At 62.1% G+C, this 54,355-nt stretch carries 53 protein-coding genes and 10 pseudogenes (1 of these 63 cut by a window edge); 29 read left to right on the forward strand and 34 right to left on the reverse strand.

The genetic code is table 11. The features are described from left to right. Nucleotides 1-185 precede the first annotated feature (185 nt). The 3 pseudogenes from AC3WLT_RS18580 to AC3WLT_RS18590 all read right to left on the reverse strand — a co-directional run. Nucleotides 186-756: pseudogene (locus tag AC3WLT_RS18580) on the reverse strand (phosphonate degradation HD-domain oxygenase). A 4-nt stretch (nt 757-760) separates the two neighbouring features. After that, nucleotides 761-958: pseudogene (locus AC3WLT_RS18585) on the reverse strand (aldehyde dehydrogenase family protein); the annotation flags it as partial. Continuing rightward, nucleotides 957-1,187 (reverse strand): annotated as a pseudogene (locus AC3WLT_RS18590) (FCD domain-containing protein); the annotation flags it as partial. The pseudogenes AC3WLT_RS18590 and AC3WLT_RS18585, both read right to left, overlap by 2 nt. Here AC3WLT_RS18590 and AC3WLT_RS18595 point away from each other — a divergent pair. After that, nucleotides 1,184-1,483 (forward strand): annotated as a pseudogene (locus AC3WLT_RS18595) (2-aminoethylphosphonate--pyruvate transaminase); the annotation flags it as partial. The pseudogenes AC3WLT_RS18590 and AC3WLT_RS18595 sit on opposite strands and share 4 nt — an antisense overlap. 37 nt (nt 1,484-1,520) lie before the next feature. Here the strand turns inward: AC3WLT_RS18595 and AC3WLT_RS18600 are convergent. Beyond that, nucleotides 1,521-2,276: a DeoR/GlpR family DNA-binding transcription regulator gene (locus tag AC3WLT_RS18600; RefSeq protein WP_492593162.1), complete on the reverse strand. Its 756-nt coding sequence runs from the start codon at nt 2,274-2,276 to the stop codon at nt 1,521-1,523. Between the two features lie 172 nt (nt 2,277-2,448). Here AC3WLT_RS18600 and AC3WLT_RS18605 point away from each other — a divergent pair, with 172 nt between their 5' ends. Both AC3WLT_RS18605 and AC3WLT_RS18610 read left to right on the forward strand, forming a co-directional pair. Further along, on the forward strand, nt 2,449-4,008 hold the full coding sequence (locus AC3WLT_RS18605) for an ABC1 kinase family protein (protein ID WP_492593163.1): 1,560 nt from the start codon (nt 2,449-2,451) through the stop codon (nt 4,006-4,008). 110 nt (nt 4,009-4,118) lie between these two features. Further along, nucleotides 4,119-4,997 (forward strand): DMT family transporter, encoded by an 879-nt coding sequence (locus AC3WLT_RS18610; RefSeq protein WP_492593164.1) that lies wholly within the window; start codon nt 4,119-4,121, stop codon nt 4,995-4,997. 107 nt (nt 4,998-5,104) lie between these two features. On the opposite strand, the gene AC3WLT_RS18615 is transcribed toward AC3WLT_RS18610, so the two are convergent. Continuing rightward, nucleotides 5,105-6,067: a L,D-transpeptidase gene (locus AC3WLT_RS18615; protein ID WP_492593165.1), complete on the reverse strand. Its 963-nt coding sequence runs from the start codon at nt 6,065-6,067 to the stop codon at nt 5,105-5,107. Nucleotides 6,068-6,508: 441 nt separating this feature from the next. Here AC3WLT_RS18615 and AC3WLT_RS18620 point away from each other — a divergent pair. Beyond that, a pseudogene (locus AC3WLT_RS18620) lies at nt 6,509-6,949 on the forward strand (adenine nucleotide alpha hydrolase family protein); the annotation flags it as partial. 168 nt (nt 6,950-7,117) lie between these two features. Here AC3WLT_RS18620 and AC3WLT_RS18625 read toward each other — a convergent pair. The 4 genes and pseudogenes from AC3WLT_RS18625 to AC3WLT_RS18640 all read right to left on the reverse strand — a co-directional run bounded on the left by AC3WLT_RS18625 (nt 7,118) and on the right by AC3WLT_RS18640 (nt 11,435). Continuing rightward, nucleotides 7,118-7,384 carry an RNA-binding protein gene (locus tag AC3WLT_RS18625; protein WP_492593166.1) on the reverse strand — a complete coding sequence of 89 codons (267 nt, stop codon included), beginning with the start codon at nt 7,382-7,384 and terminating at the stop codon, nt 7,118-7,120. Nucleotides 7,385-7,741: 357 nt separating this feature from the next. Then, nucleotides 7,742-8,041: pseudogene (locus AC3WLT_RS18630) on the reverse strand (hypothetical protein); the annotation flags it as partial. 96 nt (nt 8,042-8,137) lie between these two features. Continuing rightward, nucleotides 8,138-9,805: a S10 family peptidase gene (locus tag AC3WLT_RS18635; protein WP_492593167.1), complete on the reverse strand. Its 1,668-nt coding sequence runs from the start codon at nt 9,803-9,805 to the stop codon at nt 8,138-8,140. A 76-nt stretch (nt 9,806-9,881) separates the two neighbouring features. Next, the gene (locus AC3WLT_RS18640; RefSeq protein ID WP_492593168.1) at nt 9,882-11,435 is read right to left on the reverse strand and encodes a S53 family peptidase; all 1,554 of its coding nucleotides are present in this window, start codon (nt 11,433-11,435) and stop codon (nt 9,882-9,884) included. A gap of 308 nt (nt 11,436-11,743) precedes the next feature. Here AC3WLT_RS18640 and AC3WLT_RS18645 point away from each other — a divergent pair, with 308 nt between their 5' ends. Next, complete coding sequence (locus tag AC3WLT_RS18645; RefSeq protein WP_492593169.1) at nt 11,744-12,253, forward strand: DUF1993 domain-containing protein; 510 nt, start codon at nt 11,744-11,746, stop codon at nt 12,251-12,253. A gap of 69 nt (nt 12,254-12,322) precedes the next feature. On the opposite strand, the gene AC3WLT_RS18650 is transcribed toward AC3WLT_RS18645, so the two are convergent. Continuing rightward, nucleotides 12,323-12,643 (reverse strand): YnfA family protein, encoded by a 321-nt coding sequence (locus AC3WLT_RS18650; RefSeq protein WP_492593170.1) that lies wholly within the window; start codon nt 12,641-12,643, stop codon nt 12,323-12,325. 156 nt (nt 12,644-12,799) lie between these two features. Between AC3WLT_RS18650 and AC3WLT_RS18655 the strand changes: the two genes are divergently transcribed. Continuing rightward, a complete protein-coding gene (locus tag AC3WLT_RS18655) occupies nt 12,800-12,973 on the forward strand; it encodes a DUF1289 domain-containing protein (RefSeq protein ID WP_492593259.1) in 174 nt (57 codons plus the stop codon). A 13-nt stretch (nt 12,974-12,986) separates the two neighbouring features. On the opposite strand, the gene AC3WLT_RS18660 is transcribed toward AC3WLT_RS18655, so the two are convergent. Next, a complete protein-coding gene (locus AC3WLT_RS18660; protein ID WP_492593171.1) occupies nt 12,987-13,616 on the reverse strand; it encodes a LysE family translocator in 630 nt (209 codons plus the stop codon). 155 nt (nt 13,617-13,771) lie between these two features. Here AC3WLT_RS18660 and AC3WLT_RS18665 point away from each other — a divergent pair, with 155 nt between their 5' ends. Beyond that, nucleotides 13,772-14,239 (forward strand): Lrp/AsnC family transcriptional regulator, encoded by a 468-nt coding sequence (locus AC3WLT_RS18665; protein ID WP_492593172.1) that lies wholly within the window; start codon nt 13,772-13,774, stop codon nt 14,237-14,239. Between the two features lie 75 nt (nt 14,240-14,314). Next, nucleotides 14,315-14,548: a hypothetical protein gene (locus tag AC3WLT_RS18670; protein ID WP_492593173.1), complete on the forward strand. Its 234-nt coding sequence runs from the start codon at nt 14,315-14,317 to the stop codon at nt 14,546-14,548. 188 nt (nt 14,549-14,736) lie between these two features. Here the strand turns inward: AC3WLT_RS18670 and AC3WLT_RS18675 are convergent. After that, nucleotides 14,737-14,963 (reverse strand): annotated as a pseudogene (locus AC3WLT_RS18675) (dihydroxyacetone kinase subunit DhaK); the annotation flags it as partial. Between the two features lie 913 nt (nt 14,964-15,876). Between AC3WLT_RS18675 and AC3WLT_RS18680 the strand changes: the two are divergent. Then, nucleotides 15,877-16,572: a glycine zipper 2TM domain-containing protein gene (locus tag AC3WLT_RS18680; protein ID WP_492593174.1), complete on the forward strand. Its 696-nt coding sequence runs from the start codon at nt 15,877-15,879 to the stop codon at nt 16,570-16,572. A 279-nt stretch (nt 16,573-16,851) separates the two neighbouring features. Next, nucleotides 16,852-17,133 (forward strand): hypothetical protein, encoded by a 282-nt coding sequence (locus AC3WLT_RS18685; RefSeq protein WP_492593175.1) that lies wholly within the window; start codon nt 16,852-16,854, stop codon nt 17,131-17,133. A gap of 140 nt (nt 17,134-17,273) precedes the next feature. Here AC3WLT_RS18685 and AC3WLT_RS18690 read toward each other — a convergent pair whose 3' ends face one another. Further along, entirely contained in the window at nt 17,274-18,485 is a 1,212-nt protein-coding gene (locus AC3WLT_RS18690) for an MFS transporter (protein WP_492593176.1), read from the reverse strand. Between the two features lie 200 nt (nt 18,486-18,685). Here AC3WLT_RS18690 and AC3WLT_RS18695 point away from each other — a divergent pair, with 200 nt between their 5' ends. Together AC3WLT_RS18695 and AC3WLT_RS18700 are read left to right on the forward strand one after the other, a co-directional pair. Then, nucleotides 18,686-20,692, forward strand: coding sequence for a VTT domain-containing protein (locus AC3WLT_RS18695; protein ID WP_492593177.1), 2,007 nt, complete (start codon nt 18,686-18,688; stop codon nt 20,690-20,692). 256 nt (nt 20,693-20,948) lie between these two features. Then, complete coding sequence (locus AC3WLT_RS18700) at nt 20,949-21,551, forward strand: phosphatase PAP2 family protein (protein WP_492593178.1); 603 nt, start codon at nt 20,949-20,951, stop codon at nt 21,549-21,551. A gap of 210 nt (nt 21,552-21,761) precedes the next feature. Here the strand turns inward: AC3WLT_RS18700 and AC3WLT_RS18705 are convergent, their stop codons facing one another. Continuing rightward, nucleotides 21,762-22,475: a dienelactone hydrolase family protein gene (locus tag AC3WLT_RS18705; protein WP_492593179.1), complete on the reverse strand. Its 714-nt coding sequence runs from the start codon at nt 22,473-22,475 to the stop codon at nt 21,762-21,764. 45 nt (nt 22,476-22,520) lie between these two features. On the opposite strand from AC3WLT_RS18705, the pseudogene AC3WLT_RS18710 reads away from it, so the two are divergent. The 7 genes and pseudogenes from AC3WLT_RS18710 to AC3WLT_RS18740 form a co-directional block, all read left to right on the forward strand. Next, nucleotides 22,521-22,634: pseudogene (locus tag AC3WLT_RS18710) on the forward strand (porin); the annotation flags it as partial. A gap of 89 nt (nt 22,635-22,723) precedes the next feature. After that, the gene (locus AC3WLT_RS18715) at nt 22,724-22,960 is read left to right on the forward strand and encodes a hypothetical protein (RefSeq protein WP_492593180.1); all 237 of its coding nucleotides are present in this window, start codon (nt 22,724-22,726) and stop codon (nt 22,958-22,960) included. 401 nt (nt 22,961-23,361) lie between these two features. Next, nucleotides 23,362-24,867, forward strand: a complete 1,506-nt coding sequence (locus tag AC3WLT_RS18720) for an efflux transporter outer membrane subunit (protein ID WP_492593181.1) — start codon at nt 23,362-23,364, stop codon at nt 24,865-24,867. A 121-nt stretch (nt 24,868-24,988) separates the two neighbouring features. Continuing rightward, nucleotides 24,989-26,140, forward strand: coding sequence for an efflux RND transporter periplasmic adaptor subunit (locus tag AC3WLT_RS18725; RefSeq protein ID WP_492593182.1), 1,152 nt, complete (start codon nt 24,989-24,991; stop codon nt 26,138-26,140). 12 nt (nt 26,141-26,152) lie between these two features. After that, a complete protein-coding gene (locus AC3WLT_RS18730) occupies nt 26,153-29,206 on the forward strand; it encodes an efflux RND transporter permease subunit (RefSeq protein WP_492593183.1) in 3,054 nt (1,017 codons plus the stop codon). A 213-nt stretch (nt 29,207-29,419) separates the two neighbouring features. Further along, entirely contained in the window at nt 29,420-29,722 is a 303-nt protein-coding gene (locus AC3WLT_RS18735) for an ArsR/SmtB family transcription factor (protein ID WP_492593184.1), read from the forward strand. An 85-nt stretch (nt 29,723-29,807) separates the two neighbouring features. Beyond that, nucleotides 29,808-30,869 carry an alkene reductase gene (locus AC3WLT_RS18740; protein ID WP_492593185.1) on the forward strand — a complete coding sequence of 354 codons (1,062 nt, stop codon included), beginning with the start codon at nt 29,808-29,810 and terminating at the stop codon, nt 30,867-30,869. 185 nt (nt 30,870-31,054) lie between these two features. Here the strand turns inward: AC3WLT_RS18740 and AC3WLT_RS18745 are convergent, their stop codons facing one another. Further along, nucleotides 31,055-31,582 carry a GNAT family N-acetyltransferase gene (locus AC3WLT_RS18745; RefSeq protein WP_492593186.1) on the reverse strand — a complete coding sequence of 176 codons (528 nt, stop codon included), beginning with the start codon at nt 31,580-31,582 and terminating at the stop codon, nt 31,055-31,057. A gap of 158 nt (nt 31,583-31,740) precedes the next feature. Here AC3WLT_RS18745 and AC3WLT_RS18750 point away from each other — a divergent pair, with 158 nt between their 5' ends. After that, nucleotides 31,741-32,409 carry a VTT domain-containing protein gene (locus AC3WLT_RS18750; RefSeq protein ID WP_492593187.1) on the forward strand — a complete coding sequence of 223 codons (669 nt, stop codon included), beginning with the start codon at nt 31,741-31,743 and terminating at the stop codon, nt 32,407-32,409. Here the strand turns inward: AC3WLT_RS18750 and AC3WLT_RS18755 are convergent. The 9 genes and pseudogenes from AC3WLT_RS18755 to AC3WLT_RS18795 form a co-directional block, all read right to left on the reverse strand. Next, nucleotides 32,363-32,575 (reverse strand): annotated as a pseudogene (locus AC3WLT_RS18755) (hypothetical protein); the annotation flags it as partial. The gene AC3WLT_RS18750 and the pseudogene AC3WLT_RS18755 sit on opposite strands and share 47 nt — an antisense overlap. An 83-nt stretch (nt 32,576-32,658) precedes the next feature. Further along, nucleotides 32,659-33,572, reverse strand: a pseudogene (locus AC3WLT_RS18760) (PhzF family phenazine biosynthesis protein). Nucleotides 33,573-33,909: 337 nt separating this feature from the next. Further along, a complete protein-coding gene (locus tag AC3WLT_RS18765; protein ID WP_492593188.1) occupies nt 33,910-34,398 on the reverse strand; it encodes a hypothetical protein in 489 nt (162 codons plus the stop codon). Nucleotides 34,399-34,582: 184 nt separating this feature from the next. Then, entirely contained in the window at nt 34,583-35,083 is a 501-nt protein-coding gene (locus AC3WLT_RS18770; protein ID WP_492593189.1) for a hypothetical protein, read from the reverse strand. Nucleotides 35,084-35,757: 674 nt separating this feature from the next. Beyond that, nucleotides 35,758-36,228 (reverse strand): GNAT family N-acetyltransferase, encoded by a 471-nt coding sequence (locus AC3WLT_RS18775; protein ID WP_492593190.1) that lies wholly within the window; start codon nt 36,226-36,228, stop codon nt 35,758-35,760. 51 nt (nt 36,229-36,279) lie between these two features. After that, the gene (locus tag AC3WLT_RS18780) at nt 36,280-36,561 is read right to left on the reverse strand and encodes a hypothetical protein (RefSeq protein ID WP_492593191.1); all 282 of its coding nucleotides are present in this window, start codon (nt 36,559-36,561) and stop codon (nt 36,280-36,282) included. Between the two features lie 99 nt (nt 36,562-36,660). Next, the gene (locus AC3WLT_RS18785) at nt 36,661-36,939 is read right to left on the reverse strand and encodes a DUF1488 family protein (protein ID WP_492593192.1); all 279 of its coding nucleotides are present in this window, start codon (nt 36,937-36,939) and stop codon (nt 36,661-36,663) included. Nucleotides 36,940-36,981: 42 nt separating this feature from the next. Beyond that, nucleotides 36,982-37,200, reverse strand: a complete 219-nt coding sequence (locus AC3WLT_RS18790; RefSeq protein ID WP_492593193.1) for a hypothetical protein — start codon at nt 37,198-37,200, stop codon at nt 36,982-36,984. Between the two features lie 275 nt (nt 37,201-37,475). After that, a complete protein-coding gene (locus tag AC3WLT_RS18795; protein WP_492593194.1) occupies nt 37,476-37,676 on the reverse strand; it encodes a hypothetical protein in 201 nt (66 codons plus the stop codon). Between the two features lie 35 nt (nt 37,677-37,711). On the opposite strand from AC3WLT_RS18795, the gene AC3WLT_RS18800 reads away from it, so the two are divergent. Further along, nucleotides 37,712-37,942 (forward strand): hypothetical protein, encoded by a 231-nt coding sequence (locus AC3WLT_RS18800; protein ID WP_492593195.1) that lies wholly within the window; start codon nt 37,712-37,714, stop codon nt 37,940-37,942. Between the two features lie 38 nt (nt 37,943-37,980). On the opposite strand, the gene AC3WLT_RS18805 is transcribed toward AC3WLT_RS18800, so the two are convergent. After that, nucleotides 37,981-38,232, reverse strand: a complete 252-nt coding sequence (locus AC3WLT_RS18805; RefSeq protein ID WP_492593196.1) for a hypothetical protein — start codon at nt 38,230-38,232, stop codon at nt 37,981-37,983. A 233-nt stretch (nt 38,233-38,465) separates the two neighbouring features. On the opposite strand from AC3WLT_RS18805, the gene AC3WLT_RS18810 reads away from it, so the two are divergent. Together AC3WLT_RS18810 and AC3WLT_RS18815 are read left to right on the forward strand one after the other, a co-directional pair. Then, nucleotides 38,466-39,395, forward strand: coding sequence for a hypothetical protein (locus AC3WLT_RS18810; protein WP_492593197.1), 930 nt, complete (start codon nt 38,466-38,468; stop codon nt 39,393-39,395). 129 nt (nt 39,396-39,524) lie between these two features. Further along, nucleotides 39,525-41,486, forward strand: a complete 1,962-nt coding sequence (locus AC3WLT_RS18815) for an alpha-galactosidase (RefSeq protein WP_492593198.1) — start codon at nt 39,525-39,527, stop codon at nt 41,484-41,486. Between the two features lie 45 nt (nt 41,487-41,531). Here AC3WLT_RS18815 and AC3WLT_RS18820 read toward each other — a convergent pair whose 3' ends face one another. Further along, on the reverse strand, nt 41,532-43,496 hold the full coding sequence (locus AC3WLT_RS18820; protein ID WP_492593199.1) for a beta-galactosidase: 1,965 nt from the start codon (nt 43,494-43,496) through the stop codon (nt 41,532-41,534). Nucleotides 43,497-43,771: 275 nt separating this feature from the next. On the opposite strand from AC3WLT_RS18820, the gene AC3WLT_RS18825 reads away from it, so the two are divergent. Beyond that, nucleotides 43,772-44,194 (forward strand): ACT domain-containing protein, encoded by a 423-nt coding sequence (locus AC3WLT_RS18825; RefSeq protein WP_492593200.1) that lies wholly within the window; start codon nt 43,772-43,774, stop codon nt 44,192-44,194. Between the two features lie 98 nt (nt 44,195-44,292). On the opposite strand, the gene AC3WLT_RS18830 is transcribed toward AC3WLT_RS18825, so the two are convergent. From AC3WLT_RS18830 to AC3WLT_RS18845, 4 genes are all read right to left on the reverse strand, one after another. Then, nucleotides 44,293-44,634 carry a hypothetical protein gene (locus tag AC3WLT_RS18830; RefSeq protein ID WP_492593201.1) on the reverse strand — a complete coding sequence of 114 codons (342 nt, stop codon included), beginning with the start codon at nt 44,632-44,634 and terminating at the stop codon, nt 44,293-44,295. A gap of 3 nt (nt 44,635-44,637) precedes the next feature. After that, a complete protein-coding gene (locus AC3WLT_RS18835) occupies nt 44,638-45,435 on the reverse strand; it encodes an alpha/beta hydrolase (RefSeq protein ID WP_492593202.1) in 798 nt (265 codons plus the stop codon). Between the two features lie 28 nt (nt 45,436-45,463). Further along, the gene (locus tag AC3WLT_RS18840; protein WP_492593203.1) at nt 45,464-45,751 is read right to left on the reverse strand and encodes a GYD domain-containing protein; all 288 of its coding nucleotides are present in this window, start codon (nt 45,749-45,751) and stop codon (nt 45,464-45,466) included. A gap of 152 nt (nt 45,752-45,903) precedes the next feature. After that, nucleotides 45,904-46,230 carry a hypothetical protein gene (locus AC3WLT_RS18845; protein WP_492593204.1) on the reverse strand — a complete coding sequence of 109 codons (327 nt, stop codon included), beginning with the start codon at nt 46,228-46,230 and terminating at the stop codon, nt 45,904-45,906. Nucleotides 46,231-46,774: 544 nt separating this feature from the next. Here AC3WLT_RS18845 and AC3WLT_RS18850 point away from each other — a divergent pair. The 3 genes from AC3WLT_RS18850 to phbB all read left to right on the forward strand — a co-directional run bounded on the left by AC3WLT_RS18850 (nt 46,775) and on the right by phbB (nt 49,029). Next, entirely contained in the window at nt 46,775-47,539 is a 765-nt protein-coding gene (locus AC3WLT_RS18850) for a hypothetical protein (protein WP_492593205.1), read from the forward strand. Nucleotides 47,540-47,587: 48 nt separating this feature from the next. Next, a complete protein-coding gene (gene phaP / locus AC3WLT_RS18855) occupies nt 47,588-48,154 on the forward strand; it encodes a TIGR01841 family phasin (protein ID WP_492593206.1) in 567 nt (188 codons plus the stop codon). Between the two features lie 131 nt (nt 48,155-48,285). Further along, a complete protein-coding gene (phbB, locus tag AC3WLT_RS18860; RefSeq protein ID WP_492593207.1) occupies nt 48,286-49,029 on the forward strand; it encodes an acetoacetyl-CoA reductase in 744 nt (247 codons plus the stop codon). Nucleotides 49,030-49,134: 105 nt separating this feature from the next. Here the strand turns inward: phbB and AC3WLT_RS18865 are convergent, their stop codons facing one another. Then, nucleotides 49,135-49,338 (reverse strand): hypothetical protein, encoded by a 204-nt coding sequence (locus AC3WLT_RS18865; RefSeq protein WP_492593208.1) that lies wholly within the window; start codon nt 49,336-49,338, stop codon nt 49,135-49,137. 85 nt (nt 49,339-49,423) lie between these two features. Here AC3WLT_RS18865 and AC3WLT_RS18870 point away from each other — a divergent pair, with 85 nt between their 5' ends. Beyond that, on the forward strand, nt 49,424-49,594 hold the full coding sequence (locus AC3WLT_RS18870; protein WP_492593209.1) for a hypothetical protein: 171 nt from the start codon (nt 49,424-49,426) through the stop codon (nt 49,592-49,594). 166 nt (nt 49,595-49,760) lie between these two features. Here AC3WLT_RS18870 and AC3WLT_RS18875 read toward each other — a convergent pair whose 3' ends face one another. Genes AC3WLT_RS18875 through AC3WLT_RS18885 form a run of 3 tightly spaced genes read right to left on the reverse strand, consistent with a single transcriptional unit; the run spans nt 49,761 to nt 54,174 of the window. Then, the gene (locus AC3WLT_RS18875) at nt 49,761-50,393 is read right to left on the reverse strand and encodes a response regulator (protein WP_492593210.1); all 633 of its coding nucleotides are present in this window, start codon (nt 50,391-50,393) and stop codon (nt 49,761-49,763) included. Then, on the reverse strand, nt 50,390-52,021 hold the full coding sequence (locus AC3WLT_RS18880) for a hybrid sensor histidine kinase/response regulator (RefSeq protein ID WP_492593211.1): 1,632 nt from the start codon (nt 52,019-52,021) through the stop codon (nt 50,390-50,392). Before AC3WLT_RS18880 ends, AC3WLT_RS18875 begins: the two co-directional genes overlap by 4 nt. Next, nucleotides 52,018-54,174, reverse strand: a complete 2,157-nt coding sequence (locus AC3WLT_RS18885) for an ATP-binding protein (RefSeq protein ID WP_492593212.1) — start codon at nt 54,172-54,174, stop codon at nt 52,018-52,020. Before AC3WLT_RS18885 ends, AC3WLT_RS18880 begins: the two co-directional genes overlap by 4 nt. Nucleotides 54,175-54,202: 28 nt before the next feature. Between AC3WLT_RS18885 and AC3WLT_RS18890 the strand changes: the two genes are divergently transcribed. Further along, on the forward strand, nt 54,203-54,355 hold the start of the coding sequence (locus tag AC3WLT_RS18890; RefSeq protein WP_492593213.1) for a hypothetical protein. It continues 843 nt past the right edge of the window; only the first 153 of its 996 coding nucleotides appear in the window; its start codon is at nt 54,203-54,205; its stop codon lies off the right edge, out of view.

A 54,355-nucleotide genomic window follows, 5' to 3' on the forward strand; every position in this document is an offset into this window, starting at 1 on the left:
GCCCGCCTCGCCGAAAGCCTTGCCACTGCTGGCTCTCCCGCCTCCCGCGCCCCGTTGTCCGAAGCACGAAAGAGCGAGATTCTAGCGAGCCGGGCGAAGGCTTGCAAGCGTTATTTTGATGCGCATGAATAGCACCAGAAATGGCGCGAAGATGGCACAACAAGAACTGACGAAAACACCCTCACTCAAACAACTGCGGCAGTCGCATGCCTTTGCATCACTCGCTCGACTACATCCAGATAGTGATCGAGATCGGGCGTCACACGGTTCTGTTCTTTTGCGCGGTCGTCCCATTTGCGAAGACGTAATGCGTCTTCGGCGTAGGGCTTCCTCAGGAACATCGCAGCGTCTTCCTCGCTGAAGATGCCGCCTTGCAACTCCAGACTCCGCACCGAGTCGGCCGATAGCAGGCCGACATAGGCGTTATCGATCGCGCATGGGCAGCGCTTGGCGTCGACGTGCAGTCGAATCGGCTCCAGCACCGCATCCGACAACACCGGCCGCAAGAACGGCAGCGCAAAATACTGATGCAGATCGTCGATACCGCGCTCGGTCGGTGATTCGCCTTGCAGATTCAGCAGATGTCCGAGGTCGTGCAAAAAAGGCGGCGGCGACCAGTTCGTCGTCGGCGCCCTCTTCTTCCGCCAATGCGCCGCTTTGCAATGCGTGTTCGAGTTGCGTCACCGGCTCGCCGCTATAAGCGAGATTGCCGTACTGCTCGAATAACGATCGGATGTCGCTCAGACTCAATGCCACCTCATTACTCCCACGGTAGTGAAAAGGTCTTCAGGTTGGTGAAGCTCTTCATCGCTTCCTGAACGCCTTCTTTATAGCCAAGCCCGGAATCCTTGATGCCGCCGAACGGCGTCAATTCGATCCGGTATCCCGGCACTTCCCATACGTTGACCGTCCCCACGCGCAACTCATTGATGAAGCGCGTGATCGCGTCCTGCCGGTTTCACGTTGCCCGCCGCCGCGACGATCGCGTCGTGAAACGCCACATTCGCGCGCGCGTAGGCGTCGTGATCCCGCGCATCGAGCGCGGCGCGCATGGCGTCGAGCCACTCGCGCAAGCCTGCGAGCTTTCGCGCGTCGATACTCGAAGCCAGCATCCGGCACGCCGCTGCTTCGAGCACCGCGCGCACCGCATAAATCTCGTCCGCTTCCGCCAGCGACACCGTCCGCACGCAATTGCGCAACCCTGATCGGCGAAATGAAGGCGCTCGGTTTCGAGCCATTCCTGAGGCCGGAAGTGCAGGCGCCGGTGATCGTCACGTTCCACGCGCCGCGCGACCCCGCGTGGAATTTCGCGGAGTTCTACGCCGCGGTGCGCGAGGCCGGTTACGTGCTGTATCCGGGCAAGCTGACGCAAGTGGAAACATTTCGGGTCGGCTGCATCGGCGCAATCGACGCGAACGAAATGCACAACGCGGTGGCCGCGATCGGCCGTGCGCTGGAGCGGCTTGGCATCCGCGTGAAGTAGCGGGATAACCGCTCAGGAAAACGAGCGGAACACACGCTCAGGCGATCAGGATTTCCGGCCCATGCGCCGCGATCGCCTTGCCGAGCGCCTTTTCGGGCGCGAGTTCAGTCACGAGATAACGCGCCGACTCGATACCGTTGATACGCACCGGCGTCACCCGCCCGAACTTCGAATGATCGGCGACGATGACCACCGTGTCGGCAGCGGCGATCATCCGGCTGCGCACTTCGGCGGCCATCCGGCTGTAGTCGGTCAGGTAGCCGTCCGGCGAGATGCCGCCCGCGCCGATGAACGCGAAGTCCGCGTGGTACTGCGTCAGTTGATGGACCGTGTCGAGGCCGAAAGTGGCGTCTTCGATATCCGACAGTTCGCCGCCGAGCAGCGTCACGCGGTTGTCGTTGCGGCGGCCGAGCAGCAGCGCAATGCGCCAGTCGTTCGTATAAACCGACAACCAATGCCGGTCGAGCAACGCCCGCGCCACCGCTTGCGTGGTGCTGCCCGAATCGACGATGAGCGATGCGCCGTCCGGCACGAACTCGGCCGCGCGTTCGCCGATCGCCCGCTTGGCGCCGGCGTTGGCGGCTTCGCGCGTATCGAGATCGGGCTCGCGCCGGTCGCTCGACAGCGCGCCGCCGTGGGTCGTAACCAGCAGGCCGCGCCCGGCCAGCGCGTTCAGATCGCGGCGGATCGTTTCGCGCGACACATTCAGTTCGCGCACCAGTTCAGCTACCGAGAGCGCGCCGTTTTTGGCAACTTGCGCGAGGATGTATTGGTGACGTTGTTCTGCGAGCATCGATTGAGAGCCGGGAGCCGGCACGCTGGGGTTTCGCCACGGTTGGAGAAGGCCGGCGTATTGTATTACGGTGTTACGCGTGGCGCGGGGATGCGCCTGCTGGCGCGCATCCCTGCTAACCTGAACGCCCTGGCCGCGCGTCGACGCCGCGCGGCCGCCTATAGAACCGCCAATGCCGCCACTGCTTCGCCGCTTACTGCTGTTGTTCAATGCGCTGCGTTACGGCGCGCGCCTGATCTGGCTTGCCGCCCCGCCCGATCACAAACTGCACTGGATGATCGAACTGGTCAGCCGCGTGCATGCCTCCGGGCGCGGACGCGAAAGCCTGCATGGCCTGCTGCCGGCGCTCGGGCCACTGGCGAGCGGCTTCGCGCAGACGCTGGCCGAACGTCCGGAACTGGCGAGCGGCACCTTGCACGAGGCCATCGACGCGATCGATCACCTCGAAGCCCCGCTTCCACCGGAAGAGTCAAAGGAGGCCCTGACGCGCGCATTCGGCCGGCCGCTAACCACGATCTTCACCGCGGTCGATCTGGTGCCGGTGCGCGGCGGCTTTGCCGAACAAACTCATTTTGCGCGGCTCGCCGTGGCGATCAACGGTCATCGCGAGGTGGCCATCAAACTGGTGCGCGCCGACCAGTTGCAACAGATCGGCGACGAACTCGCGCTGTTGCGCTGGGTCGCGCGCTGGCTGGAAAAGTTCTCCGGCACCGCACGCCGGCTGCAACTGCGCGCGCTGGCCCAGGCGTTTACCGACGACATCCTGCGCCGTTTCGACCTGCGCGCCGAGGCCGCCAATCTGAGCCAGACCGGCCATCATTTCGACGGCGACTCGCGCATCGTCGTGCCGAACGTGATCTGGGACCTGTGCACCAATCAAACGCTGACGATGCAGCGCATCAGCACCCTGCCGGCCAGTGATCTGCCCGGCCTGCATGCGCACCACATCAAACTTGCGCCGCTCGCCGCGCATATCATCGAGGTGGTGACCGAACAGGCGTTCGAGCATGGCTTCTTTCACGCGACCCTCGATGCGCGCCGGGTACGCGTGAGCGTCGAACCGGACACGCTGGGGCGCCTCGTGCTCGCCGAATTTTCGATCATGTCGAGTCTATCGACCGGGGAGCGCGAGTTTTTCGTGCATGGCGCGACCGCTCTGTTCGACCAGGACTACGGCCGGCTTGCCGAACTGCATCGCGATGCCGGGCACGTGCCGTATGACACGCGCGCCGAGATGCTCGAAGCGGAACTGCGCATCCGCGCCGAGGCGCATTTTGCGGCCGTTCCCGAAGACCGCTCGGCGGGCTCGCTGTTTCATCATCTGCTGCACGCGGTGCAACCGTTCGGCGGTGCCGTATCCGGGCGTCTCGCCACCGCGCAGCGTTCGTTCCAGCAGGCGGAAATGCTGGCGCGTGCGCTGCATCCGGGCGTCGATACGTGGAACATCACGCGCGGTGTGCTGGCCGGCATCGCGCGGCGCGACCTCGATCATCGCGGCTGGATCAAGCGCATTTCGCGCGAGCTGCCGCATCTCGCGCAGATGTTGCCGCGCGTGCCGCAGCTCGCCGTTCGATACCTGCAACACGAGCATGATCGCGCCCGTACGCCGCGGCAGAACGCGCAACTGATCGAGGATATCGGCCGCGAATATCGGCTCACGCGCGTGTTGTTGTGGGCGTGCGCGCTGTGCGGCGGGGTGCTCGGCGCAGGCACCGTGCTGCTGATGTGGTGACCCGGCCACAGCTGACGTGAGCTGACGCAGGCGATTGCAGCGTCGAACAAGACGCGCCTTGCACGCTCCGGCAAGATGGCGGGCTTTCAGCTTCCCACCATCGACGCTCGATGCTCGCTACCTTTACCGCCGCCGTCTTCGTCGTGTTGTGGTCGACCGGATTCGTGGTCGCCCGGGCGATCACGCCATATGCCGATCCCAATCTGTTTCTGCTCGCGCGCTTTGGCGGCACTGCGCTGCTGTTCACGCTGGCCGCGTTGCTCGCCCGCGCCGCGTGGCCGACCGGCCGCAATCTCGGCAGGCATCTGGTGGCGGGCGCGCTGCTGCAAGGCGTGTATCTCGGCGCCGGCTACTGGGCGGTCGCGCAGGGCCTGAGCGCCGGTGTGATGGCCTTGCTCGGAGCGCTACAACCGCTGGCGACGGCCGCCGTCGCCGCGCCGCTGTTCGGCGAACGGCTCTCGCGGCGCGGCTGGGCAGGGATGGCGCTCGGCCTCGCGGGGGTAGCGCTGGTCCTCGAGCCGAAACTGGCCGCAGTCACGCTGCCGACGTCGGCACCGCACGGCAATGCGCCGCCGTGGCTGGTGGTGCTCGTCTCGATCCTCGCGGTCAGCGCAATTACCGCGGGCACGCTGTTTCAGAAGACTTCGCTCGCGAAGGCCGACATTCGCAGCGCAAGCGCGGTGCAGAATCTCGGCGCGGCGCTCGTGGCGGCGATTTTCGCGCTGGCGCTCGGCGAGCATCGCTGGATTGCTTCGCCGACACTGTGGATGTCGCTGGCGTGGGGCATCGTGATGCTGTCCGGCATCAGCGTCACCTTGCTGGTGTGGATGGTGAGGCGCGGCGATGCCGCGCGCGCCACCGCGCTGGTGTTTCTGGCGCCGCCGCTCGCCGCCCTCGAGGGTTATCTCGGCTTCGGCGAAACCCTGTTTCCGGTGCAGATTGCCGGTTTTGCGGTGGCGTTGCTGGGCGTGCTGCTGGCACGCTCGTGAGCCGTTGAATGACGCGCGGGCCGTTTCGCCGTTTCGCCCTTCCGCCCTTCCGCTCTTTCGCTCTTTCGCAAGATCGGCACGTTCGGTGCTCGTGCAATACCCGTGAGTCAGTCAGCCGTGTCCGCGCCAGCCGGCACTTTGGCCCGCGCCTTGGTGCCCGGCGCCGGCGCCCATGCAGGCCGGCTCTTGCACCCCGAATCCACCACGACGATGTAACGCCCCGCCCACGGCGTCGCCTGGCGATCGCTTTTCAACACCCACAGCGATTTGCCTGAAGCGACCAGTGCCATATATTCGGCGTCGAGAATGCCGTAGTGATCGAGGAACACATTGAGCGACGCCGGAATGCGCACGCAGCCCTTCGAATGACGAATGCCGAGCAGCGGCTCGAGCCGGTCGGGGTCCGTCGCGTGCATCTGGAAACGCATCTGCGACATGCCGCCCTTGCCCCAGCCGCGTTCGCCTTGCGCCCAGCCGAGATCGAAGATCCGCATGTCGCGCTTGCCATAGCCGCGGATGCGGTTCTCGTTCATCGTGCCTTCGGAGCGGAAATCCATGTTGGCGGGGGTATGTTCGAACACGCCGGGCGGCGTGATGAAGTGATCGTATTCGCCCGGCCGGCCGGTTCCGACAGGCGAGGCGCCGATCATCTGCCAGGTATCGGACGGCGCCGCGCGAAAGTAGACGAACAGCGCCTGCACGTTGGCGTTGCGATCGACCAGCAACACAAACTCGCCCGACAGATTGCCCAGAAGTTTCTCACTGAGCGCCGTTTGCAGACGGTAGGCGTAGGCGCGCTGCTCTGCGGCCGGCACTTTCAGCCGCCGGGTTACCTCTCGCGCGAACACGTCCCGAAACTGCAACGCGCGACGCGGGTCGATCACACCGGCCGCGTCGGGCGCGACAATGTCGGACGCGTCGACCATGGGCGCCGGACGGCTCGCCGGCCCAGGGGCTGCGATCGCGAAATTGCACGACAAGATGCAGAAGACGGCGCTCACGGCGCGCGTCAGATAGCGTGTCGAATAAGCTGCGCGCGACGAACGCGGCGCCAAGGGCGAACACGGCATACGAACCGCTTCGCGCCGACGATCTGCCGAAGCGGAAGTCATACGGTCCGGAACAGGCTGGCCAGGCCGATTAGGGTAGTTCATCGCGTATTTGAGCAAACCTGCTTATCTTATTATTGACTGCCCGCCGAATGACTGCCCGCCGGCTCATGCGTCGCCCGGATCGGCGACGATGTTACTAAGCGCCTTGCGATCTGTCGATAAAGAATCGGCCAATTTACCAATATCGCCATAATATCCGGCCATATTTTGAAATTCGCAAACCGATTTAATTCCGCTAACAAACCGTATTTAAAGCCAATATGGGCAATAAATCCGATACTGATGTGTCACAGCGGGCCGGCTGAACCGGCTCGTTTGTGAGTCCGCCGCTTGCGCACTTCGCGTGCAAGCACTCATCGTTTGACTTTGGCACAACCATGCATGGAGAAAGCAGAAATCATGGCGCAACAGGACCCAACCGCACGCCAGGCGTGCATCGTCGCGGAAATGCACGTCGGCGCCGGGTTCGACGCCGCCGAGGAAATCGAACGCCGCGTCGCCTTTCTGGCGAACTACCTGCGTGGCAACGGCCTGAAAACTTACGTGCTCGGGATTAGCGGCGGTGTCGACTCCACGACGGCCGGTCGGCTCGCACAACTCGCGGTAGAACGGTTACGCGCCGAACCTTACGACGCCCGCTTCGTCGCAGTACGCCTGCCCTACGGCATTCAAAAGGACGAGACCGACGCGCAGCAGGCATTGCAGTTCATTCGCGCGGACGAAAATCTCACCATCGACATCAAACCGGCCGCCGACGCAATGCTCGCCGCGCTGCACGCGAGCGGCGTGCCATTCACCGACCACTCGCAGCAGGATTTCGTCCACGGCAACATCAAGGCGCCGCGCGCGAGACGATTTTGCGTTTTTATGACGTGACGCAGCACAAGCGAGCGTTGCCGTACACGCCGTTCGATTGGCCGGTGCAGGCAAGCGGGATGTAGAGAAAGAAGGTGACAAACCGGATGCGCGTTCACGCGTACCTGGTTCGAGCGGGACGGTTGTGGTTAATCAGTGCGCGGCTGGCGGTTCGTCGCTGAACAGATCGGCGCTCGCTTCGAGCGCCAGACCGCCCAAATGCTTGCCGTGAATCTGCCGCGCAATTACCTCGCCCACATAGGGCACTTGCGCGCCCAGTTCGACGGTGGCGTACGCGCCGGGTTTGCCGGCGTCCACCACTTCGACGTTTTTCGCGTAATGGCCAAGTTCACGCTTAAGGAATTCGCGCACTTCCTGCTCGCTGCACGATTCCGCGATGTTGCGCACAATCAGGTTCATGCCGGCTACCCTCGGCTCGCGCGACGGTCCGCACCGCGGCCGGCGGTATGCGCGGGCACCGGTCGCAGCGCGCCACGCTGCCGGGCCTGAGCGGCGGCAAGCTGACGGATAAATGCTGCTCCGGCGGCGCCTAATGTGACTAGCGCGACCAACGACAGATAGAAGGCAATCATTTAAATCTCCCCTTCGAATTTCGTCCTGTTTTCAGGATAGCCACAATCGACAGCAAAAGCGATGCGGCACGTTGTCATAAAAACGGCTTAAAACATCCGTTAATGCACTGTACCTGAATAAGCGCGGGCAAAAATCCAAAGCACAAATGCTCGACGAGAACAGCGAAAACGACAGCGCGCAGCCTCATGGCGCGCTGTCGCGTTCGGCGCCGGTAGCGACATCGAGGCGGCTCACGTCGCAAGACGTTTGACTGAAGCCCGAATAAACCACGGACCAATTGCCGGCAATCGCGGCTTGCGCTTCCGCGAGACTCAGTTTGCCTTCGCAGACGCAGCGTTTGAGCATGACCGCCGCACGCGCCTTGCGGCGCTCGCCCTGGTGGCCTGCCCAGGGCAGGAGATCGAGATTGGCGGGCGCGTCCGGCGAGTCGCCGAGGACGATCGGCACACGCCTGTCGAGCGCGAAGGCCAAACCTTCGTCGGCAGCGGCGCGGTCTTGCCGTGGTGAATGCACTGGGCAAGACCGCACCCGCCCGCCGGAAACAGTGGCGCCACCGCCGCGCGCCACTGTTTCCGGCAGTCAGGGCTGCGCCTGCTTCGCCACGCGAGCCTGCAAAGCGCGGATGCGGCCTAGCGCCTGGGTATTGGACACGGTCGCGTCATACATTTTCGCGAGGTCTGCTTTGAACGCGGTCCGCGACCCGCCGTCGAGATAAACCATGTGCCCCGACGGATAAAAGCGCGCCGACAGGTTTTGCCGGACCTGCTGACTGAGAAGCGGCATCTGCTGCAGGTCGAGCACAGTCTGATAGAACGGCGTGACGTAATCGAAAAAACCGTTCGCCGACAGCACTTTCAGATCGGGATTGAGCGCCATCACCGCGGCGAGGTCGCCGGCGGTGTACAGAATCACGTTGCCCTTATCGTCGAGCCCCTTCTGCGCGCCGGTCGGGTCGATGTGGCCGAAGTCCCAATACTGGAACGCCTGGTCGTTGAGGTCGGTGAACGCCGAATTCGACGTGTATTTCAACTGCTCGTTCAGGTACACGTTCCACATGGTCGTATAGACGCCGGAGACCGCCGTCATGGTCGGATCGTTGCCGCCGGAGTTCGGGTCGATCTTGCCGGCGATGCCGGTGTCGATCGCCGTCACCCGCCCGTCATACGCACCGAGCGCCAGACCTTGCGCCTTCAGCAGCGTGGTCAAAAACAGCGAATTGCCGCGGCTGTCATACGACGCGATATCGAGGCTCCAAGCGAGCAAGGTGGTTTTGTCGATGCCGGTGTATTCGCTGAGTTTTTCGACCGTTGCCGAATCGGTAGTCGGGAACTTGCGCAGCGCCGCCAGATAATCGGTGCGCGCGAACTGCGCCACTTCTTCGGCAAACGCGCCGAGATCGGTCGGGCGCGGGGCGATGCCGAGTTTCTTGTGATACCACGCGTCGGCGGCGGCGGTGGGCAAGGTGCCGACCGGATTGCCGGACTGCGTGTAATCGAGAATCGACGATTGCAGCGTGATGCCGTTCAGATCGACGCCGTCTTCATGCAGCCGGTACGCCAGCACGCAACTGCGCGCCGTCCCGTACGACTCGCCGAACAGATACTTCGGCGAATTCCAACGGTTGTTCTTTGTCAGAAACCGCTTGATGAACTGCTTGATCGAGTTCGCGTCCTGGTCGACGCCCCAGAAGTCGCGGTTCTTCTTCGGCGCGATGGCCGCCGAGTAGCCGGTGCCGACCGGGTTGATGAACACGAGATCGCTCTTGTCGAGCAGGCTGTCCGGGTTGTCCTCCATCGAGTACGGCGCGGGCGGCGTAAAGCTCGGCATCGAGGTCTTGATGCGGCGCGGTGCGAACGAGCCAAGCAGCACGAACACCGAAGACGAACCCGGCCCGCCGTTATAGAAAAACGTCAGCGGCCGGGTCTCCTCCTTCTGGTTGTCCTGCGTGAAGGCGACGTAGAACATCCTGGCCTCGGGCTGCGAACTGCCTGGATCGACGATCACGAGGTGACCGGCAGTCGCCGTGTAGTTGATTTTGTGTCCGCCGATCGTGACCGAATGGTGCGTGATCGCGGCGGTTTCAGCGGTTTCGGTGACGGAATCGTCTGGCCCGTTACCGTAGGCGACCGGATCGAAAAATGGCTGGTCGCCGGCGTGATGCGGCGCGCTCGCTGCCGCCGGCGTGGGTGACGCGTGAGAATTGTGTGGCGACTGCGGACTGACGGAAGCTGACTCGGTATTCGTCATGATCGCTCCATGGATTCGTTAACGTCTTGTGTAGTCTGTGTGGTCTTGCGTGTCGTGTAGTTCGTGTGTCATCAGACTATAGTGCCGCCGCCACCTTCTGGCCATTGGGACTGCCGAGTCCCGTGCACGCGTCCCAGCCGACCGACGCGGCAAAACTGCCGTTGTTTCCTTGCGTGATGTCGTTGCAGACGCCCGCAGTGCTGTACAGCTTCGGGTTGATGAAACCGGCCGGCTGCCCTTTTGCCGCATTGATGCGCGCAATCAGCGCGGCCCATAGCGGCGCGACCGCACTGGTGCCGCCCACCACCGTTTGCGTGCCGTCGATCAATACACTGTAGCCGGTGACAGGTGAGGCGTCGCCTGACACGTCCGGCACGCCGCGCCCGCCAAGCGGCGTCTTGCTGCCGCCAGTATCCGTCGACGACAAACCTTCTTGCCACACCGGCACCGGAAACGCCTGACTCACGCCACCGCCGCTCGCGCCGCCTGCGCCGTCGTTCCACACCACTTCGCTCGAAACCGACGTGCCCGACGCAGTCACGCTCGTACCGCCGCACGCCAGCACATAAGGGCTCGACGCCGGAAAGTCGACGTGATCGCCGCCCAGACCGTCGCTCGAACCGCTGTCGCCCGACGCGGCGCACACGGTCACACCGAGGGTCGCCGCGGCCTGCAGAACGCTGTTGAAGGCCTGCAGCGACTGGCTGGTCCAATTCGACTCCGGCCCGCCCCAACTGATCGAGATCACCGAGGGCTTATTGGTCGTGTCGTGCACCGCGCGGCTCACCGCGTCGATGAAACCGGCGTCGCTGTTCTGCGTGAAATACACCGCGATCGTCGCGCCCGGAGCAATCGCGCCGACGATTTCGATATCGAGCGTGACTTCGCCGTCCGGGCCACTCGGGTCGCCGGTCGGCTGGTTGCTGCCCTGATCGACGCCGACCGGCTTCACCGTCGGCGAGTGGACGCCGAGACTCGCGAAATAGGTTTTGAGGTCGGAGTTCACGTACCCGCCGCCGAGTTCGATGATGCCGACGCACTGCCCGCTGCCGTCGCCTTGCGGAAAATGGTAGAGCGACGCGAGTTGCGGCGGCGTGAAGGAAGGCTGCGGCGCCCGGGCCGGTTGGAACGGCGGCCGGATACGAAAATGCGGCCGCGCCTGTGGCCGGTTGTCGAGCCCCAGCACGGCCTCGACCACGCCGTGCAGATCGTCCGGCACGCTGATCGTGCCGGTGCGGCCGCGGAACTGGCCGGCCGAATGATGCTCGTAATGCTGCAACTGCACAGCGAACGCGGTCTGGAACTGTGCGATCGTGCCGCTCAGCTGCACCGAGCGCGCCGCCGGGTCCTCGCGCACCACCGTCAGGCCATGCTCGGCCGCAAAGGCTTTCACTTTGGCGATGTCCTCCGGCGCCGCGCCGTAGTCCTTTGCAAACTCCTCGCGCGACAGCGGCTTGACGCTCGGGTCGCCCGACTCGATCTTGCTCATCAACGCATCGAACTGGGCCTGCTGCTTACGGCGCAGCATCACGAAGACCTCGATCCGTTCAGCGGGATCGCATTGCCCTACGACTTTCGAACCCTGCTCTACCGTTCGCTCGCTTCCCGGCAGCGGATGCTTGTTGGCCATGATATCGACTCTCCTTCCTGTTAGCGTGACGGCGCGGACCACAAGACAAACCCGGGCATGGTGCACGCCGGCACAAACTCCCCGCCTCGAACCGGCGGCGGGTTGCTGTTTCAAGAACTGCGTCAAGCCGTCCGACAAATGCATTCGACCACAGTTCCGACATGCGCGGCAGTTGTCCAAATGGCTAACGCCGTGCTCCGTCAATGTGCGTCGCGCACCGCTCGCGCTATGATGCTGCAGCGGCAATCCAGCCGTTACATTGCCTCGCGCGCCGTCTGCGCACACGTTCGAAGAGTCAGAGGAACCCCATGTCCATTACGATGTATCAAGCATCAGTGCCCGTGCTGGTGCGCGGCCTGACCAACCTGCAAGCCATTCTCGGCAAAGCCGAGGCGCACGCTGCGGAGAAACAGATCGACCCATCCGTGTTCACGAACGCCCGGCTCGCTCCGGACATGCTGCCGCTGACACGCCAGGTCTATATCGTCAGCGACACGGCCAAGGGTTGCGCCGCGCGTCTCGCCGGCGTCGAAGCGCCGAAGTACGAAGACGTCGAACAGACCTTCGACGAACTGCATGCCCGCCTTCAAAAGACGATTGATTATCTGAAGGAATTCAATGCGGGGCAGATCGACGGATCGGAACAGCGGAGCATCACGCTGAAAATGCGCACCGGCCCGATCGAGTTCACGGGGTTGTCGTATCTGCTGGGTTTCGTGCTGCCGAACTTCTATTTTCACGTCACGACGGCTTACGACATCCTGCGTCACAACGGCGTCGAACTCGGCAAGCTCGACTATCTGGGCGGCATCAAGTAGGAAGCGGCTTGCGCGCCGTTGCATGAGAGCTGCTTGAGAGCTGGCATGAGCAGCATCGCATGGGCGCTGTCAAACGCGCGGCTGGAACGCGATGATCGCCATGCCGGCCAGCGTGAACGCGACGCCAGCCGCATCCCATAGCGTGGGGCGCACTTTGTCGACGCACCATAGCCACGCAATCGCCACTGCCACGTACACACCGCCGTACGCCGCGTAGATGCGGCCCGCGGCGGTGCCGTGCAGCGTCAGTAACCAGGCGAACAATGCGAGACTGAGCGCGCCGGGCACCAGCAGCCACGCAGAGCCGCCCTCCTTCAGCCAGCGCCACGGCAAATAGCAACCGACGATTTCGGCAACGGCGGTCACGGCGTACAGCAGAAAAGTTTTCATCAAGAGGAAAGGAAGCAAGTGATTGTGTGGCCGCGTGCATATGCGGTTGCCTATGCGCTTGCGCGTCCATCTATCGGCTTTATTAACACAATCACTTTGCGCGTGGGCATGGTCCATGCGAGAGTCGCCGTCACCGTTTCCTATTCACCGCCTCTCATGAGCATCGAATCACCCTGTATCGACATCTGCAAATTCGACGGCAAGACCGGATTCTGCATCGGCTGCCTGCGCACCCGCGACGAATGCAAAAGCTGGAAGAAGATGAAAGACAAGCATCGCCGCAAAATCATCGAGGATCGCTCGCGGCGCGAGCACAAGCTGAACAAATGAGCCGTGCGCCGCCTCAGTCCAGCGAGAGGCGCAGCGCGAAGCCGATCAACGCCGCGGAGAAAGTCCAGCGCTGCAGCGTTTGCGCGAGCGGATGGGCACGCATCCAGCCGGCGATGCGCGCAGCGCCGATCGCATACATGACGTCGAAACATGCACCGATGGCGAGCAGCACCAGACCCAGTTCGATCATCTGCAACCCCACCGGCCCGGCCTCCGGGCGTACGAACTGCGGCAACAGCACCGAACAGAACAACAGCGCTTTCGGGTTCAGCAGATTGGTCAGCAAACCCTTGACGAAAGCGGTACGCAAAGGCCGCGATTCGGCGCTCGCCGCGCCGCCTTCAGACAACGCGAACACCGGCGAGCGAAAGATCTGGATGCCGACCCACGCGAGATAAACCGCGCCGCCGTAGCGCACCGCTTCGTACAGCCACGGCGCGCTGCGCAACAGGGCGGCCACACCGCATGCTGAGAGCGTGACGTGCGCCGCGCGCGCCAGCCCGAGGCCGCCGGCGGCAGCGAAGCCGCTGCGCACGCCGCGTCCAATACTGGTTTGCAGAACCAACGCCATATCTGGTCCGGGCACCGCGTAGACCACGAACAGTGCCGCCATATAGACGATCAGAAGATGTGCGGAAATCATAGGAGCCTCGCGTTTTCAAGGGCTCTATGTTGCTATCGTCGACGGAGTGTTTGTTGGCGAATTACCGGGCAGGATACGTAATTTTTGGCGGAATGCGCTAATATTCCGCACTCAAATCATGTTTCCCGCTAAGCGAACACAAGCGAAGATCAGCGATGACCACCGACCTCGATAAAACAGACCGCGCGATCCTCGCCGCGCTGCAAAACGACGGCCGCATGTCGAATGCGCGGCTAGCCGAAACGGTCGGCCTGAGCGAGACGCCGTGTGCGCGCCGCCTCAAGCGTCTGGAGAACGACGGCTATATCGATCAGTACCGCGCGATGCTCTCGCGTTCCGCGCTCGGCCTCGGGGTGGTGGCGTTCGTCTATGTGCGCTTTGCCGTGCACGATCGCGCCGTCGCCACCCGCTTCGAGCGCGAAGTGCAGGCGATTCCGCGGATTCTGACGTGCCACAACGTGTCGGGCAGCGCAGACTACATCCTGCAGGTCGTCGCGCGCGATCTCGACGATTACGGCACCTTCATGCGCGACGAAATGCGCAGTCTGCCGGGCGTGACCTCGGTGGAGTCGGCGTTGTCGTTGCGGGAAGTGAAAGCCAACGGCGGCTTGCCGCTGTCCTGAATGCCGGCGTGGCATAGTCACGCCTTCGATACGCCGCGAGCCGGCCAGACGAAACCAGACGAATACGGAGTTTTCATGGATCACGAACAGGCGCGAGCCGAAGAAACCGCAGCAATGGAGCGCGTGTTGACCGCCACCAAACGGGTGCAGGCGGCCTTCGCTTCGCTGCAATCGCAATTCCCGCCCGCCGGCAGCGGCCAGCCTTCGCAGTTCGCGCTGCAAACCTTCGACGCCGCGCTGCAAGAACTCGAAGACGCGCAAGCCGCATTTGACGGCCTGCTCGGCGATCTGCTTGACGGTAACCGTTGAGTGGCATACCGGGCCGCTTCGCTGCATAACCGCTGCGCCACGCGCGGGCGGTTCGCGTTTCACATATCCAGCGAGGCGGCGCCGCGTTATTTGGAGGTGCGTGCCGGACTTGACCGTTAGTTGCATCTCAATGGAGTAAAGTCAAAACTACCTCGCCTTCGGCGGCTAACCGCGAAGCGAAGGATCCACATCCCATAACCGACAAAGCCCGAATGCAGCGGCTCATGTCCCGAACCGCCGCCGGAAATCAGCGCAACCTGCCGGGCTTCAGTTCCTTGCGGCGCACGAACACGGGTTCATTGTCGAGCACCACCAGGTCGCTGTGCGCGGCGGCGATTCCCGCCGGACTCTCAGCGAGAAAATCGTCCACATGGCCGATGAATTTTTCACGGTCTCTCGCTCCTTCACTCCTCAGCCGAACGGAAACCCGCGGAAGAAATCTGGAATGAGCTGCGCCGGCGCGCGAATCACATCGCCGGATACGAACCGAAGTGGAATGCGTCTTTTCAATTCACGTCGACAGACGGACAGCATTCCAGATTGATCAGGAATACGACATTAAAAGAGGATTTCGACGCCCCCGTCGATGGTCAACGCAGACAGTCCGATGACTGCCTGAGTCGGCCGGCGAGTTTCTGCTCGCTGTACTTCGGTAGCTAGAACGCGATCAACGCATCGACCAGGTGACGACGCGCGGATTACCGCGGCGGTGCGAACGCGTTTCCCGCGACGTTAGGCGCTCGAGGATTGGGGTTCATGTTCAGGCTCGTGCCATTTGCTCTCATGTTGCTGACGGACGGACCCGATTCCGTGCCGCCCCGACCGCCGATCGCCGTCGCGCCACGCACCGACCCTGCGCCTGGACTCGTGCCTGGACTCGTGCCTGTTACGCCGTTTCCCAAGCCCGTTCCGGTTCCCGCACCATTGGCGCCGTTCAACTGCGCGCCGCTCATATCAGCGGAGGTAGCGCTTCCTGACTGAGCGTAAGCCGCTCCTGACAAACCAATAAGCAAAGCCGACGCCAAAAGACTGTGTGTGACGATCTTCATAACTCACTCCGTAACACCATCGGATTTTTCGCCGGAAACACGCGCAGCATCGTCATGAATTTGTGCACTTCACGCGCACGAATGCAGCCGTCAATAAGTAAGACGGCGGGCCGCCTGCTTTGTTCACGCATCGAATCGCGTTTCAAATGCGCGCCGCGTCGCCGGATTGCTTTCAGGCGTGTCGGCAGTCGTACAAATGCTTACAAAGCAGCGCGCCGGACGCGTACACCGCCTTCGCTGCTGCGGCGTTATTGCAGACACCTACCAGCGGAGTCCGCAATGAACACGAACCTCACCCCCAGCAACCCGCAGCGCAGTCGCATTCACCCTCTCGTCGCCGGCGCGGCGGCGGCCGTCATCCTCGCCAGCGCCACGGGCATCGCGGCAATGACCGGCATTCTGCCGACCTCGCACGCCGTCACGGCGCCCGCGGCTCCGGTCGCGGCGGTCGCTGCACCGGTTGCGAGCGCTCCGCTGGCCACGACTCAAACGAACCCCCAGCCGAACACCGTGCAACACACGGCTCAGGAAGCCGCTCCGGCCCGGCCGCGCGTGCATCACACGCACAGCACGGCGGCAGCGGACGCTCCGCGGTACTCGAACAATGAGGGATACCAGACGCCGTCGGCGAAGCCGGTCGCCGACCCGTACGCGGGCGAAGTCGTCGCGATCAACACAGTCCAGTCGCCCGAGCCGACCACCGGCCTCGGCGCGGTAGGCGGCGCGGTCGCTGGCGGACTGATCGGCAATCAGATCGGCGGTGGACGCGGCAAAATTCTGGCGACCATTGCAGGGGCTGTCGGTGGCGGCGTGGCCGGTAACGGCATCGAACATGCCGTACGCAAGCAGACGACCTATCAGGTCCAGGTGCGCATGCAGGACGGCAGCTACCGGAACTTCGACTATCAGACCCAACCGGCCGTGCAGGTTGGCGAGCGCGTCCACGTGTCCGGCGACACGTTGACAGCTTCGTGAGCGGCTGACTGAGCGGCTCAATAAACGGCTCAATAAGCGGCTCAATAAACGGCTCAATAAGCGGCTCAATAAGCGGCTCAATAAGCGGCTCCACGAGCGGCTTATTGAGCGCGTTCGCGAGCTGGATTCGCCCGGCTTGACGGGCGGCGGGGCAAAGCGTTACCAGTGGTTACACAAGTGACAATAGTGGCGTACATGCCAGGCCCAAGCCGCCCTACAATCCAGTTCGCCAGTCACCGCCCGGCGCCCGCATGGAGCGAACCGGTCAGGAGAAATACGATGAAACGCCCCACTCTTTTACTCGCAGCAGGCCTCTGCGCTGCATGTGCTTCCAGTGCCGCTATGGCTCACGTGGATGTCGGCGTATTCCTTGGGGCGCCCGCACCTCTGTATGTGGAACAGCCTCCGGTCATCTATCAGGCGCCGCCTGTAGTCTACGCGCCGGCACCCGCCTATTACGGTTATGGATATGACCGCGAGTACCGCGACGACCGCCGCTGGCACGACAACGGCTGGCACCGCGGCTGGCATCATCGTCATCATGAAGATGACGATGATTGATCCGGGCTCCCCGCACTGACGCTGGGCACAGCACTATCCAACGCAATTCGCTGGCGCGCGACGCAATAACCTTGCACGGCGTGCGTTCGTGCGTTCCGCTTCGACTTTGCCAATACCGGCATGAGTCGTAGCAAAACGGCCTAGCGCGCGAAACCTCGCCGCCACTTCGCACCAGCGGCCAACGCGCACAGCGTCAGCACACAAAATACCGCGCCTGCATAGAAAGTCGCCATGGCGCCGAAGCGGTCCCACAGCCCGCCCGCGACGACGCTCGCCACGAGCGTCGCCAGCCCGCTCATCAGGTTGAAAAACCCGAATGCGGTGCCTTTCAGATCGGGCGGCGCGGTATGCGCAACCATCGTGGCGAGCAGCCCCTGCGTGAGTCCCATGTGCAATCCCCACAGCGCGACACCGAGTATCACCACCGGCCAGTGACTGCCGTGCGCAAGCACGATATCCGACGCAATCAGCACCACGAGGCCCATGGCCAATAGTCTGGTGTGGCTCATCGAATCGGCGAGTTTTCCGAACGGATACGCCGATACCGAATACACGAGATTCATCGCCACCATCACGAGCGGCACCAGCGCCATCGGCACGCCGCCCTGCATCGCGCGCAGCACGAGGAAGGCCTCGCTGAAGCGCGCGAGCGTGAAGACCGCGCCGATGAACACCACCCACCAGTACGAGCGGCTCAGCTTCTTCAGATTTTCGAGCTTCAGCGGATTGACGCGTTTCGCGTCCGCGTGACGCGCGGGTTCCTTGATGCCGAACACCAGCAGCGCGACGGCGATCAAGCCGGGAATCACGGCCACCCAGAACACGAGACGAAAATTGTCCGCCCACAGCAGCATCAGTGCGACAGCCAGCAACGGACCGAGAAACGCGCCGACCGTGTCGAGCGATTGCCGTAACCCGTATGCCGCGCCGCGCAGATGCGGCGGCGTGATATCCGCGACCAGCGCATCGCGCGGCGCGCCTCTCACCCCTTTGCCGATCCGGTCGGTGACGCGCGCAGCCAGAACGATCCCGGCCGTCGGCGCGAGTGCGAACAGCGGCTTGCTCAACGCGCCCATGCCGTAGCCGATCACCGCGAGCCATTTCCGGTTGCCCAGATAGTCGCTGAGCGCGCCGGAGAAAATCTTGACGATGGGCGAGGTCGCTTCCGCGACGCCTTCAATCAGGCCGACCATCACGGCGCTCGCACCGAGACTCGTCACGAGGAACATCGGCAGCAGGCTGTGAATGATCTCCGACGAGATGTCCATGAACAGGCTGACGAAGCCCAGCATCCAGATGCCGCGGGGAATCTGGCTGAGTGCGCCGGCGCGCGGCGTGGAATGGGTACGCATCTTTTCTCGACTCTGGGATGTCGGGTTCAACGGCCGCATGGTCGCCTGCCGCTGTAAAACCAGCATGAAGCGATGCCAATGATAGGCCAATGATGCATGCCTCATTGCCTGACACGAGCCGATAGCGCCATCCGGTCGTGCGCGCATCCGATCGTGCGCGTTATTATCAACAGTTACGTCAGAACGGTTCATAGCACACGATGGAGCACGCGTACGTCCACCTGTTGAATCTGCTGGCCGGTCACCCGGAGTGGACGCTCACGGTCGTTTTCCTCGCGGCCTTCCTTGAAGCCATTGCCGTCATCGGCACCTTCATCCCTGGCAGCACTGCCATGTTCCTGGCCGGCGCACTGGCCGGCACCGGATCGCTGAGCCTTGGCTGGGTGTTCGTCTGGGCGATAGCCGGCGCGGTCGCCGGAGACGGCATCAGCTACTGGATTGGCAGCCGCTACAAGGACAGGATCGTCCAGGTATGGCCTTTCTGTAAGCATCCGCAGGTGCTCGATGCAGGACGCCGCTTCTTCGAAAAACATGGCGCGAAGAGCGTGGTGTTCGCCCGTTTCGTCGGACCGTTGCGGGCGATCGTGCCTGTGGTGGCGGGCATGCTCGGCATGACGCCGGTGCGGTTCTACGCGATGAACGGCCTCTCGGCCCTGCTCTGGGCGCCCGCCCATATCCTGCCGGGCGTGGTGTTCGGCGCATCGGTGCTGCTGGCGGGCGCAGTGTCGTTCCGCCTCGTCGTCATCATCGCGCTGCTGGTGAGTATCGTCTGGCTGAGCTTTCGAGCCGCGCGCTTTCTGTTCTCGCACGCCAATGCGTGGTCGAGCGCGGCCGGCCGCCAACTGGCGAACTGGGCCAGCCGGCACCCGGGCCGAATCGGCCGGCTCGCACAAAGAATGCTGGATCCCGAGCAGCCGGATGCCGGCAGCATTGTGGCGGCCTCGTTCATCGTGCTGGTTTCCGGCGCCCTCTTCTTCGGCGTTGTCGAAGACGTCATCAGCGGCGATCCGCTGGTGCGCATCGATCTATCCGTCTATCACTTCCTGCAATCGGTACGCACGCCCTGGGGCGATACCGTCCTCGCGGGTCTCGCCACGCTGGGCAGCGTCGTCACGCTGGCCGCCCTCGTCGTCACGGTTACGCTTTGGATGGTGTGGGAACGGCGCTGGCGCACCATCGGCTACTGGCTGGCCGCGGTGGTGTTTTCCCAGTTGCTGATCTTCGCTTTGCAGTTCGCGATGCACCGTGCTCCGCCGGATTCGCTCGTCTCCAATGCCTACGTGTTTCCATGCAATCACGTCGCCGCTACGGTGATCGTCTATGGCTTTCTGGCATTCCTGCTTGCGCGAAGGGTCGGCATGCTGGAGGGTTTGGCCGTCGCAACCGCAAGTGCCGTCGTCGTCGTGGTCGTCGCGCTCGCGGGACTTTACTTCGGCAGGTTCTGGGTGACGGACGCGCTTGGCGGCGCCGCGCTGGCGTACGCCTGGGTGGCGATCGTTGCGTTGACAGCCATCTGGCGGCACCCGGAAGCGCCGCCGTCACGCAGGTTCATGCCGGTCGTGATTCTGCTGGTCCTGCTCGTGACCGTGGGTGTGCAGCTTGGCGTCAATCCTCCTGCCGCGTCGCCGGACAGTACGCGGCCTCCGCCGCCCATACTCGTCACGCAATCGCAGTGGACCGTTTCTCTCTGGAAGCGCCTGCCATGCTATCGCTCGGATATGGGAGGCGATCGCAAGGAGCCGCTCACGCTGCAATGGGTGTCGAACCTCGATACGATAAGAGGACGACTTCGCGCTCAGGGATGGGTCGAAGGAACGGACCTTTCGGCGCGCAGCCTGCTTTCTCTCGCCTCGCCCAACGTCGCCGCCGTGTCGCTTCCGGTGTTGCCGAAGCTGAACAACGGCGTGCCCTCGTCGCTGGTCTTCACGCGTCCTGGCGGCACGCTCGACGAACGCGACGTACTGCGCTTCTGGCCAAGCGGCTACGCGGTGGCAAACGGCGCGGCGTCCACTCCGCTCTGGGTCGGAGCTTTGGCACACGAACGCCTGTTCCGTCCGTCCTGGCCAATCAATATCCTGCGAGCCGACAAGGATGCGACCTCACTCGATACTCGCGACGCCTGGAGCACAGGCTTCGGAGCCGATGTCGTGGCAAGAGTGAGTTGTCACGGCGTGCCGGTATCGCTATTGGCGTCGCCTGAGGAATGAGCGGACTCGGATTTCGTGGTCAGCCAGGGCAGTGTCTACGGACGCATCGACCTGAAGATGTGAGAGCCAATTCTCGATCGTGGCGGCCTAAGCATTTCATAAGGTTCGTTTGCTAGGATCGCTCTGCGAGAGTGTGGCGTGTTGCGGTTAGCGGCACGGCCCCCGCTGCCGTGCCGTAGTGTCGCCGGGCCCTTGCTGGTGTGCGCGCCGGCACGCGGTCCATCATTCACAACACCTCCCTCGACAAACTCACTGCATGAATACACTCGAAGCGCTCAATCAGGCGCTCTTTCTGATGATCAACGCCACGACGTCGACGCCGGCGTGGCAAATCGAGGTAGCGCGGTTGATCGCCGACTACGTCATCTATCTCGTCCCGCTGGTGCTGGTAGCCATCTGGCTATCCGGCGACGAGCATCAGCGCGGCACGGCAATCCGCGCATGTTGCGTCACCCTGCTTGCGCTCGGCGTCAATCAGCTCATCGGCCTTGTCTGGCAACACCCCCGCCCGGACGTGATCGGGCTTGGCCATACCTTCTTGCAGCATGCCTCAGACTCGTCGTTCCCAAGCGACCACGGCACCGTATTCGCAAGCATCGCCCTGACCTTGTGGTTGGGCGGCATGCGACGGTACGGCATGCTCACGCTGCTATCCGGCGTTGCAGTCGCGTGGGCGCGCGTGTTTGTCGGTGTCCATTTCCCGTTCGACATGGTGGGCGCCGTCGCCATCGCATGCCTCGCGTTCCTGCTTGTCACGCCGCTTTGGCGGCTTGGCGGATCCATGATGACGCGCGGGTTGATCGTGGTGTACCGCACGCTGCTCGCGTGGCCGATCAAGCGCGGCTGGCTATCTTCGTGAACCGCGCTGGTGAACGGCGGCGCCTGCAAGAAGCGCACTCGACACTGACCGGCGCCGAATGCGCCGGGAACGCCGCGGGCGCGCCCGGCATGGTCGCGCCGGCTATTCCGGCAACACCGCCACGGATGCTTCGCTAGTCGTCGATCGCCTCACGCTGCAACTCGAGCAGCGCCCTGCTTCGCTCCTGAAAACAGCGAGCCCGTCAGCGCGTTACCGCTGCGGCCACAGCGAGCGGCCGAGGAAGGTCAGCGTCCGGTCCCACGCCACTTGCGCCCAGACCGGATCGAACTGGGTGCCGGCGATACGGCCCGGTCCGACCGCCGTCTCGTTGGCGAACGCATGATGCGCGAGGTAACGATGAAACTCCACGTCGACATTCGCCCCCCTCAGCCTGGCTTCCAGTGCGTCGACCGTTTCAGCCTGAAAGAACGCGTCTTGCGCGGCCCAGTGACCCAGCACCGGCACCTTGATTTTTGCTGCGTCGATGTACTCGAGCGGCGGGAAGCCGTACCACACCACGCCGGCCGATAGCTCGGGGACATTGCATAGCGCCAGCAGCGTGAGCGCGCCGCCCATGCAAAAACCCGTCACACCGACTCGCTCCGAATGCTGCTTCAGGTATTGCACAGCGCCGCGAATATCCTGGCTGGCGGCGGCGCCGAAATCGAGCCCGCTCATCAGATGGTGTGCTTCTTCCTCTTCCACCGTCGATTTTCCGCGGTAAAGATCGGGGACCAGCGCCAGATAGCCAGACTGCGCGAGCCGGTCGGCCACGCCACGAATCTGGTCGTTCAAACCCCACCACTCCTGAATCACGACGATGGCGGGCGCGCCCTCGAGTTTCTGCGGCTTCGCCAGATAACCCTGAACATCCTGTCCATCAGGGCGGCGAAAGGTGATCATGGATCCCGGTGTCTGTTTCATGAGAGGCTCCTCGACTGGACGAAACCCGTAGCATAGCGCCAGTGCAAAAAGTACGACTCCGTGATCGACTACCTCGCGCGGACCACGGCCAACGGCAACTGGGCCGGCTATCTGTTCGCACACCCGTACGACAACGACAACACCGACAACTCGTTCCGCGGCGGCAGAGGCTGTGTACGGTCCCCATTAACCTTCCGCGTGCGATTAACTAAAATGAATTCATGGCCGTGTCCTGATCGGGAGGCGCCATGGGTGAATTTGCCAGCGTCGTCATGAAGTTCCTGGGATCGGCGGCGGTCCATGTCCAGTCATATGGATCTGTTGACGATCTCCTCGCCATCCTCTGTGGGCTGACTGGTCTCGCCTTTCTGGTCGTCGTTCTGCTAGTGCAGGACGGAGTGGAAAACGCCCGGAAATGGAAATCGGGATGGCTGACCGACCAGCATCATTCACATTTTGCCTGGCTGGGTCATCGCAAGCATTGACGCCGCAGCGGCGCGCTGACAACCCGCGCAGCGCACCGCAGCAATCGCATGTGTCAATCATGCTGTCGAGACGACGCGGGTTCAACGGCGGGTCCGACGCCTGCCGCGTAAAAACGCAGCCGTCAGAACCTGATCCGATGTATCAGGCGGGCAACCACGAGGCTTGCCCGGTCCAGACGGTTTCACCTCCATTTCCGCAGACACTCGATATCGCCAGTCCACCGGAGCGCGACTACATGATCTCGTGCGCGAGCGCAGCATCCGGCGCGTGCTAGGCTACGCGCAGATACCGGCCGGCGCGATGAACCCGGCGCCAGGAAAAACATCGAAAGTTCACGTTGCCTGAATATCCGCGTCCGCTCCTTCGTTTAGGCTAAACGCAGGCGACATAAGGTGGATCGATGATCGACGTTAACCAGCGTTTTGTCTGGCGGCGGCGCCTGTGCGCCGCGCTTTGCGGCTGCGCCGCATTGGCCGGCTGCATGGTCGGTCCGGACTATCGCACGCCGCCAGCGCCCTCTACCGACACCTACACCGCCACCCCTTTGCCCGAGCAGACGGCCTCCGCGCCGGGGGCCGCCGGCTTGCCGCAGCGCTTTGTCCCGGGACAGGACATTCCCGCCGCCTGGTGGGCGCTCTTTCATTGCGAGCCACTCGACACGCTGATCCGCGAGGCTTTCTCCAACAGCCCGAACGTCGCCGCGGCGCGGGCCGCATTGCGGCAGGCTCGCGAAAATTTCTCGGCGCAAGCCGGCGGCACGCTTCTGCCGAGCGTCGATGCGAAACTGGGCGCCACGCGCGAAAAATTGAACGGGATCACGTTCGGCCGTCCCGAACTCACCGAGGAATTCAATCTCTACAACGCGTCGGTGAACGTGTCGTACAAGCTCGACATAGTCGGCGGAACGCGGCGCGAACTCGAAGCGCTGCACGCGCAAGTCGACTACCAGAGTTACCAGCTGCAAGCCGCCTATCTCGCGATGTCGGCCAACATGGTGACGGCGGCGGTCAAGGAAGCGTCGCTGCGCGCCCAGATCGAAGCCACCGAGCGCATCGCCGCCGAGGAGGATGAGCAGCTCGGGGTGCTCAGCAAGCAGTTCGATCTGGGCGGCGTCGGCCGCACGGCGGTGCTCGCGCAGCAGACGCTGCTCGCGCAAACCCGCGCAACGCTGCCGCCCCTGCAGCAACAGCTCGACCAGGTGCGCCACCAGCTTGCCGTACTCGCCGGCAAACTGCCCAGCGACGCCACGCTGCCCGAATTCAGGCTCGACATGTTTTCGTTGCCCGCGACGCTGCCGGTGAGCCTGCCGTCGGCACTGGTAAGGCAGCGGCCCGACATCCTCGCCGCCGACGCCGTGCTGCATCAGGCCAGCGCGCAAATCGGCGTGGCGACGGCCGCGATGTACCCGCAGATCACGCTGTCCGCCAGCTACGGCGCCGAGGCGCTGACACCCGCGCAGGTATTCAAGGCCGGCAGCACGATCTGGAGCTTCGGCGCCAGCCTGCTGCAACCGCTCTTCCACGGCGGCCAGCTGAGTGCGCAGAAGCGCGCGGCCGAAGCAGCATACGAGCAGGCCGACGCGCAATACCGCGAAACGGTGCTGCTCGCGTTCCAGAACGTGGCGGACTCGCTGCGCGCGCTCGATCACGACGCCACCGGCATGAAAGCGCAGACCGACGCGTGGCGCGCCGCCAGCGACTCGCTCGATCTCACGCGCGGACAGTATCGGATCGGCGGCGTGAGCTACCTGTCGCTCCTCGACGCTCAACGCCAGTACCAGCAAACGGTCGTGAGCCTCGCGCAGGCGCAGGCGTCGCGCTATGCCGATACCGCGGCGCTGTTTCAGGCGCTCGGCGGCGGCTGGTGGAACGCCTCCGCCGCACCCGCCGCACCCGCAACGCAGTGACACGACCTGACAGGACACGCGCCGCGCAGCGCTCTGTCACACACGCGTTTTGCAGCACGCTCTTTCAGGAACATAAACATAAGGTTTGGCGCTTCGCCCGATGCCGAAGAAGGACATGACGATGACTGAAAAACCACGGATGGCCAGGCGGATGACGATCATGCTGATCTGTGTCGGCCTGCTGCTGGCGGCGCTCGTCGGCTTCAACCAGTTCAGGACGTACATGTTCGCCAAGCTCATGGCAGGCAATGCCGCGCCGCCCGCCACCGTCTCGGCGGTCATCGCCCGCTATCAGTCGTGGCAGCCGCAGCTTGCCGCGGTCGGCAGCCTGCGCGCCGTGCGCGGCGTCGACGTGACCACCGAAGTCGCCGGCCTCGTGCGCGAGGTCACGTTCAGCTCGGGGCAGGAAGCGAAGGCCGGACAAGTCCTTGTCCGGCTCAACGACGACGCCGACGTGGCGTTGCTCCATTCCCTGCAGGCAGCGGCAGAACTCGCGCAGACCGTCTACCACCGCGATCAGGCGCAGTACGACATCAAGGCCATCGCCAAGGCGCAACTCGACGCGGATGCCGCCGACCTGAAGGGCAAGAAGGCGCAAGTCGCGGGACAGGCCGCACTGGTCGAAAAGAAGACGATTCGCGCGCCGTTTGCGGGACGCCTCGGCATCACCACGGTCAATCCGGGGCAGTACATCAATCCAGGCGATGCGATCGTGACGCTGCAAGCCATCGACCCGATCTACGCCGACTTCTACCTGCCGCAGCAGCAACTCGGTCAGCTCGCGATCGGCCAGACCGTGGTGGTCGACACCAGCGCTTTCAACGGGCAAACGTTCACCGGCAAGGTCCAGTCGCTCAGCCCGAAAATCGATAGCGCGACGCGCAACGTGCAGATCGAAGCGAGCGTGGACAACCACGAGCGCAAGCTGCTGCCGGGCATGTACGCGAACGTGAAGATCGACGCCGGCGTTGCGCAGCGCTACCTGACCCTGCCGCAAACGGCCATCACCTACAACCCGTATGGCGCTACGGTGTTCATCGTCAAGCCGGGCACGCAAGCGAACGCGCAAGGCAAGACGCTGCCCGTCGCGCAGCAGGTGTTCGTCACCCCGGGGCCGACGCGCGGCGATCAGGTGGCGATCCTGAAGGGCGTCGCCGAAGGCACCCAGGTCGTGACGAGCGGGCAACTCAAGCTCAAGAACGGCATGCCACTCGTCATCGACAATCGCGTGCAGCCTGCGGATAATCCCAACCCGACACCTCAGGAACAATAGAGAGGCCGCGCGATGAAATTCACCGATCTCTTCATCCAGCGGCCTGTGCTCGCTTCCGTGGTCAGCCTGCTGATCCTCGTGCTCGGGCTGCGCTCGCTCGCCGCCCTGAAGGTCAGCCAGTATCCGCGGACCGAAAACGCGGTCGTGACCATCAGCACCGCCTACTACGGCGCGAACGCCGATACGGTCGCCGGCTTTATCACGCAGCCGCTCGAGGCGGCGATCGCCCAGGCGCAAGGCATCGACTATCTGTCCTCGACGAGCAGCACCGGCGTGTCGACCATTACCGCGACGCTACGCCTGAACTACGACGCGAACCGCGCACTGACTGAAATCAACACGCAGATCCAGTCGGTGCGCAACCAGTTGCCGCCGCAAGCGCAGCAGCCCGTGCTGACGGTACAGGTCGGGCAAACCACCGACGCGATGTACATGGGTTTTTACAGCGACGTGCTGCCGAGCAACAATGTGACGGACTACCTGCTGCGCGTGGTCAAGCCCAAGCTCGATTCGATCGAAGGCGTACAGACGGCCGAGATCCTGGGCGGCCGGCAGTTCGCGTTGCGCGCGTGGCTCGATTCGACGCGCCTGGCCGCGCACGGCGTGACGGCGGCCGACGTCTATACGGCACTCGGCAGAAACAACTATCTCGCGACGCTCGGCACGACCAAGGGGCAAATGGTCAGCGTCGACCTGAACGCGGGCACCGACCTGCACTCCGTCAACGACTTCAGGCAACTCGTCGTCAAGCAGAAGAACGGCGCGATCGTGCGCCTCGAGGACGTCGCGAACGTCGTGCTCGGCGCCGACAGCTACGACTTCAACGTCGCCTTCAGCGGCAAGCGTTCGGTATTCATCGGTATCAAGGTCGCGCCGGACGCGAACATACTCGACGTGGCCAAGCGCGTGCGCGCCGTCTTTCCGTCGCTGCAGGCGCAGTTCCCGGTCGGCATGACCGGGGAGATCGTTTATGACGCAACCGATTTCGTCAACACGGCGATCGCCGAAGTCATCAAGACCCTGGTCGAGGCGCTCCTCATCGTCACCGCGGTCATCTTCCTGTTTCTCGGCAGTTTCCGCGCCGTCATCGTGCCGCTGATCGCGATGCCGTTGTCGCTGATCGGCACGTTCTTCGTGATGCAGCTGCTCGGCTATTCGATCAACCTGCTGACGCTGCTCGCGCTCGTGCTCGCAATCGGACTCGTCGTGGACGACGCGATCATCGTCGTCGAAAACGTCGATCGCCACATGAAGGAGGAAGGCAAGGCGCCCTTCGAAGCCGCGCTGATCGCCGCGCGCGAACTCGGCGGACCGATCCTCGCGATGACCGTCGTGCTGGTCGCCGTGTATCTGCCGATCGGTTTCCAGGGCGGCCTGACGGGCGCCCTCTTCACTGAGTTCGCGTTCTCGCTCGCGGGTGCGGTGACGGTGTCCGGCGTGATCGCGCTGACGTTGTCGCCGATGATGTGCTCGCGCTTCTTCCGCGCGGACCAGGAGTCCGGGCGCTTCGCGCGCTTCGTCTACCGCCAGTTCGAACGCGTGCACCGCGGCTACAGCCGGCTGCTGCATGCGACGCTCGACACCTGGCCGGTATTCACCGTGATGGGCGCACTGCTGCTCGGCGGCGCGGTCTACCTCTTCATGACGTCGAAATCGGAGCTGGCGCCGCAGGAAGATCAGGGGATCGTACTGTCGCAGGTCCAGGGGCCGCCGAACGCGACGATCCAGCAGATGCAGATGTATGCGGACCAGGTGTTCGATATCTCCAGACAGCTTCCCGAATATGCGCAGATGTTCCAGCTCACCGGCGCGCCGACCCTCAACCAGGGAATCGGCGGCGTGCTGTTCAAGACATGGGACAAGCGCAGCAAGGGCGCGACCGTCTTGCAGCAGGAATTGCAGCAGAAATGGAATCAGATTGCCGGCACACGCGTCGCGGCGTTCCAGTTTCCGCCGCTGCCCGGCTCGCGAGGGCTGCCGGTGCAGTTCGTCATCAGCACGACCGAGCCTTTCGAGAATCTCAACGAGGTATCGCAGGCAGTCCTGCAAAAAGCTCGCGCGAGCGGGATGTTCTTCTTCGTCGACAGCGATCTCAAGCTCGACAAGCCGGAGGCCACGCTCGTCGTCGACCGCGACAAAGTGGCCTCGCTTGGCCTCTCGCAGAGCGACGTCGGGCAAGCGCTCGGCTCGGCGCTCGGAGGGGGTTACGTCAACTACTTTTCGATTGCCGGACGCTCGTACAAGGTCATTCCGCAGGTGTTGCAGACCGACCGCCTGAATCCGTCGCAGGTGCTCGATTATTATCTGCGCACGCCGGACGGCACTGTTATCCCGGCTTCGACGATCGCCCATATCGAACACAACGTCGTGCCGGAGTCGATCAACCACTTCCAGCAACTCAACTCAGCGACGATCTCTGGCGTGATCGTGCCCGGCGTATCGCAGGGCGAGGTGCTCGATTTCCTGCGCAAGGCGACCGCACAGGTCGCGCCGGCGGGGTATTCGGCGGATTACTCGGGCCAGTCGCGGCAGTTCGTGCAGGAATCCGGCGGCTTCGTCATCACGCTGATGTTCGCGACGATCATCGTGCTGCTCGCGCTCGCCGCGCAGTTCGAAAGTTTCCGTGACCCGATCGTGATCCTGATTTCGGTACCGATGGCGCTCTTCGGCGCGCTGATCTTCATCAACGTCGGCTTGACGACGCTCAACATCTATACGCAGGTCGGGCTCGTCACGCTGATGGGGCTCGTCAGCAAGCACGGGATTCTGATCGTGCAGTTCGCCAACGAATTGCAGCGCGCCGGCCGATCGAAGCGCGAAGCGCTGGAGGAAGCAGCGGGCGTGCGGCTGCGCCCGATTCTGATGACGACGGCCGCAATGGTGCTCGGCGTGGTGCCGCTCGTGATCGCATCGGGGGCAGGCGCCGCGGGCCGCAATGCGATGGGGCTCGTCATCTTCACGGGGCTGTCGATCGGCACCCTCTTTACCTTGTTCGTGGTGCCGGCCATGTATATGTTCCTCGCCGCGGATCACCATCACGAAACCAGGGCGCCAACAGCGGGTTAGCGCGCGTGGCAGCCGGCGCCGCGTCCGGGCAGCCGGGCCTCGCCCGGCAGCGATGAAAAAACTGACAGGCATATCAAGCCTATCGCCCCCATAGACAGTAATGGCTTCATGCATATCGTCACATTCCGATATATGATTCGCCTTGTAGCGATGCAGATGCGTGAGCCGACCGGCGCCACATCTGTTTGTTGTTCATGATTTGAAGCCACCCAGATGACGCTCGACATCGACGCGATTCATAAAGCGCTTGCCAACCCCGTGCGCCGGGAGATTCTCGGCTGGCTAAGAGAGCCGTACGCGCATTTCTCCGACCAGGAACTGCCGCTCGATCACGGCGTGTGCGCCGGCAAGATCGACGCGCGCTGCGGCCTGTCGCAGTCGACCGTGTCGGCGCACCTCGCCGCGTTGCAGCGCGCGGGTCTCGTCACGTCGAAGCGAGTCGGTCAATGGGTGTTTTTCAAACGCAACGAGCCCGTCATTCAGGCGTTTCTCGAGCACATGAACGCCGAGCTCTGAGCGGTCCATCCGCGTCGCCGCGCTTCTTTCATCACGCTGTTTTTTAAGGCCCGGGCCTTGCGCCCGCCAGGAAAGGTGAACTCTTATGCCGACTCTTTTTGACCCGCTCCAGATTGGCGACATCACGTTGCCGAACCGCATCATCATGGCGCCGCTCACGCGTCAACGCGCCGGCGAAGTCCGCGTGCCGAACGAGCTGATGGCGAAGTACTACGCCGAACGCGCCACGGCCGGGCTGATCATCAGCGAAGCCACGTCGGTGACGCCGCAAGGCGTGGGCTATGCCGAAACGCCGGGCATCTGGTCGCAGGAACAGGTCGAAGGCTGGAAAATCGTCACGAATGCCGTGCACGCCGCCGGCGGCAAGATTTTCCTGCAACTGTGGCACGTCGGCCGTATTTCGGACCCGCTGTTCCTGAACGGCGAGCTGCCGGTCGCGCCGAGCGCGATTCCCGCTCAAGGTCACGTGAGCCACGTGCGTCCGGAGCGCGCTTATGTGACGCCGCGGGCGCTGGAACTCGAAGAAATCGCCGGCGTGGTCGACGCGTTCCGCAAGGGCGCTGAAAATGCGAAACAGGCCGGTTTCGACGGCGTCGAAATCCACGGCGCGAACGGTTATCTGCTCGACCAGTTCCTGCAGGACAGCACCAACAAGCGCACCGACGCCTACGGCGGCCCGATTGAAAATCGCGCCCGCCTGCTGCTCGAAATCACCGACGCGTGTATCGACGTATGGGGCGCCAACCGTGTCGGCGTGCACCTCGCACCGCGCCGCGACGCGCATACGATGGGCGATTCCGATCCGGCCGGCACCTTCGGCTACGTGGCTCGTGAACTCGGCAAGCGCAAGATCGCGTTCATCGCCGCACGCGAAGCGCTCGGCGAAGACCGCCTCGGCCCGCAACTGAAGAAGGCGTTCGGCGGCCCGTACATCGCCAACGAAAAGTTCACCCGGGAAACCGCGCAGCAAGTGCTCGACGCGGGTGAAGCGGACGCGGTGGCGTGGGGTCAACTGTTCATCGCGAATCCGGATCTGGTGCGCCGCTTCGCAACGAATGCGCCGTTGAACAAGCCGAATCCGGCAACGTACTATGCGCGCGGCGAGACCGGCTACATCGATTATCCGACGCTGGAAACGGTGGAGTAAGCGGTAAAGTAAGCGGTAAAGTAAGCTGCGGAGCCAGCGCAGGCATATGTTGCTGCATTAAAACGGCTGGTTAGCAGAAGTAAGCTGCAAAAAGCGCGCGGCGGGTGTAACCGGAGTGAAATCCGGTGACGCCCGCCGCGTTTTTCATGCTCTACCCGATGCAAATTCCGCGCGCACCGCCAGCTTCATGCAAGATCGCGTCGCATGAACACGCGTTTCGATTCGTCGAGGCCGCGGGCAATATGCGCGTCGCGCCGCGCGATCAACGCCGCGTCGAGTTCAGCTTCTTCGATATCGCGAAAGCCGAGCCGCCGATAATACGGCGCGTTCCACGGCACCTCGCGAAACGTCGACAACGTGAGTTGCGTCACCAGTTGCGCGCGCGCGAGTTGCGCAACCTGGCCGATCAGCGCCGCACCGATGCGCTGCCCGGCATACGCCGTGAGGACATCGAGTTCCTGGACGTAGAACCTTGTTGGCTGCGGCTCGAACATCACGAACCCAACGCATGTCTGGTCGGCTGCCACGGCGACGACGATCTGCTGCGCGGCGATCTTGCGGTTGACGAGGGCCAGCTCCATCGGCGGCGCATCGGCGATACCGGCCAGGCCGACGCTGGCGAAGCGCTGACCGGCCTCGTATTCGATGCTCCGGATGGACTCGGCATCGTGTGGCGCGGCAAAACGGAAGGTGACGGCGCGAGCTTGTTGCATGGGCATTTCGTGAGCGATTCGTGAGCTTTCGTGGGCGTTCGAGGGGGTTTTTCTGGAACGACGGGCCTCGATATTGACATCATCGCGGTGAAATAAACAGGTGCATGCGGCGCCGCGGGACTACACTCCTGAACACCTGAATTCCCGTTCGACTCAAGATGGATCTGATGCATCTGCTGCAGGTCGCCCTGCACTTCGACCAGCACCTGAGCAGCCTGATCGCGCAATACGGCACCGCCGTCTACGCGATGCTGTTTCTCGTCGTGTTCGTCGAGATCGGTTTCCTGCCGCTGTTCTTCTTGCCGGGCGATCCGCTGATTTTCATTTGCGGCGGTCTCGCCGCCACCGGCGCGCTGAATGTCTGGATCGTGATTCCGGTGTTGTTTGCCGCGACTGTGGCCGGCAGCATCGTCGATTACGGGTTCGGCCGCGCGATCGGCGAAAAAGTCTATACCGCCGACTATCGCTGGCTCGACAAGCATGCGCTACATAAAGCGCACGCCTTCTACGAAGCACGCGGCGGCCTGACTTTCCTGCTGTCGCCGTTCATTGCGGTGGTGCGCACGTTCGCGCCGTTCGTCGCCGGTGTCTCGCGCATGACGTTCGCGCGTTTCGTGTCGTTCGTCACGGCCGGCGCGGCGCTGTGGATCGTGTCGCTGGTGGCGACAGGATACCTGTTCGGCAACGTGCCGCTGGTGCGCGACCATATGAGTTCGATCGTGCTGCTGGGCGTGGGACTCGGTGTCGGATCGTTGCTGGTGAGCGCAGTGTGGCGTTTCGTCAATCGCCGGTTGCGCGCCGACTTGAAGTCACGGAGATCTCCATAATGCTTTCCGCTTTGCTCGTCTTCGTGATTGCGGCAAAAGACCATAGGTCAGGTTCACCCGGTATCGGCGTACGCGACCAAAGGCAGGCGACCAGCATTTGTTGTGGCGGCGTCGGGTCGAATTGCAAAACCACGTTCTTCCCGTTTCGATCGACGTTCGCGTAGAAACGATTGACGACCATGATGCGGTGGTTGTGGCCGAACAAGAGACGCTCAACTTTCTCGATAGCGGACGCTGGCCAACGATTAACTAGTCGTCGCCCGCGAGCTGAAACGACCCTTCCATAACGCTAACGCATTTGCCGCCGACACGGACCCTTGCATGCCCACCATGCGTGTCGACTTTCGCGAACAGGATGCTCGGGCGCCCCATGTCCACGCCTTGGGCGACGCACAACGACAGTTCCGCCAAACCCCGGACCTGAGCAATGAGCGCGGCAGTTGCTGCTGTCGCGCTACCCGTGGCCGGGTCTTCCGTCATGCGCGGCGTGAACATCCGTGCCTCCAGATCACAGATAGTTCCGGTCCTGGCGCGGTCGATATCGCGCGTATAGGCGTAGATGGACACGGCACCGTCCATCGGAAGCAAGCCTTTAAACGCCACGAGATTCGGCACACACCGCCGTAGGGCATCGCGTGAAGCAAGTTCAACGACGAGGAACGGAAGGCCAACAGAGGCGACCTGAGGGGGGTGAGCATCAATCCGGACGTCGTCAGGGGCGAGTGAGAGACAAGCGGCCACCCGGCTTGCGGAGACGTGTGACAATCGCGCCAACGGTTCCGGCGCAATGAGCTCAGCGCCGACCACGGCCCCGCCCTCTTTCAGCTGGTTTACGGGAACCAGGCCAGCTAACTCCTCGAAGACGAGCCGATCTGGCAACGGATCCCGACCGGATGCCGCCTTTGCAGCGAGCACAAATGCCGTGCCGATGTTTGGGTGTCCGGCGAAGGGTATCTCGCGGCTCGGCGTAAAAATTCTCACCCAAGCAGTATTAGCGGCATCGCGGGGAGGCAACACAAATGTCGTTTCAAGTACGCGAACTCGCTTGCGATTGCCTGCATCTGATTGGTTGATAAGCCAGCGGCATCGAGTACGATCGCAACCGGATTGCCTTTAAATTTCTCGTCTGTGAACACATCAGCGGTGATATAGCGGCGATTCATTGCGCTCCTCGGTTTATTGACGACTCTCTAACGATGTACCCCCATTATCGCTATGAGCCGCCACTGAGACAGATACAGTTCTGCCCCGATAGACCGGGCCAACGCGTCGAATGACGGGTTAGTCGCGTACAGCCTCATGCAATGGCCATATTTCGCAGTGACTTTGCCTGTCGCTGATCGGCGGCACGCGACCCGTTGCCGTCACTCGGATCGTCGCACCGACAACGGCCGCATTTGAGCATCCAACGGACATCAACCATGCCAAGTCGTCTAGCCTAGAGATCCGAAACGTTCGGTCGTTCGAACTTATGCACAACGACCGCTTACCGGAAAGCGGTCATTGACGCTGACTTACCGTGACCGGGACGATTTTTTCCAGTTGGTCCAGCAACAGCTCCTTTTGCTGCTCCGGCAGCTTGACCAGACTCGGATACATGTTAATCAATGCCAGCCGTTGCGAAGACGACTTGGAGGGCAGCAGCATGAGCAACCCCGCCTTCTCACGGTCGGACAGCGATGACAGATGCGGTAGCGCGCTAAGTTGCACAAAACTGGCAGACTCTACCGAAGGTACGGCAGCTTCGTCCGTCACGGCCGACGGTGCCGATTTCCCCCCCCGTGGCGACGTGCTTTGCGCGGCCAGTGGGCTCGGTCCCGATGAAGCTTGCTGCGGGGCTGCCATTGATGCAGGGGTGGAATCCGAATCCCCTCCGCCGCATCCGGTAAGCAGCAGACTGAACAGCAGCATCCACCGGGCATGCAAAAAATGGCGCGGTGCATGTGGAACATGCCCCACGCGGCAATCAAGGTGAACGTCTTGTTGCATAGCCAAGCATCCGATGATTCAGGAAAAAGTGGGCGTGGCACCGCATGAAATGACGGTACCGGCCGCCACCGATTGCAGACGTGCCAGCGGATGCTGGCACGTCCATCCCTATGGCTTTGGACGCTCTCGCTAGTGTCGGGTTTTCCCGTTCAGTCGAATGTGCCGTAGCCTGTGCCAAGGTCAATCAAGGAATACTGAAATAAGGCCCGCTGAAGCCCTTGAATGTGATCGTATACACGAAATGCCCAAGGGTTGGGCCGGCTATCAGCTGCTTGGTCCAGTTCCCGTTGGGGCAGGTAGCCGCGTCTAGTAACTGCTGTTGGGTCGGCGCCGTCACAGTGAGCGGCGCCACTACCAGCTGCCCGTTCCTGGAAGGGCTCAGGTTGTTGAACGAAGAAGACTCCGGGAACTGCGTCTTCACATCGACGACCTGGCCGCCATGGTTTGTGCACTGCACGGTGCCTGAGTAGGTCGCTGTCAGAACCACGTCCGCATTAGTGTGGCCGACTCCCCCGATAGTGGCCCCGGTGCAGCTGACACTCTGGGTGGATGAGTCTACGGAGCATACCGGCTCGGCAGTTGCAAAATGTGCTCCGCTGGGCCCATTGGCGGCATTGGTGGTTTGGGCCCAAGCTGCGGGAGCGACCAGCACCGCAGCCAATGTAACTAAAGCTAGATTCTTCATATTTGTCTCCAAGAATATCATGGTAGGGCCTATTGAGAAATAACTGAGAAACGTTGAATAATGGGCCTCCTTTTTTAATAATAATAAAAATACGAGGACTGTTTATGGGCGATATGCCCAGCGGCAGTGGCGCAACGAGTCGGCCGAAGTATTGCTGGATTACTTAAATTCGGACAAGACAAATTAACCATCACGCGCTGCCGGCTTATATTGAGCGGGGCACGAGTGTTGAGGTATTGCCCGATGTGATGTCGACCAAGGTGCGTGACGAAGTGTTCTGAAGCAGTAACCTCCTAATTAGGATTGTTAGGCTTCTTTAAGCTGCTCGAATGTAATATAGGTCAAGTGTGTTACCAAAAATTACTTTTTTAATCCTTTTTGATTTTTCCGATAAGGACGATGTTATGGCGGAGCAATGCTATCCTTATTTATCTGGAATTATCATTTTTGGCCCGCCTCAAGGTAGCGCGCGAGGTGAGAGGCAATGCCAATTTTGCTGTGCCTAAGCCTGTTGCCTCGCTGCCGTCTGAGACTGAGCACCGGATCGATGGGGCACGCTGAGCGTCCGCTGGCCGGCCCACATCCGACGGTTGGCCGTCCGCGGCGTCCTTTGTACGAATGTCGCATCCTGGCCGAACCCGGAAGTTCGCGATGGGAACGCGGTGCCTGGAAGACTACGCATGCCGTTCCTTATGGGCCGGTGATGACGAAGGAGCAAGCACCAAAGTGGAGACCTTGCCGTCGTTTTCGATTTCGACAAAACCGATTCGGCTGTACCAGTCATAAGCAGCCCGGTTGCATACGAAGACATTCAAGTACAGCGGTTTTTGTAAGTAACTGGACAACGACATCACCTTGGCAATCGCTGCACTGCCAATCGACTTGTTTTGCATCTCCGGCACGATACAAAGCATCCGCAGCCATACGAGATCCGGTTCGACGTCCCAGTGCACAAATCCGCATCGGTTGCCTTCCCATGTAACTATTTGACAAGAGCCTTGGCGAAGGCTTTTGGCAAACCCCGCCTGTTGCAAGTCGTCGTCCCAGCCATACGCTGAGGTAACGAAACCTTTCATCGTTCGCCGGTACGTGTCAAATAGCCATTCCGAGTCTTCGGGTACGGCCTGCCGAAAATCTGGATTCATCACAACCGCCAATTCAGCGGCGCAATGGTGCGCCCTGTTCGATGGATGCCGCTAGAGTCCGTTCGTAGTGAGCCCACTGGGATGCGTGCCGTCGATGATCGACCGACCTTCCCCAAACCCCGCCTGTTCCGCCGCATCTGTGGTCAGGAAATCTGGCACCGGATGCGAGAAGTCTACCTTCTGCGCCGCATATCGAATGTCGGCTCCCGGGCGCGCCACGTAGCCAACATAGCCAAACGGGATATTCGGAGGATGAGGCGAATACTCGGGAATTGGCAAGACGCGGATCGTGAAACCATGGTACTCGTCAAAGACCTCTTTTCCTTCGGGCATGCTCGTCTCCTGCGTGGTTTTAGACAATCACAACGCCGCGCGCGGCTATGCACGGGATGCCAATCCGCGGGTGTGGGTGGTTGAGTTCCGGAGAGCCTGCTAATGACCAGCCTTCTTGAAATCGCTCATTGTCAACAGGATTGGATTCGTGTCACTCGATCCGACCTTCGCCTCCGCGACGGCCAAAATCTCGAACTGCGCATCTTCAAACGCTGCGAGCAAGTCTTCCCGTCCATCACCGGCCGCATCGCAGTATTCCTTCAACGCTTCAGCGCTTATCTCGAAGACTGGCTGGTGATCGTCGAAAATTACCCGAAAGGCGACTGTCGAACGCGCTGTCACTCTCGGTCTGAAGCCTTCATCGACGTGCGTAGCCATAATGATTTCCGTTCTCAGTGCCGAAAAATCGTAGGGCGCTCCTTAAACGCCGTGTTCGTCGCACCACTGGATCGCCCAGCGCCGCGCCGCCTCGAACGCGTCAGCATCGGACGGGTAGTCCCCGAGGTCACCCGAGTACTTCACCTCGACGACCTCGCCCCCCGCAGTGGAGCGCCGGTAAATCTTTGCGCGACCGTAGTAGCGACCACCTTCATCAAGCGGCGACGCGTCGATGTGGAACTCCTTGTAGTCGAATTGCATGACCACCTCCAGAAGAGCGCTCTATTCGTCGTCGCGTTGAACAAGTTGCAAGTTCCCGCTCGCGTCCCGGCCGAGACTCACGAGCTTGTTCCTGTAGTCACAGGCTGGGCAGAGGAAAAAGAATCCTTGGTCATCGGCTTCCGGCGCGACCTGATCGAAGTCGTACCGCGCATCGCAGTTTCGGCAGGTCCACATGTCGGCCCCCGGCAGTTTCCTGAAGGAATCCTAGCATGACCGCCAGCACGCAGTGCATCCGGAGACACACCGTGAAACGACTACATCGCATCGATGCGGCGTTCCGCGTCGAAACGAGCCTCTTCGATCGCCTCCTCCGGAGTTCGCGCAGGCGACTCCGGGTTTTTCCAGTAGATGGGCGGCTTGGTCAACGTGTATGCCCAGTCCCACCTGCCGTCCTTTTGTTCGGTCACGTAGACGCTGTAGTTGACTTCCTTGTACGAGAAATTGTGGCTGGCCATGAAGGTCTCTCTCGGGGTATACGAGGAATCCTGGCATGAGCGAAACCCAATCCCTCGGCGACGCGCTGCCAGACGAAATCAAGCGCGTGACCGAGATACTCGGCCACTACGCCGAACTCGGTCCTGTCGGCACCTTTGGCGCAATCATGATCCGAGCCGACCTTGACGCGGCAACGCGTGCGATTGGAAGCGGCGACGTTGTTGCCATGCTGCGCGCCTTCGAGACACTATCAAGGCCTCCAGCACTGCGCCTCGCTTGCGTTTGACATCGCAAAGCCGACAGACGCGAAAGAACCGGAAACGATCAACCGCCTTTGTGAATCATGTCGACGCGCCGCTTGCCTTCGACATACCCAGCCTCGCGGGCTTCTTCTTCACTGTGAAACGTGGCGACAAGTTCATCGAAGCGAATGCTCTGCCCCGCCATGTGGGCATCGGCACCGTGGCGACAGATGTACGCCGAGTAATGCCACAAGGTGGCTGGAGCCGGCGGACCGTATGCAAGGATCGGCAGGACCCAGACTTCGTACCCGTTGTGTTCGATCTTGTCCCACATGGCAGTCTCCATTCAAAACTTGAAGGAATCGTAGCATGAGCGAGAACAGCAATATCGAATGGGCGAATTACACGTCGCGGGCCGCGAAGGTACGCTCACGCACTGGGGCGCGTGGCTATATCTGATTCGGCGTGGATGCCAGGATGCCCCATAAAACACGAATACTGCAATGATCGACGGGGTATGCTGCACGGTAGTGCCAACAACCTGAGGCGGGAGGCCGGAGCACGTTAATGGTCGCGCTTGCTAAAAGCATAGGCAACAACAGGCCACGCAAATTGAAACTGATGTTAGCCATCCTGGTCATGTGCTGCCTGTGCCATGGCCTGCTCGCGTTGGGGGCGGACGATGCTTCGACCTTGCGCGACAAATACCAGAGCCTGGCGCAACAGCTCAAACATAACCAGTTCCAGCGTCCGCTGTATCTTGAATCGGCAGAGTCACCGTCAGCGCTCAAGGGCGACATTTACGCCGTGGTGGACTACCCATTCGCTACAGTCAGCAGCGCGCTCGATGACCCCGCGCACGGCCCTGCCAACTGGTGCGATGTGCTGATACTGCACCTTAATACCAAGTATTGCCATGCCTCGACCAGCAACAACGGCGACATGGTGAGCGTGAATATAGGCAGAAAAGTCGAACAGAAACTCGCGGACACCTACCGCGTGCAATTCCATTACCGCGCAGCAGCCACGAGCCCAGGATACTTCCAGGTGGACCTCAACGCCGACAGCGGTCCGCTGAGCACAAAGGATTACCGTATCGTGCTCGAAGCGGTAGGCATAAGTGGCAACCGGACCTTTCTGCACCTGACCTACTCGTACAGCTACGGCATGGCGGGGCGCATCGCCATGAAAACCTATCTGGCGACCATTGGCAGCGACAAGGTCGGTTTTACCGCCGCCGGTGGCCCGTCCTCCGAACAGACTGAATACATAGGCGGGGTTCGCGGTCTGGTGGAACGCAATACGATGCGCTACTACCTGGCGATAGACGCCTATCTTGGCGCGCTATCCAGCGCGCCTGACAAGCGTCTGGAGCAACGCCTCACTAACTGGTTCGATGCAACTGAACAGTATCCGCGTCAACTGCATGAGGTGAGTCGGCAGGAATATATCCAGATGAAATACAAGGAATACGAGCGCCAGCAGACGGAACAATAGGCAGGTGGCACACGAGGCCGGCACGGCACCATGCCGACAGTCTGCTTCTCGAGCCGAACCCGGCCCCATAACGAACTTTGGTAGTTGTACTCTATGGATCAGGCACCCGCCTCATCCTGGGCTTCTTCCATGCACGCCAAAGAAAATGTGTCCAAGCATCCGGGCATGCCCGCGTTCCAGACGAACGGTGACTGGCATTCTTTCGGTAACGCGGCGATCGCCTTGAACTGGACCGTCAGGCACCAGCATCTGGCCGATTTCGCCCTGACCGACCGCGTACACCTACGCACTCTGCCTGTCACCGCGCCGTTTGCGCTATCGCTGGCCGACGGTCGCACACTGGGCATTGCCGACCTGAAGCTGCTTGCGCCGCTGCGCGAAGAAATGCTGACGGCAAATCCCAAGGCGTCTCGACTGGCCGAACGGATCGCGGGCAGACGCGTGCGTGCCATCCTCGGTGACGAACAGGATCGCCTGCGGGTGGAGTGGAGCGTGGAGCAACGCGAAAGCTCGCAGTACTTGCGCTTGCAAGTGGCGATTACCGCGCTCAGCAAGGACGAGCACATTGCCACCGTTTCGCTGCTGGAGACGCAGGCGTCCGGTGCGCAAACCGGCGGCGAGTTCAAGGGAACACCCGTGGTCGCGGGCAACGTCTACCTCGGTTTCGAGCTTCCGTTGTCGGAAAGCCAGGTACGCGGCGACACCGTCAGGTTCATCCTGTCGCGGGCCTTGCCGCTGGAAAAGGGCAAGACTAGTGTCTTCTCGGCGGTGGCGGGGGTGGCTCGCGACGGCCAGCTACGCCGCGATTTCGCGGCCTATCTCGAACGCGAACGAGCCCATCCGTACCGCCCGTTCCTGCACTACAACTGCTGGTACGACATCGGTTACCTCACGCCGTATACGCAGCAGCAAGCGCTCGAACGCATCGACGACATCGGCCGCGAGTTGCACGACAAGCGCGGCGTACAACTCGATTCCTTCCTGTTCGATGACGGTTGGGACGACTACAGCGGCAGCTGGCATTTCGGCAGGGATTTTCCGCATGGATTCGTGCCGCTGCGCGACGCCGCCGCCCGGTACGGCGCGGCGCCAGGCGTGTGGCTATCGCCGTGGGGCGGCTATGGCTCGACGCGGCAGGAGCGCGTGACGCGGGGCCACGCCGCCGGATACGAGTTTATCGATGGTTGCTTCGCGCTGTCCGGGCCGAAATACTATCGACGCTTCCATGAGGCCGTGATGGAACTGCTCACGCAGCACGGCATCAATCACTTCAAGCTCGATGGCGCCGGCAATGTCGACAAGGTGGTCCCAGGCAGCCGCTTCAGCAGCGACTGGGACGCGGCGATCCAGCTGATCGAGGACATCCGCGCGGCCAGGCCCGATACCTTCATCAACCTCACCGTCGGCACGTATCCGTCGCCGTTCTGGCTGCGCCACGCCGACTCGATCTGGCGCGGCGGCAAGGATGACGACCTGGACGGCGTAGGCAGTAACCGCGAATGCTGGATTACCTATCGCGACGCACAGACCTACCGCAACGTCGTTGTCAGGAGTCCGCTGTTTCCGCTCAACTCGCTGATGCTCCACGGCATCATCTACGCGCAGTGCAACGATCGGTTGAACACCGCTCAAGGCCAGGACTTCGCAAATGAAGTGCATTCGTACTTCGGCAGCGGCGCACAACTGCAGGAGTTGTACATCACGCCGTCGCTGCTCAGCGACGGCGACTGGGACGTTCTCGCCGAGTCTGCCAGGTGGGCCCGGGCGAACGCCGACGTGCTGCGCGACAGCCACTGGATTGGCGGTGCGCCGGACGGGCTCGAGGTGTACGGCTGGGCTGCATGGTCGCCGGTCAAGGCGATCATCACGCTGCGCAATCCCGACAGCCAGGCGAAGAGCTTCGTGCTCGATTTGCGGCGCCAATTGGAGTTGCCGGCCGGCGCGGCGGGACGATTCCAGACGCGCAGCTTATGGCACGGCCATGCCTCGCATGTTCCGCCGGCGCTGGACGCGGACCAGCCGCACACTATCCCACTCGCGCCTTTCGAAGTGCTCACTTTGGAGCTGGTACCAGCCGGTGGCGAAGGGTAATCGAAGTGGCCGCGGATTTCCCGGTGTTGGCTTCCAGTGCCTTCTTTACGATAGCGTGCGCGCCAGTTCAACCGGTTTCGCTTCCATCTGGTGCAGATCGAAGATGACGACCTCGTTGTCACCCGGCCTCAGCCAGGGTGCTGGACAATACAGGCGCTTTTGCGGACCGACATTCCAGTAGCGGCCCAGATTGTGCCCGTTGACCCAGACCACGCCTTTGGTCCAGTCACGCATGTCGAGATAGGTATCGCCGACTGTATCCAACGGCAAGGTCGCTTTGAAGAACAGTCCAGCCTTACGGGGGTTCGAGCAGACGGTGCGCAAGTTCGTGATAAACGCGGTATCCATCGGTAACAGGAAGACTTCCCAGCCGGTGAGCGTGTCGCTCGAGCCTCCCGCATCCTGCAGCGTAACTGGTTCGAGAATGCCTTTGCGGTCGATCATCGCGTGGTCATAGTTGACGCGCCCCATGCCCTCGACGAGGATATCCAATGATACGTCGCTGTCCGGCGACGACGACACAAGCGGAACCGTAAGCGGCGCGTGGTGCGTGACATTCAGCGGCTGCGCGCAGTGCTCCGGCATGCAAGCTCTCGACACGCCGCCTACATATTGCTCGCCGACGAAAACGGTCGCGTAGTCGTGAACATCCTTGAGATCCAGCACACCACCGCGATAGCCCTGCAGTTTCTTGCGATACAGCGCGAAACCAAACGCCTGGCCGTACAACTCGAACGGCTGTGGGTCGACGGTTTGCGCGGCCGGGAGCGCGCCAGGCAGGTTGTCCCAAATGGACGCGCAAAGTTCCGGCATCAAGGCCTGACCTCCTTTGCGCCTGATCGTCGGGACAGGTTTCGGTATATCGGGCAACGGCGTCGAGAGATAGCGGGCAATGACGCGGCGGTACTTCATGTACTTCGACGTCGCCACGCCTTGCTCGCTGATGGGTGCTGCGTAATCGTAGCTGGTAATGTCGGGTTGATATTCGCCTGAATCGGCATCCACGTTTGCGCCGGCATAGAAGCCGAAGCTGGTGCCGCCGTGAACGACATAGAGGTTGAACGACAGCTTCAGCTGCATGAGCGCGTCTAGCGTGCCGGAGATATCGACGGCAGTCCCTTTGAGCGTCTCGTCGCCCCAATGGGTGAGCCACCCTGGATACACTTCACCGGCCATCGCCGGAACGGCCGGAAATTCCCGCCGGACGGCCGCAATTTGCTCTGCATCGCCATTGCTCAATGCAATCGCGCCGCCGGTGACGCTCGTGCGATTCTGTTCAAGCTGCCTGATGCCATCTTCGGTATAGAACGGCCCCTGTATCCCTTCCTGAAGCCAGAGCTGCCGTATCTCTTCAAGGTAAGCCGGGTTGCTGGCGTACGAGCCGAATTCATTCTCGATCTGAATCATCAGGATCGGTCCCCCGTTACTCACCAGCAGTGGTTCGATGCGCGGGCTCAGCTCCCTGATGTAGCGAGCTACCGCCGACATGTAGCGAGGATCGTTAGCGGAGTCGGTCCTGAGCTGGATGTCCGGATAACTCAACAGGTACGACGGAATGCCGCCCAGATCCCATTCGCCGCAGATATAGGGACCCGGCCGCAGCAACACCCACATCCCCTCCTGCTGACACAGTCGAATGAATGCTTCGATGGCGCGGTTCCCTGTGCGGAAATCGAAAATGCCTGGACTCGTTTCGTGGTAATTCCACATGACGTAGAAGGCGATGCAGTTCATCCCCATCGCCTTGGCCATCAGGATGCGATGCTGCCAGTATTCGGCCGGGATGCGGGCGGGATGCATCTCCCCGCTGCGGATCTGGAAAGGCTCGCCGTCGAGCAGGAAGCTTTCGCCGTCCTGGCTGAAAGAAAAAGTGTGTCCGCTTTTGACTGTTGGGGCTGGGATGTCGACTGCGGAAGTTCCGGTCAGGCTGCTGTTCGGGTCATTGCCGCCATCGCGTGCCAACCTGACTGGCAGGAGCGCGGTGAATGCTGAGGATTCTCTTGTGTCCATTGATTGCATTTCCCAAGATGCTATCGAGACGTGGCGCAGCCGCGCCGGCTATATCGGCAGCTTGCCGGAAGAAGCGTCGCATGACGACAAACCGAAGCGGGTGGTTTCCTGGGCGCACAGTGCCGGCGTTGCATAGCATCAAACCTAGCAGTGCCGGCCCGGGAATTCCCGGCATTCCCGGCATTCCCGTGTGTCGCTTACGCTGCCGGCCTTGCTCGCGTGCCGTTGGTGAACTAGATTTTTATAGTGAGATGCATCAGGCGGGAGGGACTGCCATGGAACTGAGCGTAGAACGCGTCGATGTTTGGGCAGCTACCATCGAGGACAAACCGGGTGGGCTTGCGTATGTATTAAGCGCGTTGCGGGATGCTGGCGTAGACTTGCAGTTCGTCGTCGCACGTCGCACGCCGGAAGCATCGGGCAAGGGGGTCGTGTTTGTCGCCCCGCTGCAGGGGGACAGGGAGATCCAGGCCGCGACACAGGTGGGGTTCACCGTCACCCCGAGCCTTCACTCCGTCCGTGTAATGGGTCTGGACCAGTTGGGGATCATCGCGCAATTGACCCAGATGCTGGCAGACGGGGGGATCAACCTCCGCGGCGTTTCCGCCGCTGTACTTGGCACACAGTTCATTGCTTATCTCGCGGTCGACTCGCTGGACGATGCAGAACAGGCGATGGACATTCTGCAGAGGGCCTGAAGGGCCCGTGCCGGACCGCGAACTGGCCTGGTTCTTCCTATCGAGGGTGCTCCCGCGAGGTATGGCCACGGTCGCGGAGAATCGTCGCGCTGTGGCGATCACCGCCCGGTCAGCATCCGGAGGATTTTCTGTACGATGCGCTCATGCTGCTCCAGCGCCTCATCGAGCGTACCTGCTCCATAGCTCTTGTTGTCTCGCGCTTGCATTCCGGCGATGCGCGTCACGAACAACAGGGCCTCCCCGGTACTCGTTTCGGACGCACCGCAGAAGCGGGTCGTGACCGTCACGCCGGATTCTTCCAGCAACGTGCGGCGGAAGATCAGTTCGTTCTCAGACATCCAGCGCGACCACTCGCTGCGGTCGAACACCTCGACAGGCCGGTTCTTCTCATCGAGGACGTAGAACCGTTCCCACTTGGGCGGGACAGAGCGGGATTTCATATTTCAATGGGAAGGCGCGAGCAGGAAGCCGATCGCCTCCTGCCACCAGGTATCGTCGACGTGCCCGATCCAGTCGTTATGTCCAGCCGCCTTCACGACCATCAGTTGTTTCGGATCGGCCAGCGCGTTGTAGAGCGCCTCGCCGAAGCGCGCGGGGACGATGCTGTCGCTTTCCGCAACCACGACGAGAACAGGGCGGTCGAACGACGCCAGGTGTGTCACGCTGTCGTATCGGTCGCGCAGCAGCCACTTCACGGGGAGCCACGGATAGTGGTAAGCAGCGACGTGCTCGAGCCGATCCCATGGCGTGATGAGCAGCAAGCCGGCGGTCTTGTCGCGTTCGCGCGAGCCGGCCGAGGCCACCACGCCGGCCCCGAGCGATTCACCGATGAGCAGCAGCGGCGTGCCGTAGAGGCGATGCGCAAGCGCGATGGTCTGCTGGGCATCGGCTACCAGACGCTCTTCGCCCGGCACGCCGTCGCGTGGCCCGTAGCCAGGATATTCGGCGAGGATCACGCGTAGCCTAAGCCGGGTGAGCACCGCGGCATAGAACGAACGGTGTCCGGCGTGCCCTGCATTGCCGTGAAAGACGATGGCCGTGCCGTACGCCTTTCCGGCCGGCTCGGCCACGAGGCCCCGAAACGCCTCAGGTGTCGGCCAGGCGCGAAGTCCGCCGGACGCGAGGTCCTCGATTGCGGCCTTCTCAGGGAAGTAGATAAAACGATCCTGCAAGATGGCGACTCCTGCGAACACGGTCAGACACGCTACGGTGAGACGCAGCATCAACCCGGTAAACTTCATCGCCTCGAGCCCGATCCATCGATCTCCGTTACAGTGCCGCGATGAACTCGTGCCACGGCGTGGCTTGCAGGGTCTCGGTGGCGGCGTGTCCGTAGCCTCGGATGATCAACGCTGCCAGCTCGAGCTGTTTCAGATCGGTCGACTCAACAACGTCCACGACGTCGAAGCGCCCGAGTGTCAGATAGCTGTCCTTCCAGGTGACGGCAGGGCATGCGGTCCTGATCTTCTCGGCCACTGTGGCGGCGAGTTGCTTCAGGTCCTCGGGATCCTTGAACGCGTCAGGAGCGAGACGGCTGAGGATGACGTACGTAGCCATGACATACCTCCGTGCAAAAAATTGCTCCGCAATCGGGCACGGCAGTCATGCGAAAGCAAACGGCCGCGCGTCAAGCGGACGCGTTGCTGCGCGTCTTGATGGCGCCGAAGTGTAAATAGCCCCGGCGGGTTGGACCGGGGCCGTCAGGTAGGTCAGTGCAGCTGTCGCTTCAGGTCAGAAAGTTCCGAATGCATCGAACTGACTGCATCCATGATCCTAGCATCGAGACTGCCGGCTTTTTGGCAAGCGCGCTCTGCACGATCACCGATCCGTTCGAGATCATCGACGCACTGCCGGATTCGATCCTCATCCTTGGACGACATGACCTTCTTTGCCGATTTGCATTCCTTATCGAGCTCATCCACCCAGTTCATCAAGTCCTTCGGAATCGCCGCCTCGGCATGGCAGGTCCGTGATGCCTCGCTGACGGTTTGCTGCAGATGAGTAAAGCGCTTCTGGATTTCACTGGCTTGCAACATGATGCCCCCTTCTTGAACATCAGTTCCAGATCAATTCGGGCAGCAGATGACGGTGTGTTGCCCGTGCCATGGCCATTCGCCCGCTTCAATCGGCTGCCGGCGACGTTGCATTGCGTCAAAAGGGGCACCCGAGCACGCGAAAGACGCTTTTCTAGTGTAGGTCATAATCGCTCGCCTGCTCCGATGTGCCCCCGAGGCCCGTGCGTTGGACTATCAACGATCAGTTCCCTGCGACTTGAGGAGGGCCCAGTCCATCGTACTTCCACGAAGCAAAGACTTTAATGCGACAACGCCTCTGGCGCTCCTTCACTCCAACCCCATTTCCACACCCTGCTCATCGACCCGGTCAACGTGGCCAGGCGTTCACCAGATTGGTGACGTTGACCGTGCCGATGCCGGTAGCGAAGTCCCAGCCGACACCGGCGCTATTTGATTTGTTCTCCACCCAGCGAACAATATTCACATTGGAATTGTTGTCCGGAATTACGCTCGCACAAGGATCCCCTGCTTTGACGCATGCCTCTGCGTCAAAGAGAAAATGCGTTTGAATCGCGCGTTCTTATTCAAACGAATTCTTGACGAATTATTTACCGATCGGCATCGACTCGCCATATACGTGATTTTCGATTGGATTTCGAAGAAAGTTAGACCTATAGTACGGCTCAGACATGAATGTAAACGACGTCATCGAGCAGTATTCGAAAATGTACCGGGGGTGGGCATGGGTATATTGATCGATGAAGAGATCGCGCACATCGAGTGCGTGATGCGTCCGTCGTTATGCGGGTTTGAAGGCGGTCCGATTCTGTCGGCCGAATATTGGCGCAGACGGCTCCATCAGCTACTCGACTCTTACCACCTGACTAAAGTCCAGTTATGCTCGATCGATAGCCTGCTCCTGCAGTTGAACCGGTTCGACGCAGAGCAGCCTGACGCGCCGAGCCGTCGACGGCGCCTTCGTACAGGAACTCACACACGCCTCTACCTTGTGACGCCCGCTGGCAACTCGGCGAACAAGCGGCATCAGGCTGTGCTTCCCTCACCGGTTGACGAAGCAGACCGGTGGGACACGTCGATTTCGCTCGCGGTCGCCGTGCAGGAATTGTTGGAGGATGGCCTCGCCGCCACGCTGAAGGCCGTGAGTGCCGGACATGTATTGCTCGGCGTTCAGGCGATGAGGTTGGCGCAGATTTCGGGGTTTGAGGTATGGCGGGATGGCATAACGCAACAATTGCAAACGAAGCGGCTCTACGCTCCGTATGCGCCCGTTATCGAAGATCCTGTGACGCTAGCCGACTTCATCGAATGAAAGGTTTTCCTCAACGTACCTTTTACCTGTCACTTCCGGGAGCAAGCGATGAATCTGTGGAATCCTGAGCAAAACGCAGTGATCCGACAAGCCAACACAGAAGCATCGTTTGCTTTGGCAAACAAGACCGTCGAGATCTTTCAGAAGGTGATCGAACTGAACCTGAAAACCGCCCGGTCGAGTATCGCCGAAACCAAAGAGGTGATGCTCAAAGCGTTATCGGGAGACAGTCCGCAAGAATGGAGCAAGCCGCACAGTGGCGCGGCGGAACTGATCGTGCCGCAAATCCACTCGTATTTCAGTCAATTAATCGCCATTGCATCAAATTCCCAACTGGAAATTGCAAACATCGCCAATGACCATTTCGTCGGGCAGCAGCAAAAATTGCAAGAGCTGATCGACGGGGCCGCACAGTATGCGCCTGCTGCCGCGGAAACCGCCACCTCAGCCTTGAAGTCTGCGATTTCCGCCGCAGGCGCCTGGTACGAGACGACGCGCAAGGCCTCGCAACAAACGATCCTCACTGCCGAAAACAACGCCGAAGCAGTGAGTGCGGCCGTGTCGAGAACCACCAGGCAGGCGGTCGAGCGGGCTTCTCGCGCGACATCGAAGTAATCGTTGTCTCCGGCCAGGAGGTTCGCATCCGTAAGCCGGCGAGTGGTGGATTTCATGGTGCGGCGATGCCCCAGGACTTTCGGGTTTCCATTCGCCGCTGTCTCCGTTTATTCGATGATCAGGTCACGAAAATGACAAAGCAGATCGTACTTGTCACGGGCGGAACCGGCGGGATTGGCGAAGCCATCAGCATCAAACTCCACGATGCGGGCTATACGGTCCTGGTGACGTACTCGCCGAAAAACACCGGCGTCGACGCATGGCTTGCACACATGGAGGCCCAGGACCGCCGGTTCAAGGCTTATCCGGTCGATGTGGCCGACTATGAATCGTGTGCAAAGTGCGTCGCGAGAATCCTCGCTGAAGTAGGCCCGGTAGACATTCTGGTCAACAACGCCGGCATTACGCGAGACGCAGTTTTCAAAAAGCTGGACAAGGGCGACTGGGACGCGGTCATCCGCACCAATCTCGATTCGGTCTTCAACATGACGAAGCCCGTATTCGACGGCATGGTCGAGCGTGGCTGGGGGCGCGTTATCAACATATCCTCGATCATCGGCTCCAAAGGCGGCTTCGGCCAGACCAACTATGCGGCCGCGAAAGCAGGTATCCACGGATTCACGAAATCGCTGGCGCTCGAAGTCGCGAAAAAAGGCGTGACCGTCAACACTATCTCGCCCGGATTCATCGCGACACGGATGGTAATGGCAGTGCCGCAGGATGTCCTTGAAACCAGGATCATCCCCCAGATACCCGTCGGACGACTGGGACAGCCCGCAGAAGTCGCCGCGCTTGTCCTGTACCTGTGTTCGCGCGAGGCAGGTTTTCTGACCGGGGCAAACATTGCCCTCAACGGCGGTCAGCATCTCCAGTGAGCTGACTGGCCGATGCACACGCCATGCGCAGGTCGCTTACCGCCCAACTATGCCGCCGCCGAGCAGGGGTGGGCGAAAGCTCGTCTGCGGCGTGCACCGCAAGACTCAATGCACGACGCCGAAAAACGCTTCGGCGCCTTCGACCGGCGTGAGTCCCACCTTGAAATAACCCTCGAGCCGTTCGGCCGTCGCGTCGCTCAACGTGAACGGCGGGCGGACGAAGCCGACCGAAACGGCGTGGTCGTACCACGCCAGCATCCACGTCCGCAGTTCCAGCTCGTTCTGCGAAAGGCAGTTGTCTTCAGCCATGTGTCGTCTCCTTCGCCGTCAGCGCCTCGTCCAACGGCAAGCCGGCGGCAATCATCGAAGGACGCGCGGCGCCGGGTGGAAAAACATGCCAGGTTCTATCAGTGTGGCGGAAGAAAAACAGAGCGAGCGGGCCGCCCGGCCGTTGCACCTCGACACACACGCGGCGTGTCCGGCCAGATTGCGAACGATGCGTCAACAGTATCCGGACCGGCTGGGCGCTCGCCGCACCCAGCAATTTCTCGACCAGTCCGCGTAACGATTTTTCTCCCACGACAGGCTGCGCTCCATGTTGCCCATAACGCATCGTAAGACGCGCTTGCTGGCGGCTCAGTCGGGAGCGGCGGATAGTTCATTCAGGAACAACTGATTCGAACGTCAGGATTTCCCTAACACGCCGACCAGGATGATTCATCAGACTAGCGTCATTCGGCGGCCAGACCGTGCCTGATCGCATAGCGGATCAGTTCGGCGTTATTGCTGAGACCGAGCTTCTGCATCAGGCGCATCTTGTGCGTGCTGATGGTCTTGGCGCTGAGCGAGAACGTGTCCGCGATGTCGTTGATGCTCTTGCCGACCGCCAGCATCTGCAGCACCTGGAATTCACGATCGGAGAGGATGTCGTGAGGCGGCGCATCGCCCGAGTGGGTCTCGAAGATGATCGCGTCGACGAGCTTCGGATCGATGAAGCGCCCGCCGGCAGCAAGCTTGCGAATCGCGGCAAGCAGCACCTCCGGATCGCTGTCCTTCGTCACGTAACCGGTCGCGCCCGCACGCAACGCGCGCGAGACGACCTGCGCCTCGTTGTGAATGCTCAATACGAGGACCGGCAAGGCCGGCTGATCCGCGCGCACGCGGCGGATCAGATCGACCCCGCTGATGCCCGGCATCGTCATATCGAGCAGCAGCAGATCGACGTGACTCGTGCGCAGCTTGTCGACGACCTCCGAGCCTTGAGCGGCCTCGCCGGCGACGACGATATCCGTCGTGGTCGCGATGATCTGTTTCAGGCCGCCACGCACGATCGCATGGTCATCTGCAATCAGGATCTTGATCATTTGTCTACTTTGTCATCTAACGGAATGTGGATTGAAACTGCCGTGCCCGCGCCGGGCGCGCTGTCGATCAGCAGTGATCCGCCAATCGCTCGCGCGCGCTCGCTCATGCCGAGCAGGCCATAGGAATAACTCTTGCGCGCCGCTTCCTGATCGAAGCCGCAGCCGTCGTCGCTGACATGCAGATCGAGGGCCGTCGCGGAGCGTGTCAGCGTCACGTCCGCTCGCGTCGCGCAGGCATGGCGCGCGACGTTGGTCAGCGACGCCTGGACGATGCGGAATACCGCCGTCGCGAACGCATCGGGAAGCACAGGCTCGCTGCCGTTGATCCGGAACTGGCAGGGAACGCCGCTGTGCCGGCCGAAATCTTCGACCAGCCACTCCAGCGCCGACACGATCCCGAAGTTCAGCGCGGCAGGCCGCAAATGACTCGCGACGTTGCGCACCATCCAGATGGTCTTTTCAACCAGTTCGCGCATGCTGTCGGCCTTTTTCATCGCCTCCGGGTCATTGCCGAGACGCATCCTGAGCAGCGAGACGTCCATCTTCAGCGCGGTCAGCAACTGACCCAGCTCGTCGTGAATTTCCATCGCGATGCGCTTTCGTTCCTCTTCGCGGATGGCTTCCATATAGGCCGACAGTTCGCGCAGCTGTTCGCGCGACTCGAACAGCGCCTGCTCCATGCGCTTGCGTTCGGTGATGTCGTTCAGACCGACATAGATCGCCGGCGCATCGTCGTAGGTCGCCACCCGGGCCGTCGCGATCGCCCAGAATACCGTGCCGTCCAGCCGCCTGAGCTGGACTTCCGTGTCGCGGAAACTGCCCTCTTCGCGCAGATGCTGCACCAGCCTGTCGCGCTCCGCGGGATTCTCGTACAGGTCCACGATGCTGGTGACCGGGCGGTCGCGCGCGTCGATACCGAATAGCTCCCGCAACGGCTCATTCGTATAGAGAATCTTGCCGCCGGGCATCGACGTGATGCACAGCGGCACGGGACTCGTCTCGACGATGGTGCGAAACCGCCCTTCGCTCGACAGCAGTTTCGCCTCGGCCCGCCTGCGCTCGTCGATCTGCGACCGCAGGCGCGCATTCGCCCGCGCCAGTTCGTCGGTGCGTTGCGCGACGCGCTCCTCCAGGCCGTCGCGCACGCGGGACAGCGCAGCCTCGGCCTGCTGGCGCACCACCACTTCGCTCTGCAGCTGCCGGTTGCGGGCAACCAGCTGCCTGTGCATGGCGCGCAGCGCCAGATGCGTGTCGATGCGCGCCATCATTTCGTTGATGCGCACCGGCTTGGTCACATAGTCGACGCCGCCCGCCGCGAAGCCTTCGACCATGTCCTCGCTGCCGGTGAGCGAGGTCATGAAGATCACGGCGATATCGCGCGTCGCCTCGTTCATCTTGAGCCGGCGGCAGGTTTCGAAACCGTCGATGCCCGGCATTTTCACATCGAGCAGGATCAGATCCGGCTGCGCAAACTGCGCGCGCTCGAGCGCTTCCGCGCCGTCGAGCGCGACCAGCACGCGAAACCCGCGGTCCACGAAACTGTCGACGACCACGCCCAGACTCGCGGGCGTATCGTCGGCGATGAGGATGGTGGGTGGCTCACCCGGGTGGGGGGAGGTCTCGCTCATGGTGCCGGCCTGCGTTCCATATGCTGCTCGACGAGTTGGAGAATCGCTTTCGACTGATAGCCTTTCGCCAGTTGACGAAGCTGTGCCGCGAACGACGCATAGAGCGGGTTGAGCGCGGCGACACGTTCGGCCCACAGCACGATCTCCCGCATATTGCCATCGCGGGCGAGGCGGTGCAGTTCGCTCATTTCCGCGGCCGGCACGGCCAGCTGCCGCTCCAGCGACGCACTGGGCGCGACCGACGGCGCCTGTGGCGCATAACTCCACGTTAGCGACAACAAGGCGGCGATTTGCGCGAGCAGCTTGTCGAAATCGACCGGCTTGGAGAGGAACGCGTTCACGCCGGCGGCGAGGCTGTTTTTCTCATCGGAGCCGGACGAACTCGCGGACACCGCGATGACAGGCAACTCGGCAAAACCGGAGATCTGCCGCAGCCGGCGGGTGGTCTCGAGACCGTCCATTTCGGGCATGACGATGTCGGTCAGGATCAGCGACGGCCGTTCGCTTTGCGCCTTCTCGAGCCCTTCGCGGCCGGTTTCGGCTTCAACGGTCTCGAAGCCGAGCTTCGTCAGAAACTCGACGACGACCGCGCGATTGACCGGCACGTCGTCGATCACCAGAACCTTCCGACGCGGGCCCAGGTAGCCCGTTTCGACCCGGGCGGCCGGAGCAGCGGGCATGGCGGCCGGTTCGGCGAGCGCCGGAGCCAGTTCGAACCAGAAGGCGCTGCCGTGTCCCACGCGGCTCTCGACGTGGATATCGCTGCCCATAGCGCGCACGAATTGCCGGCTGATCGCGAGACCGAGCCCGGTGCCCCCGACGCGCCGCTCGAGGCCGCCGACCTGCTCGAACGGTTCGAAAATCTTCTCCAGCTGGTCGGCGCTCACGCCGATACCGGTGTCGCGCACGTCGAAACGCACCTTGCCGGCCCCGGTTCGCGCGATCCGCAGGCTCACCTCGCCGTGGTCCGTGAACTTGACCGCGTTCGCGAGCAGGTTGAGCAGGACCTGGCGCAGCCGGCGTTCGTCCGCGCGCACGGCGGACGGCACACCAGGTGCGATTTCGCAGATGAATGCGAGCTGCTTCTGCTCCACCTTCACGCCGATGATCTCGCGAATCACGTCCACCAGGGCGGAGAGCGGCACGTCGCCGATCTCGATGCGCAGTTTGCCTGCTTCGAGCTTGGTGAAATCCAGCGTGTCGTCGATCAAGGCCAGCAGATGTTCGCCGCTGCGCTGGATCACCGCCACCCCTTCACGTTGCCGCTCGCTCAGCGTGGGGTCGCGCCGCAGGATCTGCGCATAGCCGAGGATGCCGTTGAGCGGCGTGCGCAGCTCGTGACTCATGCTGGCGAGGAACTCGCCCTTGGCGCGGTTCGCCGCTTCGGCCGAACGCCGCGCTTCGCGCTCGGCGGCGGCGTCGCGCTCTTCGAGGTAGCGGCGATGCAGCCGCGCACCCATATCGTTGAACGCGGCCACCACCCGGTCGAGCTCGTCCGGTTTGCGCGGCGGCCGGCGCTGCAGGCTGAACGGCCGTGGCGGCTGATGAAAATCGTAGCCGCCGACGGTCCGCGCGAAAGCACCGAGATGCCGCGTCACGAGCCGCGACAGGATGTAGATGGCGAACAGCGAAACCAGGAAAGTATTGGCCGCCTGGCTCACCAGAATGACGAGCGCGGTCTGCTTCAGCTCATGGTAGAGATTGATCAGCGTCGCCTCGACGTAGAGCGTGCCGATTCGCTGCTCCTTGCCCTGAACCCGGTAGAGCAGCGGAACCTCGCGTTTCAAGGACGGCCCCGCCTCGCGCCGCCCCGCCGTCACCACCATCGGGAACTGCGCCGTGTCCGTCTCGCGCACCTCGGCGACGCGAATGTCGGCGAGACGCAGCATGCCGTCGAGTTCGAGTTGCAGCTGCGCGCGGTCGAGGCGCCACAACGCCTCGCCCAGACTGTCGCGATAGCTTCTGTCGATATCGGCAAGGCGATTCTCGACCCGTTCGATACCGCTTTCATAGTCGCGGTAGAGTTGAAATCCGGTCAAAATCAGCGTAACCACACAACTGAACAGCAATACCGTCGCCAGCAGCCGCAACACGACGCTGCGGCGAAAGCGATCGAACGAACTCCACAAGGCGCCAAACATGTTGAGAGCCATATCCCCCCGCGAGTGCTCTGGATCTCTTTTGTTCTATTCTGCGCTCGTCGCCGATTCGCGGTCTACAGCCGGCGACTCCCGCGGCGTTCCGTCCGCCGTCAAGCGACCCCGCCCCGGCGCCCTCTCTCCGCGCGCGTGGAGCATCGCGGCCCTACGCGGCCTGCTCGCCGGATTGACGATC

The organism is Paraburkholderia sp. FW306-2-2C-D06C (assembly GCF_058781505.1).

Excerpts from the sequence above, each read along its gene's own strand:
- AC3WLT_RS18750 (WP_492593187.1), top strand. The coding sequence starts at position 31,741 with ATGGATCTGATGCATCTGCTGCAGGTCGCCCTGCACTTCGACCAGCAC.
- AC3WLT_RS18745 (WP_492593186.1), bottom strand. The coding sequence starts at position 31,582 with ATGCAACAAGCTCGCGCCGTCACCTTCCGTTTTGCCGCGCCACACGAT.
- AC3WLT_RS18655 (WP_492593259.1), top strand. The coding sequence starts at position 12,800 with ATGAGCATCGAATCACCCTGTATCGACATCTGCAAATTCGACGGCAAG.
- AC3WLT_RS18865 (WP_492593208.1), bottom strand. The coding sequence starts at position 49,338 with ATGGCTGAAGACAACTGCCTTTCGCAGAACGAGCTGGAACTGCGGACG.
- AC3WLT_RS18605 (WP_492593163.1), top strand. The coding sequence starts at position 2,449 with ATGCCGCCACTGCTTCGCCGCTTACTGCTGTTGTTCAATGCGCTGCGT.
- AC3WLT_RS18740 (WP_492593185.1), top strand. The coding sequence starts at position 29,808 with ATGCCGACTCTTTTTGACCCGCTCCAGATTGGCGACATCACGTTGCCG.
- AC3WLT_RS18610 (WP_492593164.1), top strand. The coding sequence starts at position 4,119 with ATGCTCGCTACCTTTACCGCCGCCGTCTTCGTCGTGTTGTGGTCGACC.
- AC3WLT_RS18685 (WP_492593175.1), top strand. The coding sequence starts at position 16,852 with ATGAAACGCCCCACTCTTTTACTCGCAGCAGGCCTCTGCGCTGCATGT.
- AC3WLT_RS18720 (WP_492593181.1), top strand. The coding sequence starts at position 23,362 with ATGATCGACGTTAACCAGCGTTTTGTCTGGCGGCGGCGCCTGTGCGCC.
- AC3WLT_RS18670 (WP_492593173.1), top strand. The coding sequence starts at position 14,315 with ATGGATCACGAACAGGCGCGAGCCGAAGAAACCGCAGCAATGGAGCGC.
- AC3WLT_RS18810 (WP_492593197.1), top strand. The coding sequence starts at position 38,466 with ATGGTCGCGCTTGCTAAAAGCATAGGCAACAACAGGCCACGCAAATTG.
- AC3WLT_RS18700 (WP_492593178.1), top strand. The coding sequence starts at position 20,949 with ATGAATACACTCGAAGCGCTCAATCAGGCGCTCTTTCTGATGATCAAC.
- AC3WLT_RS18640 (WP_492593168.1), bottom strand. The coding sequence starts at position 11,435 with ATGGCCAACAAGCATCCGCTGCCGGGAAGCGAGCGAACGGTAGAGCAG.
- AC3WLT_RS18870 (WP_492593209.1), top strand. The coding sequence starts at position 49,424 with ATGCCAGGTTCTATCAGTGTGGCGGAAGAAAAACAGAGCGAGCGGGCC.
- AC3WLT_RS18725 (WP_492593182.1), top strand. The coding sequence starts at position 24,989 with ATGACTGAAAAACCACGGATGGCCAGGCGGATGACGATCATGCTGATC.
- AC3WLT_RS18625 (WP_492593166.1), bottom strand. The coding sequence starts at position 7,384 with ATGAACCTGATTGTGCGCAACATCGCGGAATCGTGCAGCGAGCAGGAA.
- AC3WLT_RS18715 (WP_492593180.1), top strand. The coding sequence starts at position 22,724 with ATGGGTGAATTTGCCAGCGTCGTCATGAAGTTCCTGGGATCGGCGGCG.
- AC3WLT_RS18835 (WP_492593202.1), bottom strand. The coding sequence starts at position 45,435 with ATGAAGTTTACCGGGTTGATGCTGCGTCTCACCGTAGCGTGTCTGACC.
- AC3WLT_RS18840 (WP_492593203.1), bottom strand. The coding sequence starts at position 45,751 with ATGGCTACGTACGTCATCCTCAGCCGTCTCGCTCCTGACGCGTTCAAG.
- AC3WLT_RS18665 (WP_492593172.1), top strand. The coding sequence starts at position 13,772 with ATGACCACCGACCTCGATAAAACAGACCGCGCGATCCTCGCCGCGCTG.
- AC3WLT_RS18815 (WP_492593198.1), top strand. The coding sequence starts at position 39,525 with ATGCACGCCAAAGAAAATGTGTCCAAGCATCCGGGCATGCCCGCGTTC.
- AC3WLT_RS18690 (WP_492593176.1), bottom strand. The coding sequence starts at position 18,485 with ATGCGTACCCATTCCACGCCGCGCGCCGGCGCACTCAGCCAGATTCCC.
- AC3WLT_RS18820 (WP_492593199.1), bottom strand. The coding sequence starts at position 43,496 with ATGGACACAAGAGAATCCTCAGCATTCACCGCGCTCCTGCCAGTCAGG.
- AC3WLT_RS18645 (WP_492593169.1), top strand. The coding sequence starts at position 11,744 with ATGTCCATTACGATGTATCAAGCATCAGTGCCCGTGCTGGTGCGCGGC.
- AC3WLT_RS18770 (WP_492593189.1), bottom strand. The coding sequence starts at position 35,083 with ATGAAGAATCTAGCTTTAGTTACATTGGCTGCGGTGCTGGTCGCTCCC.
- AC3WLT_RS18615 (WP_492593165.1), bottom strand. The coding sequence starts at position 6,067 with ATGCCGTGTTCGCCCTTGGCGCCGCGTTCGTCGCGCGCAGCTTATTCG.
- phbB (WP_492593207.1), top strand. The coding sequence starts at position 48,286 with ATGACAAAGCAGATCGTACTTGTCACGGGCGGAACCGGCGGGATTGGC.
- AC3WLT_RS18875 (WP_492593210.1), bottom strand. The coding sequence starts at position 50,393 with ATGATCAAGATCCTGATTGCAGATGACCATGCGATCGTGCGTGGCGGC.
- AC3WLT_RS18705 (WP_492593179.1), bottom strand. The coding sequence starts at position 22,475 with ATGAAACAGACACCGGGATCCATGATCACCTTTCGCCGCCCTGATGGA.
- AC3WLT_RS18785 (WP_492593192.1), bottom strand. The coding sequence starts at position 36,939 with ATGGCTACGCACGTCGATGAAGGCTTCAGACCGAGAGTGACAGCGCGT.
- AC3WLT_RS18735 (WP_492593184.1), top strand. The coding sequence starts at position 29,420 with ATGACGCTCGACATCGACGCGATTCATAAAGCGCTTGCCAACCCCGTG.
- AC3WLT_RS18680 (WP_492593174.1), top strand. The coding sequence starts at position 15,877 with ATGAACACGAACCTCACCCCCAGCAACCCGCAGCGCAGTCGCATTCAC.
- AC3WLT_RS18885 (WP_492593212.1), bottom strand. The coding sequence starts at position 54,174 with ATGGCTCTCAACATGTTTGGCGCCTTGTGGAGTTCGTTCGATCGCTTT.
- AC3WLT_RS18825 (WP_492593200.1), top strand. The coding sequence starts at position 43,772 with ATGGAACTGAGCGTAGAACGCGTCGATGTTTGGGCAGCTACCATCGAG.
- AC3WLT_RS18790 (WP_492593193.1), bottom strand. The coding sequence starts at position 37,200 with ATGCAATTCGACTACAAGGAGTTCCACATCGACGCGTCGCCGCTTGAT.
- AC3WLT_RS18635 (WP_492593167.1), bottom strand. The coding sequence starts at position 9,805 with ATGACGAATACCGAGTCAGCTTCCGTCAGTCCGCAGTCGCCACACAAT.
- AC3WLT_RS18730 (WP_492593183.1), top strand. The coding sequence starts at position 26,153 with ATGAAATTCACCGATCTCTTCATCCAGCGGCCTGTGCTCGCTTCCGTG.
- AC3WLT_RS18880 (WP_492593211.1), bottom strand. The coding sequence starts at position 52,021 with ATGAGCGAGACCTCCCCCCACCCGGGTGAGCCACCCACCATCCTCATC.
- AC3WLT_RS18650 (WP_492593170.1), bottom strand. The coding sequence starts at position 12,643 with ATGAAAACTTTTCTGCTGTACGCCGTGACCGCCGTTGCCGAAATCGTC.
- AC3WLT_RS18800 (WP_492593195.1), top strand. The coding sequence starts at position 37,712 with ATGAGCGAAACCCAATCCCTCGGCGACGCGCTGCCAGACGAAATCAAG.
- AC3WLT_RS18830 (WP_492593201.1), bottom strand. The coding sequence starts at position 44,634 with ATGAAATCCCGCTCTGTCCCGCCCAAGTGGGAACGGTTCTACGTCCTC.
- AC3WLT_RS18845 (WP_492593204.1), bottom strand. The coding sequence starts at position 46,230 with ATGTTGCAAGCCAGTGAAATCCAGAAGCGCTTTACTCATCTGCAGCAA.
- AC3WLT_RS18780 (WP_492593191.1), bottom strand. The coding sequence starts at position 36,561 with ATGCCCGAAGGAAAAGAGGTCTTTGACGAGTACCATGGTTTCACGATC.
- phaP (WP_492593206.1), top strand. The coding sequence starts at position 47,588 with ATGAATCTGTGGAATCCTGAGCAAAACGCAGTGATCCGACAAGCCAAC.
- AC3WLT_RS18600 (WP_492593162.1), bottom strand. The coding sequence starts at position 2,276 with ATGCTCGCAGAACAACGTCACCAATACATCCTCGCGCAAGTTGCCAAA.
- AC3WLT_RS18775 (WP_492593190.1), bottom strand. The coding sequence starts at position 36,228 with ATGAATCCAGATTTTCGGCAGGCCGTACCCGAAGACTCGGAATGGCTA.
- AC3WLT_RS18805 (WP_492593196.1), bottom strand. The coding sequence starts at position 38,232 with ATGTGGGACAAGATCGAACACAACGGGTACGAAGTCTGGGTCCTGCCG.
- AC3WLT_RS18695 (WP_492593177.1), top strand. The coding sequence starts at position 18,686 with ATGGAGCACGCGTACGTCCACCTGTTGAATCTGCTGGCCGGTCACCCG.
- AC3WLT_RS18660 (WP_492593171.1), bottom strand. The coding sequence starts at position 13,616 with ATGATTTCCGCACATCTTCTGATCGTCTATATGGCGGCACTGTTCGTG.
- AC3WLT_RS18765 (WP_492593188.1), bottom strand. The coding sequence starts at position 34,398 with ATGCAACAAGACGTTCACCTTGATTGCCGCGTGGGGCATGTTCCACAT.
- AC3WLT_RS18795 (WP_492593194.1), bottom strand. The coding sequence starts at position 37,676 with ATGGCCAGCCACAATTTCTCGTACAAGGAAGTCAACTACAGCGTCTAC.